Source organism: Streptomyces sp. WM6378 (assembly GCF_001279695.1).
Classification (GTDB): Bacteria; Actinomycetota; Actinomycetes; order Streptomycetales; family Streptomycetaceae; genus Streptomyces.
On sequence record NZ_LGDD01000301.1, the window covers coordinates 1 to 55,878 of the forward strand.

Here is a 55,878-nt window from a genome sequence, read left to right on the forward strand (position 1 = left end):
CCATCAAGCGGCAGATGTACGGCCGCGGGTCGTTCCAACTCCTCCGCACCCGCGTCCTGTTGCGATCGTGACCGTCCCGAGATTTCGACCAGACCCCTGAACCAGGACACCTACCGTGCCTGGCTGGACCACTGGGCCGTCGGCTTCGTGGTGCTGCACGACGGTCTCCCCGACGGCCCCGCCGAGGCCGAGGCCGCCCTCGTGCGCGGCGGGCGTAGCCGGCTGGAGCCGGTCTGGCACGACGCGCACTGGACGGTCTACCGCGTCCGCGACGCCACCCCGCTCGTCTCGCCACCCGGCACCCCGCTCTCGGGCGACGACGCCGAGCTGGTCGTGCGGATGGACCGGCCGGGTTCGGCCACCGTGCGGATCGCGTACTCGCCCTGGCTGCGGGCGAAGGGCGCCCGCGTCGAGCGAGCCCCGGACGGCTGGACCCGCCTCACGGTCACAGCGCCCGGCACCTACCGGCTCGGCTCCAACTACCTTTCCTGACAAGGGAGTCAGGCCATGATCCGCCGGGCAGCCCGTCGGGCGGCCCCAAGCCGGAACGACGGAAGCACCCGCCGCCTCGTCGATGCCCGGGAACTCGATGATCACCAGCGCCTCGGACCACTCGCCCTCCGCCCGACCCGGTCGATCACCCCGGAAGTAAGCGGCGGCGAGCGGGGGCACGCGAACGGCCCCGGAGGCGGGAAGCCTCCGGGGCCGCAGCACCGCGACCGCCGAGGATCAGATCGTCGCGGCGTCGATCACGAAGCGGTAGCGCACGTCGCTGGCCAGCACCCGCTCGTACGCCTCGTTGATCTGGTCGGCGCGGATCAGCTCGATCTCGGCGCCCAGGCCGTGCTCGGCGCAGAAGTCGAGCATCTCCTGGGTCTCGGCGATGGAGCCGATCATCGAACCGGCGAGGATCTTGTTGCCGCCGATGAGGCCGAACATGTTGAGCGCGTTCGGCTCCTCGGGGGCGCCCACGTTGACGAACGCGCCGCCCGTCTTCAGGAGCGAGAGGTACGCGCCCAGGTCCAGCGGCGCGGACACGGTGGAGACGATCAGGTCGAGGGAGCCGGCGAGCTGCTTGAAGGTGTCCTCGTCGCTGGTCGCGTAGTAGTGGTCGGCGCCCAGCTTGAGGCCGTCCTCCTGCTTGCGCAGCGACTGGCTGAGCACGGTCACCTCGGCGCCGAGCGCGTGCGCGATCTTCACGCCCATGTGGCCGAGGCCGCCGAGCCCGAGGATGGCGACCTTCTTGCCGGGGCCGGCCTGCCAGCGCTTGAGCGGCGAGTACAGGGTGATGCCGGCGCAGAGCAGCGGGGCCGCGACGTCCAGCGGGATGCTGTCGGGGATGCGCAGGGTGTGGTCGGCGTCCACGACGATGTGGGTGGAGTAGCCGCCGTAGGCGGGCTTGCCGTCCCGGCCGATGGCGTTGTACGTCGAGACGCCGTCCTGGCAGAACTGGTTCTGCCCCGACAGACAGGCCTCGCACTTCCCGCAGGAGTCGACGAAGCAGCCGACGCCGGCACGGTCGCCGACCTGGAACTTGGTGACGGCGGAGCCGACCTCGGTGATCACGCCGGCGATCTCGTGGCCGGGCACCATCGGGAAGATGGCCTGGCCCCAGCCCTCGCGGGCCTGGTGGATGTCGGAGTGGCAGATGCCGGCGTACTTGATCTCGATGAGTACGTCGTTCGGGCCCACCGGACGGCGCTCGATGGTGGTGCGCTCCAGGGGAGCCTTGGCGGCGGGGGCGGCGTAGGCAGCGACGGTGGTCATGCCGTTCTCCTCAGATCTTTGGGGTACGAGATCAAGCCTGCATCACTTTCAGCCGGTCACCCAGGCCCCTGTTCTGCCTACGTCCAGCGTGCGTACCACTGACAGGGTCAGGCTCCCGGTCGTACGACCAGGCCGGTGACCCCGGATACTGGGGTGTCATGGACCAGCGTGCCGAACTCAGCGAATTCCTCCGCTCCCGCCGGGCCCGGCTGAAGCCCGAGGACGTGGGGATGCCCGACCACGGGCGCCACCGCAGGGTGCCCGGCCTGCGGCGGGAGGAGCTGGCGCAGCTGGCCGGGGTGTCGGTGGCGTACTACACGCGCCTGGAGCAGGGCAACGCGCAGAACGTGTCGGTGGAGGTCCTGGAGGCGATCGGGCGGGCGCTGCGCCTGAACGACACCGAGCAGAACCACCTGACCCACCTCGCCAAGGGCAAGGCGAAGAAGAAGCGCGCCTCGGCCGCGCGGGCGCACGAGTTCCGTCCGGCGCTGCAGGAACTGATGGACGCGATGGAGGGGGTGCCCGCGTACCTCGTCGGGCCGCGTCTGGACATCCTCGGCTGGAACCGGATGGCGGCGGCGCTGCTCGGCGACATGTCCCAACTGCCGCCGCAGGAACGGAACTTGGCGCGCCACGTGTTCCTCGACCCGGCGTCGCGTTCGCTGTACGTCGACTGGCACGCCAAGGCGGTCGATGTGGTGAGCGTGCTGCGGCTGTGCGCGGGCTGCTATCCCGACGATCCTCAACTGACCGCGCTGATCGGCGAGTTGTCGGTCAAGAGCGAGGAGTTCCGCTCGATGTGGGCGGCGCACACGGTCGCCGACAAGGGCCATGGCGTGAAGCGGCTGCGCCATCCGGTGGTGGGTGAGCTGACGCTGGCGTACGAGACGCTGAAGCTGCCGGACGCGCACGACCTGTCGCTGGTCACCTTCCACGCGGAGCCGGGCTCGAAGTCGGCGGAGTCGCTGCGGCTGCTCGGCAGTTGGAGCGCCGAGCAGCCGGTGCGCACGTAGGGCGGGGATCAGCCGGCGGAGCCGGCCTTCCACTGGTCCCAGCTCATGTTCCAGCCGTTGAGGCCGTTGTCGGGCTGGATCGTCTTGTCGTGGGAGTTCTTCATGACGACGACGTCGCCGGTGATCGAGTGGTCGTAGAACCAGGCAGCCATGGTGCTGTCGTCGCCGGCGCCCTTGGTGTCGGACAGGCCGACGCAGCCGTGGCTGGTGTTGGCGCTGCCGAAGATGGACTTGGCGCCCCAGTAGTTGCCGTGGATGAAGGTGCCGGACGCGGACAGGCGCATGGCGTGCGGGACGTCCTTGATGTCGTACTCGCCCTTGCCGTCGTCGTCCGTGAAGCCGACGGTCGCACCGTTCATGCGGGTCTCCTTGTACTTCTCGGAGATCACCATCTGGCCGTTGTACGTCGGGTGCTCGGGCGAGCCCGCGGAGATCGGGATGGTCTTCACGACCTTGCCGTCCTGGGTGACGGTCATGGTGTGGGTGTTCGCGTCGACGGTGGAGACCTGGTTGCGGCCGATCTTGAAGGTGACCGTCTTCTCCTGGACGCCGGTGATGCCGTTGGAGCCCTCGACGCCGTCCAGGTCCATCTTCATGGTGACGGTCGAGTTCTCCTTCCAGTACTCCTGCGGCCGGAAGTCGAGGCGCTGCGAGCCGAACCAGTGCCCGACGACCTCCTGGCCGCTGCTGGACGAGACCGTGATCTTGGCCTGGACGTCCTTCTTGTTGGTGATCGCCTTGTCGAAGTTGATCGACACGGGCATGCCGACGCCGACGGTGGAGCCGTCCTCGGGCGTGAAGTTGGCTATGAAGCTGTTCTTCGGGGAGACGGTGGTGAAGGAGGCGTTCTCGTGCGCCTGGCGCCCCTTGGCGTCCGCCGCGGTCGCCGTGATCTTGTAGGTCGCCGAACGCTTCAGGGCCTTCTCCGGCGCCCAGCTCAGGCCGTCGGCGGATATCTTCCCGGCGACCTTGGCGCCGTCGGCGGACGTCAGCGTCACGTCGGTCAGCTTGCCGTCGGCGACGGTGACCTTGGTGTCGCTGTTGATGCCGACGTTGTCGGCACCGTTCTTGGGCGCGATGGTGATCTTGGCGTCCGAGGTGTCCTTCGCGGCCGCCTTGTCGGCCGCCGCCTGCGCCGAGGACGAGCTGTCGGCCTTGGCGCCCGAGTCGCCGCCACCGTTGCAGGCAGAAAGGACCAGTACGCCGCCGAGCACCGCGCACGCCGCCGCGAGACCCTGCTTGCGGCGCTTACTCTCCGTCTTCACACGCTTCTCCATCGTCGCCTCGTCCCCCCAAGTCATCTCGACTAGGACATCAGACTGCCCGTCGCAGTTGTGCAGCGGGGGTGAATGTGGGGCACACCACGCACCGGCGGACGGGTCGGGGCGGGACGGTACAAGATCACCAAAAGGTCGTCCCGGCTTCCCTCGCACCCGCCCGCCCGCCTCTCAGTGGCCGTCAGTCCTCGTCATTGCTGTCCTCCTCGTCCAGGTCCCATTCCTCGTCGTCGGGGTCGTAGCCGACCCGCTCGCTGCTCCACGAGGCCTGGACAAGCTCCGCGCCCGGCAGCGCCTCCACGAGGTCCACGGGGTCCACGAGGTAGGCGAGGGCCTCCGCTGCGTCTTCCCGCACGGCCGCCTCGGCATGCGCGCGTTCCTCGGCCCGCATCGCCGGGTCCTCGGCGATGCGGACCAGGGCGGCCGCCGCCAGCTGCTCGGCGTCCTCGATCTCCAGGACCAAATCGACGCGGAGCCGAACAAACCGTGATGTCTCTTCTTCGCTCATGCGAGGGAGCGTAGGGCTCAAGCCATCCTCGACTTTCCCGCGACCCGCTGCTTTCACTAGCATCAGCGCATCCCGCCAATTCGAGGTACTCGCAAGGGGATCGCTCACTTGTCCGTCGCTCGCCGCCCCCTGCTCACCGCCACCGCGGCGGGCACTCTGCTCTGCGCCCTCTGGTTCGTCCCGTCCGCCAACGCGACGGACGAGCAGCACCCTTCGACGCCCCCCGCGCACTCCGCGTACCGGGCCGCCCCCGCCCCGGCCGAAGGCCCCCTCGCCCTCGCCGACACCGGCGGCGCGAACACCTCCCCCTACCTGGTCGGCGGCACGCTGTTCCTGGGCCTCGGGGCGGGGTTCGTGACGTACTCGGTCCGTAGATCGCGGGCCTGCTGACCACTCCGCAGGCACCTCAACTGCCGCTGTGCGTAAGTGAGTTGGGCATACGAAAGGGCCGCCCGGGATGTGCCATCCCGGGCGGCCCTTTCCGTACGGGCGGGTCAGGCGAGCGGGCCCGTCACCGGCTCCACGGCGGCGACCAGCTTGCCTTCGCGCACGAAGGCGTCCGCGGCGGCCAGGTCGGGGGCGAGGAAGCGGTCCGGGCCGGGGCCCTGGACGCCGGCCGCGCGGGCCGCGGCGATGACGGCCTGCGAGGCGGGCGCCGGGGTGAGGCCCTTGCGCAGCTCGATGCCGCGGGTCGCCGCGTACATCTCGACGGCGATGATGCGGGTCAGGTTGTCGACGGAGGTGCGCAGCTTGCGCGCGGCCGACCAGCCCATGGAGACGTGGTCCTCCTGCATGGCGGAGGACGGGATGGAGTCGGCGGAGGCGGGCACCGCGAGCCGCTTCATCTCGCTGACCAGGGCGGCCTGCGTGTACTGGGCGATCATGAGGCCCGAGTCGACACCGGCGTCGTCCGCGAGGAACGGCGGAAGGCCGTGGCTGCGGTTCTTGTCGAGGAGCCGGTCGGTGCGGCGCTCGGCGATGGAGCCGAGGTCTGCGGCGGCGATGGCGAGGAAGTCCAGGACGTAGGCGACCGGGGCGCCGTGGAAGTTGCCGTTGGACTCGACGCGGCCGTCGGGCAGCACCACCGGGTTGTCGACGGCGGAGGCCAGCTCGCGCTCGGCGACGGTCAGGGCGTACGCGATGGTGTCGCGGCCGGCGCCGTTGACCTGCGGGGCACAGCGCACCGAGTACGCGTCCTGGACGCGGGGCGCCTCTTCCTCCTGGAAGTGGCCGGTCAGGCCCGAACCCTTCAGCACGGCCAGCATGTTGGCGGCCGACGCGCCCTGGCCCGGGTGCGGGCGGATGGCGTGCAGTTCGGGGGCGAGCACCTTGTCGGTGCCGAGCAGCGCTTCGAGGGACAGGGCCGCGGTGATGTCGGCGGAGGTGTAGAGCTTCTTCAGGTCGGCGATGGCCATGCACAGCATGCCGAGCATGCCGTCGGTGCCGTTGAGGAGGGCGAGGCCCTCCTTCTCGCGCAGCTCGACGGGTTCGATGCCGGCCGCGGCGAGCAGCTCGCCTGCGGGCTTCACGACGCCGTCGGGGCCCTCGGCGTCACCCTCGCCCATCAGCGTCAGGGCGCAGTGCGAGAGCGGCGCGAGGTCGCCGGAGCAGCCGAGCGAGCCGTACTCGTGGACGACCGGGGTGATGCCCGCGTTGAGCACGTCGGCCATGGTCTGGGCGACGGAGGGGCGCACGCCGGTGTGCCCGGAGGCGACGGTCTTCAGGCGCAGGAACATGAGCGCACGGACGACCTCGCGCTCCACCCGCGGGCCCATGCCGGCGGCATGCGAGCGCACGATGTTGCGCTGCAGCTGGGCGCGGAGCTCGGGGCTGATGTGCCGGGAGGCGAGGGCACCGAAGCCGGTGGAGACGCCGTACACCGGCTCCGGCTTGGCGGCCAGCGCGTCGACGATCTCGCGCGCCTTGGCCAGCGCGTCGAGCGCCCCGGCGGAGAGCTCGACCTTCGCGTTGCCGCGGGCCACGGCGATGACGTCCTCGGGGGTGGTCCCGGAGGTCCCCACCACGACAGTGTGCATATCCATATTCAGCACCCTACGGATTGAATCCCGTCATGTCACTAGCAGAGGAGAGGGTGGGTCCTTACTGGATCGAACAGTTCCGGGCGCCCGTGCGGCGCCGGGTGCGAACAGTCCCCTTTCAGGGGCGCGGGGAACTGCGCGACCAGCCACGGACGGCCCGCACCCGACCACCCACACGCGGAAGCGCTCAGCTCCGCCCCCGGAACCTCCGCCGGTCATGCGGAGCGGCAGGCGGCGCGTCGGCGAGGCGCAGGACCGCTCCGTCCCGCCCCGCCACCACCGGCTTCGCCGACTTCGCGCCCTTCGCCCGGTACTGAGCCGCGTCGGCGAGGCGGAACAGTCGGCGGGCCGAGCGCACCGGGCCGATGGGGTCGCCCGTCGATGCCACCCCGCACGCAACCCCCTCCCCCAGCTCCAACTCCCCCGCACGCAGGCAGAGTTCCTCCCCCACGGCCACGACCTCATCGGCGGAGGGCCCCACGGACAGCAGACAGAACTCGTCCCCGCCCAACCGCGCGGCCAGCGCGCCCGGAAGCATCGCCCCGCACAGGGAAAGCACCGATCCGAAGCGCTCCAGGAGCCGGTCGCCCACCGCGTGGCCCAGCGTGTCGTTGACCCGCTTGAGCCCGTTCAGGTCGCAGACCACGAGGCTGACGACCGAGCCGTCCGTCCGGTGCCGCTCGACGGCCCGGTCCAGCCGCATGTCGACCGCCCGGCGGTTGGCGAGCCCGGTGAGCGGGTCGGTGAAGGCCAGCCGGCGCACCTCTTCGAGGCGCTCGGTCTGGGCGATCCCGGCCGCCGCGACGGAGGCGATGACCGTGGCGAAGTCCGCGTCGGCCGCGCCGAAGACGGGCGCCCCGACGGGCCGGGCCACATACAGCTCGCCCCAGGCCCGCCCGTGCAGCACGATCGGGGCGACCACGCAGCAGCCCCGGCCGCGCCTGCGCAGCGCGGTGACCCTCTCATGGCAGTACCCCGCCCGGCCCTCGGGCGGCGCGGCGGCCGTCTCGACCCAGGCGTCGGGCTCGCCACCGCCCGCCCACCGCTCGTGCAGGAACTCGGTGATCTCGGGGAACTGGTGCACCGGATACGTCTCGTCCTCGGGGAACTCCTCCTCCCCGTCGGCCCGTTCGCCCTCGTTCACCAGCACGCGAAGGCGACCCAGCTCACGCTCCCACACCGAGAGCGCGGCGAAGTTCCCGCCGAGCGCGTCCCGCGCGCCGAGCGCCGCCGCACGCCAGGCCTCGCGCCGCGTGTGCGTCGCGGCCATGGCCTGCGCCAGCGAAACCACGGCCCGCAGCCGGGCATCCTCTCCACCCATTCCTCCAGCTTAGGGAGGTTTGGGAGGTTTTGACCCTTGAGGTGTCGCCTCACACCCGCCGCGGCGCACCCAGGATCACTCCCCGGGCCACACCGGCTTCCGCTTCTCGTTGAACGCGGCCACGCCCTCCGCCCGGTCCCCCGAGAACGCCACCGACCGCCAAGCCGCGTCCTCGACCTCCAGGCCGGCCCGCAGGTCGAGGCCCTGGCCGAGCCGCATCGCCCGCTTCGCCGCGCGCAGCCCGACGGGCGAGTTGACCGCCATCCGCCCCGCGAGCGCGAGCGCCTCCGTACGGGCGTCGTCGGCCAGCACGTCGACGAGCCCCAACTCCCTTGCCTCCGCGGCCTCGACGCGGCGCGCGGTGAAGACCAGCTCGGCGGCGCGGGCGGCGCCGACCCGGCGCGGCAGGAGCTGCGTACCGCCGCCGCCGGGGATGACGCCGACCGACACCTCGGGCAGGCCGACCACGGCGGTGGCGTCCGCCACGATCACGTCGCAGGCGAGCGCCAGCTCGAAGCCGCCGCCCAGGGCGAAGCCGTGCACGGCGGCGACGGTCGGCATGGGCAGTTCGAGCACGCCGGTGTACGCGGCGCGGGCGGTGGGCCGCTGGCGTACGAGCTCGGCGTCGCTGAAGGAGTTGCGCTCCTTCAGGTCCGCGCCGACGCAGAACGCCCGCTCGTTCGTGGAGCTCACCACGGTGACCCGGGCGTCCGGGTCGGCGCCGAGCGCCTCGCAGGCGGCGGCGATGGAACGGGCCATCTCCGTCGACACCGCGTTCATGGCCTTGGGCCGGTCGAGCACCAGCTCGGCGACGTACCCCTCGCGCCGAACGACGACGAACTCCCCGAACCGCTGCTCAGCCATGGAAACCCCTCCGTTAACGAACGTTACGTCGGGGTGATCCTAGGCTTCGCGCCGGTGCAGGAGCCAGGGCTCCACGACTCCGAGGCCGCGCACCGGGCGCTGCCACATGGGCTGGAGCTGGAAGCGGTACTTCGCGGCGGGGGCCGGTTCCTCGCCCTCCTTCTCGGCGGCCAGCGCGTCCTGGGCGGCCTGCGCCTCGGAGACGGGGGCGTCGCCGGTACGGGCCAGCTCCTCGGCGAACGCCCCGTCGACCAGGACGGCGTCCTTGGGGGCTATCGAGGTGAGCCGGCTCGCGAGGTTCACGGTCGTACCGAACACGTCGCCCATGCGGGTCGTGACCGTGCCGAACGCGATGCCCACGCGCAGGGCGGGCATCGTCTCGTCGCCGGCCATCGTCTCGATGAGCCGCAGCGAGATCTCGGCGGCCGTGCCCGCGTCGTCGGCGGCGAACAGGACCTCGTCGCCCAGCGTCTTGATGAGCCGCCCGCCGTGCGCCGCGACCAGGTCGGCGGCGGTCGTCTCGAAGGCCTCGACGAGCTCGCCGAGCTCCTCCTCCTCCAGGCGCCGGGTGAGCCGGGTGAACCCGACGAGGTCGGCGAAGCCCACCGCGAGGCGGCGGTCCACCATCTCCTCGTCGTCGGCGGCCTGCACGACGCGCCCGGTGGCTGCGGCGAGCTGGCGCCGCCACACGTAGACGAGGAACTCCTCCAGCTCGGGCAGCAGCAGCTCGACCAGGGGGTACGTGACTTCCGTACGGGTCATGCCGGGCTCGGGGGGTTCGGTGAGACCCTCCAGAAAAGAATCGATCTGCCATTCGGCCAGCCGGGCGGTGGTCTGCCCCGTGGAGCGCGCGACCTGCACCGCCATGGGCTCGCTGAGCAGCCCTGCCTCGACGAGTCCGGCGAGCCGGCGCAGGGCCAGCACGTCGGCCTCGGTGAGTGCCTTGGCCTGCCCGATGTCGGCGAACCCCATGGCCCGCCAGAACCGGGACGCCAGCTCCATGGAGACGCCCGCGGTACGGGCCGCCTGGAAGGGTGTGTAGCGCCGGTCGGCACCGAGGATGAGCTGCTCCAGGCGGATGGCGAGCGGGTCGTCGGTCGGCTCGGCGGTGTGGTCGACGGCGTGGTGCGGCGTCGGATACGCGGAGGCCGGGGGCTCCGAAGGGGTGCCGGAGGCGCCGCCGGTGCGGGCGCCGGTACCGGTACCGGCGCCCGCACCGGACCGTGTCTCGTCGACGGTCACCGGCCGCCTCCTGCCCGTTGCCTGCGCACTGCCCTGCCGATCTGTCGCTGGATCGGGCTCAACGATACGGCAGGTGTGCCGTAGCTCACGTCCCGGGAGCGACCACTCCACCCGCCTAGGGTGCGGCCGGCCGCAGGTGGACGATGTCACCCGCCGCCACCGGGCGCTGCACGCCCTCCTCCGTGGCCAGGACCAGGCGCCCGTCGCCGTCCACCGCCACCGCCTCGCCCTTGACCGACTGCCCGCCGGGCAGCTCCGCCCGCACCGTGCGGCCCAGCGTCGCGCAGGCCTTCGCGTACGCCTCCTGGAGGCCGGACGCCGCCGGGTCGCCACAGGCCGCGCGCCACGTCCCGTACCACTGCTCAAGGGAGCGGAGAACCGCGCGCAGCAGGGTGTCGCGGTCCGTGGAGACGGCTCCGGCGAGCGCGAGGGAGCCCGCGCCGGGGACGGGGAGTTCGTCGGCGCGCAGGGTCACGTTGAGGCCGATGCCGACGACGACGCCCTCCGCGCCGGCCCGTTCCGCGAGGATCCCGCCCGCCTTGCGCTCCTCCCCGTCCACGGTGACGAGGAGGTCGTTGGGCCACTTCAGCGCCGTGTCGACGCCCGCCGCCCGCGCGAGCCCCGTCGACACCGCGACCCCGGTGAGCAGCGGCAGCCACCCCCACCGCTCGACCGGCACGGACGCGCCCGGCTTCAGCAGGACGGAGCAGAAGAGGCCGGAGCGGGCCGGCGCCGACCAGCGCCGGTCAAGGCGCCCGCGCCCCGCGGTCTGCTCCTCTGCGACCAGGACCGCGCCCTCGCCCAGCTCGTCCGCCTTCGCGGCGAGGTCGGAGTTGGTGGAGCCGGTCGCGGTGACCACGTCCAGGGCGGTCCACAGCGCTTCCGGCCGCAGCAGGGCGCGGCGCAGCGCGGTGGCGTTCAGGGGCGGCCGGTCGAGGTCGGACCAGCGGCTGTCGGAAGCGTCCGGGGGTGTCATGCAGCCAGGTTAGGCCGCAATTGCAAGGCGCCCCGGGTGTGGCAAACGCCGCACTGCCGAACCGTATCCGCGCCACTACCCTACGAGTCAGTAGCCACCACCCCCGTGACCAGGCAGGGAGCCGCATCCCGATGTCCGAGCCGGAAAACGCCCAGAGCGACGCCACCGTCGACATCCACACCACCGCCGGAAAGCTGGCGGATCTGCAGCGCCGCATCGACGAGGCGACCCACGCCGGCTCCGCGCGCGCGATCGAAAAGCAGCACGCCAAGGGCAAGTTGACGGCCCGTGAGCGGGTCGACCTGCTCATGGACGAGGGCTCGTTCGTCGAGCTGGACGAGTTCGCCCGGCACCGCTCGACCAACTTCGGCATCGAGAAGAACCGCCCGTACGGGGACGGCGTGGTCACCGGGTACGGGACCGTCGACGGCCGCCCGGTGTGCGTCTACTCGCAGGACTTCACCATCTTCGGCGGCTCGCTGGGCGAGGTCTACGGCGAGAAGATCGTCAAGGTGATGGACTTCGCGCTGAAGACCGGCTGCCCGGTCATCGGCATCAACGACGGCGGCGGCGCCCGCATCCAGGAGGGCGTGGTCGCGCTCGGCCTGTTCGCCGAGATCTTCCGCCGCAACGTGCACGCCTCGGGCGTCGTCCCGCAGATCTCCCTGATCGTCGGCCCGTGCGCGGGCGGCGCGGTGTACTCCCCCGCGATCACCGACTTCACGGTGATGGTCGACCAGACCTCGCACATGTTCATCACCGGGCCCGACGTCATCAAGACCGTCACCGGCGAGGACGTCGGCTTCGAGGAGCTCGGCGGCGCCCGCACCCACAACACCACCTCCGGCGTGGCGCACCACATGGCGGGCGACGAAAAAGACGCGATCGAATACGTCAAGTCCCTTCTCTCCTACCTGCCGTCGAACAACCTGAGCGAGCCCCCGGCCTTCCCCGAGGAGGCCGACCTGGAGACCACCGACGAGGACCGCGAGCTCGACACGCTCATCCCGGACTCCGCGAACCAGCCGTACGACATGCACACGGCGATCGAACACGTCCTGGACGACGGCGAGTTCCTGGAGACCCAGGCCCTGTTCGCGCCGAACATCGTCACCGGCTTCGGCCGCGTCGAGGGCTTCCCGGTCGGCATCGTCGCCAACCAGCCGATGCAGTTCGCGGGTTGCCTCGACATCAACGCGTCCGAGAAGGCCGCGCGCTTCGTGCGCACCTGCGACGCGTTCAACGTCCCGGTCCTGACCTTCGTGGACGTGCCGGGCTTCCTTCCCGGCGTCGACCAGGAGTACGGCGGCATCATCCGCCGCGGCGCCAAGCTGATCTACGCGTACGCCGAGGCCACGGTCCCGCTGATCACCGTCATCACCCGCAAGGCGTTCGGCGGCGCGTACGACGTCATGGGCTCCAAGCACCTGGGCGCCGACCTCAACCTGGCCTGGCCGACCGCGCAGATCGCCGTCATGGGCGCGCAGGGCGCGGTCAACATCCTGCACCGCCGCACGATCGCGGCGGTCACGGACCCGGATGAGGCGGAGTCGACCCGCGCCGAGCTGATCGCGGACTACGAGGACACCCTGCTCAACCCGTACATCGCGGCCGAGCGGGGCTACGTCGACGCGGTGATCATGCCCTCGGAGACCCGCGCCCACATCGTGAAGGGCCTGCGTCAGCTGCGCACGAAGCGGGAATCCCTCCCTCCGAAGAAGCACGGCAACATCCCCCTCTAGCCACCCCGCAAGGAGCCGCTGTGATCAAGGTCGTACGGGGCAATCCGACCCCGGAGGAGCTGGCCGCCGCACTCGCGGTGGTCCAGGCACGCGCCGCGGCGACGGCCTCGGCCACGTCCGCCGCGGCGCGGGCGCCCGAGGGGTGGTCCGACCCTGCCCGGATCGCCCGGCGCGCGCTGCCCCGGCCGGGGACGCGCACGTGGGCCAGGACGTATTGGCCGGCGTAACCCGCTCCGCGGGGGGGGGTGCGGGGTTTGTGACAGCGGGCCGTCCATGACCGTCCGCGCAGTTCCCCGCGCCCCTAGCGCCCTACGCCTGCGGACCGTGCGTGGCTGGTCGCGCAGTTCCCCGCGCCCCTAACAGGACTGGTGTCGGCCAGTACTGGCGTCTTCAGCCCGTCCGGCGTTTGAGGACGAGCGCCCTTAAGGCGCGATACGGGGTCTGGGGCGGAGCCCCAGGGGGTGGTCAGAGGAGCTTGGCCAGCACCTCCGCCATGACCCGGTACCCCGCGTCGTTCGGGTGCAGGGCGTCGCCCGAGTCGTAGGACGGGGCGAGCCGGTCGGGGTCGGTCTTCGAGGCGAGCGCCTTGTCGAAGTCGGCCACCGCGTCGAACGCGCCCGACGTGCGGATCCACTCGTTGACCTCGTCACTCACCCGCGCCGAGTGCCGCCCCCAGTGGTCGGAGCCCTTCAGCGGCAGCAGCGTCGCACCGACGGCCCTCAGTCCCCTGCTGTGCGCCTGGCGGATCAACTCCCGGTATCCAGCGATGAGTTGGGCACTGGAGACCACGGGCGCGGGCAGGTACGTGGGCTGCGGCTTCGGCCCTTTCCGGGCTTCGCTGAACCCGATGTCGTTGACGCCTTCGAGGACGACGACGGTCGAGACGCCGGGCTGGTCGAGGACGTCCCGCCCGAAGCGCGCGGCGGAGCGCTCGCCGTACCAGGCCGAGTCGTTGAGTACGAGATTGCCGCCGATGCCCGCGTTGACGACGGGCCTGCCCGTGCGTTCGGCCAGCGCGTCCGAGTAGCGGCGATTGGCGCCGGACGTCGAGCCGAAGCCGTCCGTGATGGAGTCCCCGAACAGGGCGACGCCGTCCCGCCTCGCCCCGCCGCCGACCTCGACGCCCGAGAGGTAGTACCAGGACCGGCTGGTCGCGGCGGCGAAGGCGCGGCTCGACGGGTCCGCCCGGTGGTCACCCTCGGCCCGGTAGGTGTCGGCGAAGCCCTGCGCGTGGAAGGTGGCGGGCCCGGTCGTCCCGGCGAAGTAGAGCGTGACGGTCACCGACTCCAGCCGGTCGAGCCCGAGTCGGGCCGCGTCGCTGCGCAGTTCGCCGCGCGCCGGGATGCTGACGGACTTCTCGCCCCCGAAGGTCAACTCCCTTACGGAGCCCGGCTGTACGTCCGCACCCTGCCCCGCCTTGGCGACGGTGGCGCCGGTGAGGGCGAGCGGTGAGGTGCCGTACGCGTTGGAAAGCCGGATCCGGACCTGGTCACCGCCCTCGGTGACGCGGACGACCTGGCGGACGCTCTGGTGCGAGAAGCCCTCCTGCGACCAGTTGGGGGTGAATCCGGTCGCGGGGAGCTGCGGCGACGCGGCCCAGGCGGCACCCCACGCGACGGACCGGGCGGCGGACGGCTGGGCTCCGGCGAGCAGCGCGAGCGCGGCAGCACCGGCGGCCAGCGGAACGGCAGCCCGGCGAACGGCCCTATTGATCCCTGCCTTGTCGACCTCGGCCTTACCGATCCCGGCCTTGCTGATCCCGGCCTTGTTCATGGCGATCTCCCCATGTTCGCGACAGACCGGAGCCCGATTAATGGTTCCCGGGTTCCGTTAACTCGTCGAGACAGTAACAGCCCCCGACAGCTAATGGAACCCGTGAACTGTTTGCCGAGCGGGGGCAACAGTGGCAACAGTCGGCCGGTACGCGCCCGCACATGAACGGGAGATGAAGTACTGGTCCGCAATTAGTCAATTGGCACCGGGCATCCTGAGTACCCGTACTCAGGCGCGCCAACAGCCCTGGTCCCACTATCGATTACATGCTGTGGTCAGACCCGGAGAACGAGCCGCCCAAGGAACTGCGCGACGCCCAGGCGATGATGCGCCGCGCGGGCCTGTTCCTGGCCCTGGCCATGGTGATCGCGATGCTCGTGGTCAGCCTGCACTGACAGCCCGGCACCGAGGGGCCGGGGCCGGGCCGGGGCGCCTACGATGGCGCGCATGACTGCTCAGCGCCGCCTCGTCCTAGCCTCCCAATCGCCCGCCCGGCTCGGGCTGCTCCGCCAGGCCGGGCTCGCGCCCGAGGTGATCGTCAGCGGCGTCGACGAGGACGCCCTGACCGCACCGAGCCCCGCCGAGCTCGCCCTCGTGCTCGCCGAGGCGAAGGCGGACGCGGTGGCCGGCCGGGCCGAGGCCTCCGACGCGCTGGTCATCGGCTGCGACTCGGTGCTCGAACTCGACGGCCAGGCGCTCGGCAAGCCCGCCGACGCCGAGGACGCGACGGCCCGCTGGAAGGCGATGCGCGGCCGCTCCGGCGTGCTCCAGACCGGCCACTGCGTGATCGACACGGCGACCGGCGAGCGCGCCTCGGCGACCGCGTCGACGGTCGTGCGGTTCGGCGAGCCCACCGACGCGGAGATCGCGGCGTACGTGGCGAGCGGTGAACCCCTCTACGTGGCAGGGGCGTTCACGCTCGACGGCCGCTCGGCCCCCTTCGTCGACTCGATCGAGGGCGACCACGGAAACGTCATCGGACTGTCGCTGCCGCTGCTGCGCAGGCTGCTCGCCGAGCTCGGCGTCTCGATCACCGACCTCTGGGTGTAGCGCCGGGACTCAGGCGGCGGCCGGGGCTCCGTCGGGGGCCCCGCCGTCCTTCGGCTCGGGCTCGGGGCGCTCCTTCACGTATGCGAGGAGTACGTGGACGAGCAGCGCGAGCACGACCATCAGGTAGGCGAAGGCGGGCCAGCCGACCAGGCCGACGGTGAGCGCGCCGAGCACCCCGTGCACCACCGCGCAGACGATCAGCGCGATGCGGGCGAACCGGCCGGGGGCGCGGTCGCGTACGCCGATGAGCAGCAGGACGACGCCGCAGGCCGCGAGGAAGACCCCGAACAGGGCGCCCGCGACCCACGCTCCGGTGGAGATCGCGTCAGGATCGAGCCCGGCCATGGACATGTGCTGGTTGTCGGCGACCTTGCCCAGCACCCAGTTGACGAACACGACGGCGCAGGCCTCGGCGAAGAGAATGAGCGCGGCCACGATGGCGATCGGTCGGCGCAGCACGCGCGACACCCCCTGTTACCCCTAGTACGGATACGTTGCGCACGCTACTAACCGGTAATGGTTCGTACAAGGGTCCGGACAAGAACGGTGACCGGTCCGGAGTGAAGCGCCTCGCCGCGCGGGGGCCGGGTCGCAAAGAATCCTTCGGCCGTTCGTAGGGACTCCACAAAGAAACCCGGCGACCTGCTGGCCCCGGAGACAGAGACCTTGACCACACCGCACCGCTACTGTGCGGTACGGGAGCCCGGCGTACCGTGGTGCGACAAGGGATTTCGCGACTTGAGCGTGCCTCGAATCACACTCCGTGTGGGCAAGCTCACCATTGGGGATGGGTCGTAAGCCAGTGTGCGGCTTCCCTAAACTCAGCTTGTTTCAAGGAGGGAGCCATCGTGCGCAAGGTGCTCATCGCCAACCGTGGCGAAATCGCTGTCCGTGTTGCCCGGGCCTGCCGGGATGCCGGGATCGCGAGCGTAGCCGTCTACGCCGATCCGGACCGGGATGCACTGCATGTCCGGGCAGCGGACGAGGCGTTCGCCCTGGGCGGTGACACTCCGGCGGCCAGCTATCTGGACATCGCCAAGGTGCTCGCGGCCGCGGCCGACTCGGGAGCGGACGCGGTCCACCCGGGCTACGGATTCCTCTCCGAGAACGCCGAGTTCGCCCAGGCGGTCCTCGACGCCGGTCTGACCTGGATCGGCCCGCCCCCGCAGGCCATCCGCGACCTCGGCGACAAGGTGGCGGCCCGTCACATCGCCCAGCGTGCCGGTGCCCCGCTCGTCGCGGGCACCCCGGACCCGGTCTCGGGCGCCGACGAAGTCGTCGCGTTCGCCGAGGAACACGGCCTGCCCATCGCTATCAAGGCCGCCTTCGGCGGCGGCGGCCGCGGCCTGAAGGTCGCCCGCACCCTCGAAGAGGTCCCCGAGCTGTACGACTCCGCGGTGCGCGAGGCCGTCGCGGCGTTCGGCCGGGGCGAGTGCTTCGTCGAGCGCTACCTCGACAAGCCGCGCCACGTCGAGACCCAGTGCCTGGCCGACACCCACGGCAACGTGGTCGTCGTCTCCACCCGTGACTGCTCGCTCCAGCGCCGCCACCAGAAGCTGGTCGAGGAGGCCCCGGCACCGTTCCTCACCGAGGCGCAGAACGCGGAGCTGTACGCCGCCTCGAAGGCGATCCTGCGCGAGGCCGGCTACGTCGGCGCGGGCACCGTCGAGTTCCTCGTCGGCACCGACGGCACGATCTCCTTCCTGGAGGTCAACACCCGCCTCCAGGTCGAGCACCCGGTCACCGAAGAGGTCACCGGCATCGACCTGGTCCGCGAGATGTTCCGCATCGCCGACGGCGAGGCGCTCGGCTACGACGACCCGGCGGTGCGCGGGCACTCCTTCGAGTTCCGCATCAACGGCGAGGACCCGGGCCGCGGCTTCCTGCCCGCGCCGGGCACGGTCACGGTGTTCGCACCGCCGACCGGCCCGGGTGTCCGTCTGGACGCGGGCGTCGAGTCCGGCAGCGTGATCGGCCCGGCCTGGGACTCGCTCCTTGCCAAGCTGATCGTGACCGGCGCGACGCGTGAGCAGGCGCTGCAGCGGGCCGCGCGCGCTCTGGCGGAGTTCAACGTCGAGGGCATGGCGACCGCGATTCCCTTCCACCGCGCGGTGGTCGTGGACCCGGCGTTCACGGCCGACCCGTTCCGTATCCACACCCGGTGGATCGAGACCGAGTTCGTCAACGAGATCCCCGCGTTCACGGCCCCGGCCGACGCGGAGACGGATGAGGAGCCGGGCCGCGAGACGGTCGTCGTCGAGGTCGGCGGCAAGCGCCTTGAGGTCTCCCTGCCCTCGTCCCTGGGCATGACCCTGGCCCGGACCGCCGCGGCGGGGGGCGCCAAGCCCAAGCGCCGCGCTGCGAAGAAGGCGGGCTCCGCCGCCTCCGGCGACACCCTGGCCTCGCCCATGCAGGGCACGATCGTGAAGGTCGCGGTCGAGGAGGGCCAGCAGGTCAACGAGGGCGACCTCGTCGTCGTCCTGGAGGCCATGAAGATGGAGCAGCCGCTGAACGCGCACCGCTCCGGCACGATCAAGGGGCTCTCGGCCGAGGTGGGCGCCTCCGTCTCCTCCGGCGCGATGATCTGCGAGATCAAGGACTGACGCGCTGACGCGCAGTGGAGCCCCGACCGCGAACGCGGCCGGGGCTCCCGCCTTTCCCCCGCCCCGCCCCTCCCCGCTGTAACACCCTGCGGGAAGGGGCGGGGCGGGGGAACCAACGGGGTCTGGGGCGGAGCCCCGGCGCTGCCGGCCTGCCACCCCCGGTGGGTCCGGGTGGCATGCTGGGGCCATGGATGGGAAAACGGGGGCGGGGCTCCGGCCCCTCAGGGCGGACGCGCGGCGCAATCACGACCGCCTGCTCGCCGTAGCCCGCACCGCCTTCGCGGAGCACGGCACGGACACCTCCCTGGAGGACGTGGCCCGCAGGGCCGGCGTGGGCATCGGCACCCTGTACCGGCACTTCCCCACCCGCCACGCCCTGCTGAGCGCGGTGTTCCAGAGCGAGGTGGACGTACTCCTGGACCGCTCAAGGGAGTTGCTGCGCGCCGAGCAGCCCTGCACCGCGCTCATCGAGTGGCTGCGCGCCATCATCACGCACGCGGGGGTGTACCGGGGCCTGGCCCGCGCCCTCATGTCGGCCTCGGGAGACGCGAGTTCGGCCCTGGCCAGGTGCAGCGAGCCGATGCGGGAGGCGGGCGACGCCCTGCTCGTACGGGCCCGGGAAGCCGGTTCCGTACGAGCCGACGTCACCATCGCCGACCTCATGCAGCTGACCAACGCCATCGCGCTGGCGGCCGAACAGTCCCCGGACGACCCGGAGTTGGCCGACCGCCTGCTCGCCCTGACCTACCGGGGCCTCAAGGACTAGGGAGTGTCCGCCTCAGCGCCGTCGCAGATCCGCGACCCGCGCCCGTTCGCCCGGCCCCTGCGGCTCGCCCATCGATGCCGCGCTGCGCAACTGCGGGCCCGTACCGGGGCCGTGGGTGCGGCGTTGGCCGGGGAGCGGCATGTCGCGGCGCGGGGGGCGGCCGGGCGCGGACTCGCCGCCCGCGCCCGCGGGGCCCGCCACGGCGATCTGCACGCCCTGGTCGGCCAGCGCCTGCAACTCGGTGGCGGCACGGTCGTCGTGGCCCGGCGGCTCGTCGGTGACCAGGCGGGTGATCACGTCGGTCGGCACCGTCTGGAACATGGTGTCGGTGCCGAGCTTGGTGTGGTCGGCGAGGACCACGACCTCGGCGGCGGCCTGCACCAGCGCGCGGTCCACGCTCGCGGAGAGCATGTTCGAGGTGGACAGGCCGCGTTCGGCCGTCAGGCCGCTTCCCGACAGGAAGGCGCGGGAGACCCGGAGGCCCTGGAGGGACTGCTCGGCACCACTGCCCACCAGGGCGTAGTTGGAGCCGCGCAGGGTGCCCCCGGTCATGACGACCTCGACCCGGTTGGCGTGCGCCAACGCCTGTGCCACCAAGAGGGAGTTGGTGACGACGGTCAGGCCGGGAACCCGCGCGAGCCGGCGGGCCAGCTCCTGCGTGGTGGTCCCCGCGCCGACCACAATGGCCTCGCCCTCTTCGACGAGACCGGCGGCGAGGTCGGCGATGGCCGTCTTCTCCGCGGTCGCTAGATGGGATTTCTGCGGGAAGCCGGATTCGCGGGTGAACCCGCCCGGCAGCACCGCACCGCCGTGCCGGCGGTCGAGGAGTCCTTCTGCCTCCAGCGCCCGCACGTCCCGCCGTACGGTCACTTCGGAGGTCTGGACGACGCGGGCGAGCTCACGGAGCGATACCGCCCCGTTGGCGCGCACCATTTCGAGGATCAATTGGCGACGTTCTGCAGCGAACACGAAACTGACAGTAACCTGAGCGGCCGAATATTCTCAGCAGTTTGCGCCGAATAACAGAAGGTGCACTCAAAGGGGGTCACCGAGTGGTATACGCCCGGCCCGGGTCTCCCAGGCCTCGCGTCCCACTCGACAACCCCCTGTCCCACCAGGGAAGTTACGCCTCTCCGGCCTTCTTGCGGGTGTGCAGCTGACGGGCCACTTCGGCGATCGAGCCCGACAGCGACGGGTACACGGTGAACGCATTCGCGATCTGCTCGACCGTCAGATTGTTGTCGACCGCGATCGAGATCGGATGGATCAGTTCACTCGCGCGCGGGGCCACGACACAGCCGCCCACGATGATGCCGGTGCCCGGCCGGCAGAAGATCTTGACGAAGCCGTCCCGGATGCCCTGCATCTTGGCGCGCGGGTTGCGCAGGAGCGGCAGCTTGACGACGCGGGCCTCGATCTTGCCCGCGTCCACGTCGGCCTGCGTGTAGCCGACGGTGGCGATCTCCGGGTCGGTGAAGACGTTGGAGGAGACGGTCTTCAGGTTCAGCGGGGCCACCGCGTCGCCCAGGAAGTGGTACATCGCGATCCGGCCCTGCATGGCGGCGACCGAGGCCAGCGCGAAGATGCCGGTCACGTCGCCGGCCGCGTACACGCCGGGGGCGGAGGTGCGCGAGACCTTGTCGGTCCAGATGTGGCCGGACTCCTTGAGGCGGACGCCCGACTCCTCAAGACCCATGTTCGCGGTGTTGGGGATCGCGCCGACGGCCATCAGGCAGTGGGAGCCGCTGATGACGCGGCCGTCGGAGAGGGTGACCTCGACGCGGTCGCCGACGCGCTTGGCGGACTCGGCGCGCGAGCGGGCCATGACGTTCATGCCGCGGCGGCGGAACACGTCCTCCAGGACGGCGGCCGCGTCCGGGTCCTCGCCCGGCAGCACCCGGTCGCGGGACGAGACGAGGGTGACCTTGGAGCCGAGCGCCTGGTACGCGCCGGCGAACTCCGCGCCGGTGACGCCGGATCCGACCACGATGAGCTCCTCGGGGAGCTCGTCCAGGTCGTACACCTGCGTCCAGTTGAGGATCCGCTCACCGTCGGGCTGCGCGTCGGGCAGCTCGCGCGGGCTGCCGCCGGTGGCGATCAGGACGGCCTCGGCGGTGAGCATCTCCTCGGTGCCGTCGGCCGCCGTGACGATGACGTCGCGCGTGCCGTCGATGCCCTGCGGCCCGGCGAGCCGGCCGCGGCCGCGCATGACGCGGGCGCCGGCCCGGGTCACGGAGGCGGTGATGTCGTGGGACTGGGCGAGCGCGAGGCGCTTGACGCGTCGGTTGACCTTGCCGAGGTCCACGCCGACGACGCGGGCGGACTGCTCCTCGGGTGGCGTGTCGTCGGCGACGAGGATGCCCAACTCCTCGTACGAAGAGTCGAAGGTGGTCATCACCTCGGCCGTCGCGATCAGGGTCTTCGACGGCACGCAGTCGGTGAGCACCGACGCCCCGCCCAGACCGTCGCAGTCCACGACGGTCACCTCCGCACCGAGCTGGGCGCCCACCAGGGCCGCCTCGTATCCGCCCGGTCCGCCACCGATGATCACGATCCGCGTCACGAAAAAGTCCGCCTCGTAGTGTCGATCCCGGCCTGCCTGCCCGCCCGGCCGGGGGTCCGGGGCGGGGCCCCGGGGGAACGCAGTACGTACCTCATTGTCCCGCACGCTTCAAGTGTCCTCGCCCCGGGGGCGGCATTCGGCCGCCGTGGCGCGATCCGCCGGGCCCGGACGCGGGCGGGCCGCGCGAAGTACCCCCGCGGGCCACTGTCGTACCCTCGACACCATGTCGCTCTACGCCGCGTACGCCGGCAACCTGGATCCGCGGCTGATGACCCGCCGCGCCCCGCACTCCCCGCTGCGCGGCACCGGCTGGCTCAACGGCTGGCGCCTGACGTTCGGCGGGGAGCAGATGGGCTGGGAGGGCGCCCTCGCGACGATCGTCGAGGCACCCCGCTCGCAGGTCTTCGTCGCCCTGTACGACATCGCGCCGCTCGACGAGGAGTCGATGGACCGGTGGGAGGGGGTCGGGCTCGACATCTACCGCCGGATGCGGGTGCGCGTGCACACGCTGGACGGCGAGGACGCGGCCTGGCTGTACGTCCTGAACGGGTACGAGGGCGGCCTGCCCTCGGCGCGGTACCTGGGCGAGCTGGCCGACGCGGCCGAGTCCGCGGGCGCGCCGCACGACTATGTGATGGAACTCCGCAAGCGGCCCTGCTGAGGCCGGCCCCGAAGCCCGGCCCTCCTTGAAAAGCAAGGTCAGGTCCGGGCTTCGCCCCTTTGCGGCGCGATGGAACGGCGCCGCTTTCGTGCGAAGCCACAAAGGGATCGGCCAGGTCCGTTATCCTGCACATCTACGCGCGTAGGACTTCAGCGGTTACGCTCGTGCGCGTAATTCTTCTTTACCGGGGGAAAACCCCCGGACCCGGCCGGACAGTCACCGGGCGGGACGACGTTCCTTCGCGAGGCGAGAGACTCAGTGAACGCATCTGCCACCCCGGACCTGCTCCAGGACCCCCACGCCGCCGCCGACGCCGCCGCCGCGCGCCTGCGCGAGCTCACCGGCGCCGAGACCCACGACGTCGCCCTGGTGATGGGCTCCGGCTGGGCGCCGGCCGTCGACGCCCTCGGCGCCCCCGAGGCCGAGTTCCCCGTGACCGAGCTGCCCGGCTTCCCGCCGCCGGCCGTCGAGGGACACGGCGGCAAGATCCGCTCGTACAAGATCGGTGACAAGCGCGCGCTGGTCTTCCTCGGCCGTACGCACTTCTACGAGGGCCGCGGCGTCGCCGCCGTCTCGCACGGTGTGCGCACCGCCGTCGCCGCCGGCTGCAAGACCGTCGTGCTGACCAACGGCTGCGGTGGTCTGCGCGAGGGCATGCGCCCCGGCCAGCCGGTCCTCATCAGCGACCACCTCAACCTGACGGCCACCTCGCCGATCATCGGCGCCAACTTCGTGGACCTCACCGACCTGTACTCGCCGCGCCTTCGCGCGCTGTGCAAGGAGGTCGACGAGACCCTGGAAGAGGGCGTCTACGTCCAGTTCCCCGGCCCGCACTACGAGACCCCGGCCGAGATCAACATGGTCCGCGTGCTCGGCGGCGACCTGGTCGGCATGTCGACCGTGCTCGAAGCCATCGCCGCCCGCGAGGCCGGCGCGGAGGTCCTCGGGATCTCGCTCGTCACCAACCTCGCCGCCGGTCTGACCGGTGAGCCGCTCAACCACGAAGAGGTGCTCCAGGCGGGCCGCGACTCGGCGGCGCGCATGGGCGAGCTGCTCACCCGGGTACTCGACCGCATCTGATCCCCTTTTCGCGAAAGGCTGACAACGTGACGCAGGACCTGATCGCGCGGGCCCAGGCCTGGCTGGCCGAGGACCCCGACAGCGAGACGCGCGAGGAGCTCGCGAAGCTCATCGAGAGCGCGGACGCCGAGGAATTGGCCGCGCGGTTCAGCGGCACGCTGCAGTTCGGCACCGCCGGGCTGCGCGGCGAGCTGGGCGCCGGGCCGATGCGGATGAACCGTTCGGTCGTCATCCGGGCCGCCGCCGGGCTCGCCGCGTACCTGAAGGCGAAGGGCCAGGATCGAGAGGGTGAGCGCGAAGCGCTCTCGGTTGAGGGTGGTGGTGGGCGACGGGCGGGCGGGCTCGTCGTCATCGGCTACGACGCCCGCTACAAGTCCGCGGACTTCGCGCGGGACACGGCGGCCGTCATGGTCGGCGCCGGGCTGAAGGCGGCCGTCCTGCCCCGGCCGCTGCCCACCCCCGTACTCGCCTACGCCATAAGGCACTTGGGCGCCGTGGCCGGCGTCGAGGTGACGGCCAGTCACAACCCGCCGCGGGACAACGGCTACAAGGTGTACCTCGGCGACGGCTCGCAGATCGTGCCGCCCGCGGACGCGGAGATCGCCGCCGAGATCGACGCGGTCGCCTCGCTGCACGATGTGCCGCGGCCCGAGAGCGGCTGGGAGGTGCTCGGGGACGAGGTCCTGGACGCCTATCTGGCGCGTACGGACGCGGTGCTGACCCCCGGGTCGCCGCGCACCGCGAACGTCGTCTACACGGCGATGCACGGCGTCGGCAAGGACGTGCTGCTCGCCGCGTTCGCGCGGGCCGGGTTCCCCGAGCCGGTCCTCGTGGCCGAACAGGCCGAGCCCGACCCGGCGTTCCCGACGGTCGCCTTCCCGAACCCGGAGGAGCCGGGCGCGATGGACCTGGCGTTCGCGACGGCCCGCCGCACGAACCCCGACATCGTGATCGCCAACGACCCGGACGCCGACCGCTGCGCGGCCGCGGTCAAGGACCGGGACGGCGAGTGGCGGATGCTGCGCGGCGACGAGGTCGGCGCGCTGCTCGCCGCCCACCTGGTCACCAAGGGCGTGTCCGGCGTGTTCGCCGAGTCGATCGTGTCGTCCTCGCTGCTCGGCCGCATCGCCGAGGCCGCGGGGCTCGGCTACGAGGAGACGCTCACCGGGTTCAAGTGGATCGCCCGCGTGGACGGTCTGCGCTACGGCTACGAAGAGGCGCTCGGCTACTGCGTCGACCCCGAGGGCGTGCGCGACAAGGACGGCATCACGGCCGCCCTGCTCGTCGCCGAGCTCGCCTCCGTCCTGAAGGAGCAGGGCCGCACGGTCCTGGACCTCCTGGACGAGCTGGCTCTGGCGCACGGCCTGCACGCCACCGACCAGCTGTCGGTCCGCGTCGAGGACCTCACCGTGATCTCGGACGCGATGGCCCGGCTGCGCGAGCAGCCGCCGACCGCGCTCGCCGGTCTCGCCGTCACCAAGGCGGAGGACCTCACGGAGGGCACCGAGCAGCTGCCGCCCACCGACGGTCTGCGGTACTACCTGGAGGGCGCCCGGGTGATCGTGCGCCCGAGCGGCACCGAGCCGAAGCTCAAGTGCTACCTGGAGGTCGTGGTCCCGGTCGGCTCGGCCGACGAGCTGGACGCGGCCCGCGCCAAGGCCGCCGAGCTGCTCACCGGCATCAAGAAGGACCTCGCGGCGGCCGCCGGCATCTGACGGACGGCACGCAACAGAGTGGGGCGGTGGTCAATCGACCACCGCCCCACTCCCGCTTTCGAGTGATTTCGTACGGCAGTTGACGCAGCGGTGCGGCATTCGGCGGGGACTTGCGAGAAAGGGTGACCCGTACCTCTCGCCGTGCCCGAGCCAAGGAGCTGTCGCCGTGTCCCCGACCGCACCGTCACCGGCGACGACCGCGGTCGGTCGCCGTCCCGTCCCCGCCGCCCGCCGGCACCCGGCCCCGCGCGGCACGGCCGGCCGGCCGCCGGCCGGGGAGCGGGCGCGCACCGCCCTTCGGTACGCCGGGCCCGCGCTGCTCGGCTATCTCGTGGTCCGCCTCTTCGGGCTGCTCGTCCTCGCGAAGTGGGCGCACGTGCGCCACCACGGGATCTGGCCGACGCTCGCCACGTCCTGGGACTCCAACTGGTACCTCGGCATCGCCGACCACGGCTACGTCCACTCGCTGCACACCGGCCAGCTGAACAACCTGGCCTTCTTCCCGCTGTACCCGTGCCTGGTCAAGGCGGTCGCGGCCGTCACGCCCGGCTCGCGGGCCAGCGTCGGGCTGCTGCTCGCGATCGGGTGCTCGCTGGTCGCCGCGTGCGGCGTGTTCGCGGTCGGCGACCGCCTGCACGGCCGCCGCACGGGCGCCCTGCTCACGGTGCTGTGGGCGGCGCTGCCGGTCGGCGTCGTCCAGTGGATGGGCTACACCGAGTCCCTGTTCACCGCGCTCACGGCGTGGGCGCTGCACTGCGTGCTGACCCGGCGCTGGGTCTGGGCGGGCTCTCTGGCGGCGCTCGCGGGCCTGACCCGCCCCACCGGCATCGCGATCGCGGCCGCGGTCTCACTGACCGCCCTGGTGGCCCTCGTACGCGCCCGGGAGTTCGACCGGCGCCTGGTGCTCGGCGGTCTGCTCGCACCGGCCGGCTGGTGCGGCTACGTGGCCTGGGTGGGGCTGCGGCTCGGCCGCTGGGACGGCTACTTCGCGGTGCAGAAGGTGTGGGACAACGAGTGGGACGGCGGCATCGGCACCCTGCGCGACATGCGTTCCCTCCTCGTGTACGCGAACCGGCCGCCGCTGTTCCTGGTCCTGGTCACCCTGGTCCTGATCCTGTCCGGCGGGCTGTACCTGCTCTCGCTCGCCGACCGCCAGCCGCTGGTCCTGCTGGTGTTCACCGGGGCGCTGCTCCTGGTCGTCCTCGGCAGCGGCGGCGTCTACTTCCCGCGGGCCCGCTTCCTGGTCCCCGGATTCCCGCTGCTCCTGCCGGTCGCGCTCGCGCTGGCGCGGGCCCGCCGCACGGTCACCGCCCTGGTGCTCGGCGCCGCCACCCTGTCCTCGGCGTGGCTCGGCGCGTACATGCTCCTGGTGTGGCCGGGCCCGCCGTGACCCGGGTCAGCCGATGGCGATCAGGACGACGAACAGGACCGCCCCGGCCACCGCGGGCGCGATGACCTCGTACGCCCAGCGGACGCCGACCGCGCCCTGTGCGCTCTCGCGCGAGGCGCCCTGTTCGGCGAGCTCGCGCAGGTCCCGGATGGACTGGTCGGTGGGCGCCATGCGCGCCTTGGCGTCGGTGACGTCGGCCGTGACCGAGACGCCGATCTGTCCGTCGACCGTGGCGTCCCGCACCTGACGGCGGGCGGCCCGCTTGCGCTGGCGCAGCGAGACGGGGATCGCCCACAGCTGGTACTTGCCGCCGGACTGGTCGAAGACCTCGCTGGAGTACCCGGCCCGCACGTCCGCCACGGACGCCCAGGGCAGCGTGATCGTACGGAAGGGGTTGCGCACCAGGAGCCGGTCGGCGCTCGCGAACACCGCGGGGCGGAAGCTGAAGGCGACGATCAGCGGCACCGCGCACAGCAGCACGGCGAGCGCCAGCCAGGGGGCGTTGCCGTGGCCCTGGGCCACGGCGTCGACGCCGAGCCAGATACCGATCGCAAGCAGCAGCGCGCCGCCGGCGATACCGGCGGGTGAGCGGTAGGTCCGGTCGGCGTAGGCCGGCTCGGCGGGCGGCGTGGGGCTCGTCATGGCCCGATTCTGCCTCACGCCCCTGGGACGGGTTTCGCTCAGGCCACCAGATCCGCGTACAGGATGATGTTGTCGGGGCGGTGCCCGCCGGTCAGCTCGCCGCCGCAGGTGATGACGCGCAGCTCGGGGCGGTCGGTGTTGCCGTACACCTTCTGGGTCGGGAAGGTCTTCTTGTCGACCTGTTCGAGCGCGCGGACCTTGAACTCGGCGGTCTTCCCGTCGGCGCGGGCGACCGAGATCATGTCGCCGACCCTGACCTTGGAGACGTTCTTCAGGACGGCCGGGCCGTCGACGGTGTCGAAGTGGCCGATGAGCACGGCGGGCCCGGTCTGGCCCGGGGTGACGCCCTTGTCGTACCAGCCGATCTTGTCGGCGTCGGCGACGGAGGGCACCTCGACGCTGCCGTCGGCGGCGAGCCCGAGGTCGAGGACGGGGCCCGCGTCGACCCCGGCCGCCGGGATCCTCACCCGTACCGGCTTGGCGGCGGGCAGCGCGGTCGCGGCCTTGGGGGCGGCAAGGGCGCTGGAGGCGGCGGAGATGTTCGGGGGCTCGGTGGGCTTCGCGGGACCGGAGCCGCAGCCCGCGGCCGAGACGCCGACGGCGAGCACGAACAGGGCTGCGGCGGCCGAACGGGCCGCACGGGTACGGGACATGGGGTGCTCCGGGAGGGCCGTGAGGAGGGCGGGCCGCCGGTGGGGCGGCCCGCCCGGGGCGGTCAGATGCGGGCGGCGCCCCGCCGGCGCAACGCCACGTACCCGCCCGCTCCGGCCACGACGAGCCCCGCGCCGCCCGCGATCAGCGCGGTGTCGTCACCGCCGCCCTGCTTGAAGTCGGCGCCGGCCGCTACGGCGCCCTTGGGTACGACCGTGGTCTGGCCGCCGCCCGCGGCCGGGGTGGAAGTGCCGTCGGGGGTGCAGCCCTTGGGCAGCTTCGGGAAGGCGGCGTAGCCGTAGGGGGTGTCGCCGCCCTGGGTCCGGGTCTTCAACTGCGGTGCGGATCCGTAGGGGTTGAGGATCTCGGCGTAGATGCCGGCCGAGCCGGGCAGCTTGGGGTGCCGACGGTCGAGCTTGCCCAGGCCCTTGACCGGGGTGTGGTCGCCGGCCTCGAACGTGACGGAGGGGCCCTGCGTTCCGATCGACAGGACGGCGAGCGTGCCGGCCCCGATGTTCTCGCGCCGCGTCACCGTGCAGCCCTTGGTTGCGACGGGCTCGGACGGCTTCTGGCCCGGCTTCGCCGACGGCTTGTCGCTCGGCTTCGGCGACGGCTTGGCCGGGGCGCCCTTGGGCAGGTCGTACGTCTTCACAGTGCCGTCGGGGGCGGTAATCCGCAGCACCGGTGTGGCGGTCCCGGCGTTGAGCAGCTGCGCCTTGAGGCCGGGGACGAACTCGGTCACCGTGACGCTCGGCTCCTGCCGGGTCACCGCGCCCAGCACCCTGAACGCCCAGGCGTCGCCCGGCTTCCAGTCCGGACCGGCCGCGCGCAGCCACGCCTCGGGGCCCTCGGCCCCGTTGCGGAGCACCGCGAGCACGCCGTGGCCTGCGTCCTTGTAGACGAGGACCTTCTCACCGTCGTAGCGGTTGGCGGACGAGGCAGAGGCCGGGGCCGGGGCCGACGTGGCCGCGAAGGCCGCCGCCGGGGTGAGGAAGGCTGCGGCGAGCGCGGCGGTGGCGATCGCGGCGCGGAGCGAGGTGCGGGTGTAGGTCGACATGAACGACTCCGTGGAGCAGGGCGGCCGAGCGGCCGGAGGAGGAAGAAGGAGAGGTTGCATGCCGCCTCCTCTGCCGGGTGGGGCCGTTGAGGCTGGGCGGGGCTGCAGAAGGAAATCTATGGAGCACCTGTGCGAGAAGCGTCCGCTCCATGTCACAGGCGCGTGACAGAGCTCACCCCCGCTCACCTGAGCCCCGGGGGCTGTACAGGCAGCTACGCGCGTAGATATGCTCATCTGGTGACCATGCCCACCAATGCACCCGCAGCTGCCTTCGCCGACGCGACCGCGTCCGACGGCGCGCTGCGCCGCTTCCTCCACGGGCTCCCCGGCATCGACCCGGTGGGCCTGGAAGCGCGCGCCGCGTCCCTCGGCACCCGCTCGATCAAGACCTCGGCCAAGGCGTACGCCATCGACCTGGCCATTTCGATGATCGACCTGACGACCCTGGAAGGCGCGGACACCCCGGGCAAGGTCCGGGCGCTCGCCGCCAAGGCCGTCCACCCCGATCCGACCGACCGCACCACCCCGCACACCGCCGCCGTCTGCGTCTATCCGGACATGGTGGCGACCGCCAAGGAGGTGCTGAAGGGCTCCGACGTCAAGGTCGCGTCCGTCGCCACCGCCTTCCCGGCGGGCCGCGCGGCGCTGCCGGTCAAGCTCGCGGACGTACGGGACGCGGTCGCGGCCGGCGCCGACGAGATCGACATGGTGATCGACCGGGGCGCGTTCCTGGCCGGTCACTACCTCAAGGTGTACGAGGAGATCGCGGCCGTCCGCGCCGAGTGCGGCGACAGGGCCCGCCTCAAGGTCATCTTCGAGACCGGTGAGCTGTCGACGTACGACAACATCCGCCGCGCCAGCTGGCTCGGCATGATGGCCGGCGCCGACTTCATCAAGACCTCCACGGGCAAGGTCGCGGTCAACGCCACCCCCGCCAACACCCTCGTACTGCTCGAAGCCGTACGGGACTTCCGCGCCCAGACGGGGACGCAGGTCGGCGTGAAGCCGGCCGGCGGCATCCGCAACACCAAGGAAGCCATCAAGTTCCTGGTCCTGGTCAACGAGACCGTGGGCGAGGACTGGCTGGACAACCACTGGTTCCGCTTCGGCGCCTCCTCGCTGCTCAACGACCTGCTGATGCAGCGTCAGAAGCTGGCGACCGGCCGCTACTCCGGCCCCGACTACGTGACGGTGGACTGATCACCATGGCAATGGAAAAGAAGACGGCCGCGTTCGAGTACGCGCCCGCGCCCGAGTCGCGCTCGGTCGTCGACATCGCCCCCTCCTACGGCCTGTTCATCGACGGCGAGTTCACCGAGGCCGCCGACGGCAAGGTCTTCAAGACCGTCTCGCCGTCCACCGAGGAGGTCCTGTCCGAGGTCGCCCGGGCCGGCGCCGAGGACGTGGACCGGGCCGTGCAGGCCGCGCGCAAGGCGTTCGTGAAGTGGTCGGCGCTGCCCGGCTCCGAGCGCGCCAAGTACCTGTTCCGCATCGCCCGGATCATCCAGGAGCGCAGCCGCGAGCTGGCCGTCCTGGAGACCCTGGACAACGGCAAGCCGATCAAGGAGACCCGCGACGCGGACCTCCCGCTGGTCGCCGCGCACTTCTTCTACTACGCGGGCTGGGCCGACAAGCTCGACCACGCCGGGTTCGGAGCCAACCCGCGCGCCCTGGGCGTCGCGGGCCAGGTCATCCCGTGGAACTTCCCGCTCCTGATGCTGGCCTGGAAGATCGCCCCGGCGCTGGCCACGGGCAACACGGTCGTCCTGAAGCCCGCCGAGACCACGCCCCTGTCGGCGCTGTTCTTCGCGGACATCTGCCGCCAGGCGGGCCTGCCCAAGGGCGTCGTCAACATCCTCACCGGGTACGGCGACGCGGGCGCGGCCCTGGTCGAGCACCCGGACGTCGACAAGGTCGCCTTCACCGGCTCGACCGCCGTCGGCAAGGCCATCGCCCGCTCGGTGGCCGGCACGTCCAAGAAGGTCACCCTGGAGCTGGGCGGCAAGGGCGCCAACATCGTCTTCGACGACGCGCCCATCGACCAGGCCGTCGAGGGCATCGTCACCGGCATCTTCTTCAACCAGGGCCAGGTCTGCTGCGCGGGCTCGCGCCTGCTCGTCCAGGAGTCGATCCAGGACGAGCTGCTCGACTCGCTCAAGCGCCGCCTGTCCACGCTGCGCCTCGGCGACCCGCTGGACAAGAACACCGACATCGGCGCGATCAACTCGGCCGAGCAGTTGGCCCGGATCACCGCGCTCACCGAGACGGGCGAGGCGGAGGGCGCCGAGCGCTGGACCGCGCCGTGCGACCTGCCCTCGGCCGGTTACTGGTTCGCCCCGACGCTGTTCACGAACGTCACCCAGGCGCACACCATCGCCCGCGACGAGATCTTCGGCCCGGTCCTTTCGGTGCTGAGCTTCCGCACCCCGGACGAGGCCGTCGCCAAGGCCAACAACAGCCAGTACGGCCTCTCCGCCGGCATCTGGACGGAGAAGGGCTCGCGCATCCTCGCGGTCGCGAACAAGCTCCGCGCCGGCGTCGTCTGGGCCAACACGTTCAACAAGTTCGACCCGACCTCGCCGTTCGGCGGCTACAAGGAGTCGGGCTTCGGCCGCGAGGGCGGCCGGCACGGCCTGGAGGGCTACCTCGATGTCTGAGACTCCGACGCGGCTGAGCGTCTTCAAGACCTACAAGCTGTACGTGGGCGGGAAGTTCCCGCGTTCCGAGAGCGGCCGGGTGTACGAAGTGGTCGACAGCAAGGGCAAGTGGCTGGCCAACGCGCCCCTCTCCTCCCGCAAGGACGCGCGGGACGCGGTCGTCGCGGCCCGCAAGGCGTTCGGCGGGTGGGCGGGCGCGACCGCGTACAACCGGGGCCAGATCCTCTACCGCATCGCCGAGATGCTGGAGGGCCGCAAGGACCAGTTCGTGCGCGAGGTCGCCGAGGCGGAGGGCCTATCCAGGTCCAAGGCCGCCGCGGTCGTGGACGCGGCCATCGACCGCTGGGTCTGGTACGCGGGCTGGACCGACAAGATCGGCCAGGTCGTGGGCGGGGCGAACCCGGTGGCGGGCCCGTTCTTCAACCTCTCCACCCCCGAGCCGACCGGCGTCGTCACGGTCCTGGCCCCGCAGGACTCGTCCTTCCTTGGCCTGGTCTCGGTCGTCGCCCCCGTCATCGCGACCGGCAACACCGTGATCGTGATCGCCTCCGAGAAGGCGCCGCTCCCGGCGCTCTCGCTCGGCGAGGTGCTCGCCACCTCGGACCTGCCGGGCGGCGTGGTCAACGTCCTGTCCGGGAGGACGGCGGAGATCGCGGCGCCGCTGGCCGCGCACCAGGACGTCAACGCGATCGACCTGACGGGCGCCGGCACCGACCTGGCGCGCGACCTGGAGATCGCGGCGGCGGACAACCTCAAGCGCGTCGTGCGCCCCAAGGCCGTGGACTTCACCGCGGACCCGGGCACCGACCGCCTCACCGCGTTCCTGGAGACCAAGACGGTCTGGCACCCGACGGGTTCGCTGGGCGCGTCCGGCTCGGCGTACTGAGTCAACTCCCTTGAGGCCCCCGCCAGTTGGACCGGCGGGGGCCTCAGGCACGCCCGGGTCCCGGCTACGGGTGCACGGGCTCAGCCGGGCAGCAGCCCCGCGGCCCGGCCGGTGAGCGGGAGGTCCTTGAGGGCGCCGCCGCTCGTCACCGGGCTCGTCGCCATCGCCGTGGAGACGGGCTTGAAGTCGGCGACCTGGGCGCCCACGCCGTTGTCCAGCGGGTCGACCCCCGTGTTGGCCAGCGGGTCGACCCGCAGCGTCTTCGCGGGCGCGATCGCGTAGCCGGTCGCCCCGGTGACCCCCTGCGCGGCCGCCGCGAGGTCGGTGGCCATCGCGTTCTGGCCCGCCGCGGGAGCCTCGGCCGCGGGCGCGGCCTGCGCCGCCGAACCCGCTCCGGCCAGGGCCGCGCCGACCGCGGTGACGGTGAGCCCGGCCCGCAGCAGCGCCCTGTGACGCAGGGCCCTGGCGGGGTTGGGGGCCTCGTGATGTCCCATGGGATCCCACTCACTCTCGTACGGAAGATGCGTAATCACGCGATCACGAAGCGTAGTTGAGATGTGATACTCGATACCAACGGCCTCCCCGAGGGGTACCACTCCCGGGTGCATGGCTCACACTGGTGTCCCGTGAGTTCATCTGCCATTGCGACGCGCGTCGTCCTGCTGTCGGGGCCCTCCGGCTCCGGCAAGTCGTCCCTCGCCGCCCGCACGGACCTGCCCGTGCTGCGCCTCGACGACTTCTACAAAGAAGGGGACGACCCGACCCTGCCGTTGGTGGCGGGCAGTTCGGACATCGACTGGGACTCCCCGCTGTCCTGGGACGCGGACGCCGCCGTCCGCGCCATCACCGAGCTGTGCCGCACGGGGCGCACCGCCGTGCCGGTCTACTCGATCGCGACGAGTTCCATCACCGGCACCACCGCGCTCGGCATCGACCGCACCCCGCTGTTCATCGCGGAGGGCATCTTCGCCGCCGACGTCGTGACCCGCTGCCAGGAGCTCGGGGTGCTGGCGGACGCGATCTGCCTGCGCGGCCGGCCCTCCACCACCTTCCGCCGCAGGCTGCTGCGCGATCTGAAGGAGGGCCGCAAGTCGGTGGCGTTCCTGCTGCGCCGCGGCTGGCGCCTGATGCGCGCCGAGCGCGCGATCGTCGCCCGCCAGACGGCGCTCGGCGCCCACCCCTGCGGCAAGGAGGAGGCGCTCGGCCGCATCGCGGGCGCGGCGGCCGGCCGCTGCCGCACGGCGGCGGCCGCCTAGCCGAAGGCGTACGAAATGAAGCGGCGGGGCCGATGGCCCCGCCGCTTCCCCCGTTACCCCCGTGAGTGGCCCCCGTGTCCCCCGCGGACCACCCGCGTCCCTCCCCCAGACCTTCAGGCCACCAGCTCGCCGAAGGACTCCTCCTCGTCACGGCCGAAGCTGAGGACCTCGTCCTCGCGCAGCCGGCGCAGCGAGCGCCAGATGCTGGACTTCACCGTGCCGACACTGATGTCGAGGATGTCCGCGATCTCCGGATCCGTACGACCCTCGTAGTAGCGCAGCACCAGCATCGTGCGCTGCAGTTCGGGAAGGCGGGCCAGCGCCTGCCAGAGCACCGCGCGCAGTTCGGTGCCGCGCATCGCGTCCGTGTCGCCGGCCGTCTCCGGCAGCTCCTCGGTCGGGTACTCGTTGAGCTTGCGCCGCCGCCAGGCGCTGATGTGCAGATTGGTCATCGTGCGGCGCAGATAGCCGCCGACCGCCGCCTTGTCGCTGATGCGGTCCCAGGCCCGGTAGGTGGAGAACAGGGCGCTCTGCAGCAGGTCCTCCGCCTCGTAGCGGTCACCGGTCAGGTGGTAGGCGGTCGCGTACAGGGAGGCGCGGCGCTCCTGGACGTAGGCGGTGAACTCCGCCTCCGACAGGCTCGTCCGCTCCCCCGATGCCGCCCTGTACGCCGCTTCCCCGCTGCTCCCCCCGTTCCCGGCCCCCGCGACCGGAACCGAAGGGGCGTCAATCACCGTCATGAACGACAGGTGCTGACGCCCGGTGCCGCGAGCACACCCCCGCACACTCGTGGCACCGGACTTCTCGCTCCGTACGACGTCGTGGAGACGCGTCACAACTGCGCTGGAGTTGGTGCTGTGCAGTGCGTTCATCTCGCGCCCCCCGTCGGTGGAGTCTGTTTCATTCGGCGTGCTTGGTTACGAGGAAGAGCTTGCCCGGGCAGTTTCATGGAGGTGTCCGTCGACTGTCACAGGGGCGTCACAGCGGTCCCGTCGCACGTAGTTGCGGGCCGGAGGCCGGACGGGGGTCGTGCTCCTCTCCCCCATGGGCCAGAATGACCTCTGTGCCTTTCCTGTTGCTGATCGAGGACGACGACGCCATCCGCACGGCCCTCGAACTCTCCCTGTCACGCCAGGGCCACCGTGTGGCCACCGCGGCGACGGGAGAGGACGGCCTGAAACTGCTGCGCGAGCAGCGGCCGGACCTGATCGTGCTGGACGTGATGCTGCCCGGGATCGACGGCTTCGAGGTGTGCCGCCGGATCCGGCGCACCGACCAGCTGCCGATCATCTTGCTGACCGCGCGCAACGACGACATCGACGTGGTGGTGGGCCTGGAGTCCGGCGCCGACGACTATGTGGTCAAGCCGGTCCAGGGGCGGGTCCTCGACGCCCGGATCCGGGCCGTCCTGCGGCGCGGCGAGCGGGAGGCCACCGACTCGGCGGCGTTCGGCAACGTGGTGATCGACCGGGCCGCGATGACCGTCACCAAGAACGGCGAGGACCTCCAACTCACGCCCACCGAGCTGCGCTTGCTCCTCGAACTGAGCCGCCGACCCGGCCAGGCGCTGTCCCGCCAGCAGCTGCTCCGGCTGGTGTGGGAGCACGACTACCTCGGCGACTCCCGGCTCGTCGACGCCTGTGTGCAGCGGCTGCGCGCCAAGGTCGAGGACGTGCCGTCCTCACCGACGCTGATCCGTACCGTCCGTGGCGTGGGCTACCGCCTGGACACCCCCTCGTGAACCCGTCGCACCACCCCCGTACCCCCGATAAGCAGGGCAAGTGAAGCGAGCGATACTCGCCGGTCTGCGCTGGACCAGTCTGCGGCTGCGCCTCGTCGTGGTGTTCGCGCTCGTCGCGCTGACCGCGGCCGTCTCCGCGTCCGGCATCGCGTACTGGCTCAACCGCGAGGCCGTCCTGGTCCGCACGCAGGACTCGGCGCTCAACGACTTCCGGCAGGGCATGCAGAACCGGGCCGCCTCGCTGCCGTTGCAGCCGGTCGAGCACGATCTGCAGGTGGCCGCCAAGCAGATGGCGGACAGCAGCAACTCGCGTTACAACGTGCTGCTGGTGGCCGAGCGCGCCCCCGGCAAGCCGATCGTCGGGGCGTCGAACGTGGACGGCTTCACGCTCGACGACGTACCCACGTCGCTGCAGGACGCGGTCAACAAGAAGCAGAAGGTCACCGAGGCCAACGCCTACCCGTACCACCTGTTCTGGCAGCGGATCACGCTGCGCGGGCACCCGTATCTGGTCGGCGGCACGAAGATCATCGGGGCCGGGCCGACCGGATACATGCTGGCCCCGCTCGACCAGGAGCGGCGCGATCTCAACTCCCTCGCCTGGTCGCTCGGCATCGCCACCTTCCTCGCGCTGCTCGCCTCGGCGCTGCTCGCGCAGGCGGCCGCCACCACCGTGCTGCGGCCGGTGCAGCGGCTCGGGGACGCGGCGCGCAGGCTCGGCGAGGGCAAGCTCGACACCCGCCTCAGGGTCTCCGGCACGGACGAACTCGCCGATCTCTCAAGGACGTTCAACCGGACGGCCGAGAACCTGGAGAAGAAGGTCACCGACATGAGCGCGCGCGAGGAGGCCAGCCGCCGCTTCGTCGCCGACATGTCGCACGAACTGCGTACGCCGCTGACCGCGCTCACCGCCGTCGCCGAGGTCCTCGACGAGGAGGAGGACAGCCTCGACCCGATGATCGCGCCCGCCGTGCGCCTCGTGGTCTCCGAGACCCGGCGGCTGAACGTCCTGGTCGAGAACCTGATGGAGGTCACCCGCTTCGACGCGGGCACGGCCCGACTGGTCCTGGACGACGTGGACATCGCCGACCAGATCACCGCGTGCATCGACACCCGGGCCTGGCTGGACGCCGTCGAACTCGACGCCGAGCGCGGCATCATGGCCCGCGTCGACCCGCGCCGCCTCGACGTCGTCCTCGCCAACCTGATCGGCAACGCCCTCAAGCACGGCGGCTCGCCGGTCCGGGTCGCGGTCCGCGTCGAGGGCGACGAGCTGGTGATCGCGGTACGCGACCACGGGCCCGGGATCCCCGAGGACGTACTGCCGCACGTCTTCGACCGGTTCTACAAGGCCAGCGCCTCGCGGCCGCGCTCCGAGGGCAGCGGGCTCGGCCTGTCCATCGCGATGGAGAACGCGCACATCCACGGCGGCGACATCACCGCCGCCAACTCTCCCGAAGGCGGCGCCGTGTTCGTGCTGCGGCTTCCGCTGGACGCCACCGAGCCCGCCACCGCCGAGACGCCGGAAGGGGGCGCGGAGCAGTGAGAGGACGACTTCTCCGGGCAGCCGCCGCGCTGGCCGGGCTGCTCACGCTGGGCGGCGCCGCCACCGGCTGCGGCATCCGGCCCACCTCGGTCCCGGTCGACGCGGGCCCGGCGCCGTCCCGGGTGCCGTGCGAGGTGCCGAACGGCGCGGTCGCCCCGCAGTTCGAGGGCATCACCGTGCAGGTCTATCTGGTGTGCGGGGCGCAGTTGGTCACGACCCAGCGTTCGGTACGGATCCCGGAGAGCAGGGGGGCCGAGGACCGGCTCCGCTTCGCGCAGGCGCTGCTCGACGAGCTCATGGCCCAGCCGTCGGGTGACGAGAAGGACGCCGGGTTCGCCACCGAGGTCAAGGCCCCGCTCACCGTCACGGCGGCCCACAAGAACGACCCGGCGGGCGCGCTGCGCCTGAGCCGCAACCCGGAGGACCTCTCCGCGCTCGCCCTGTCACAGGTGGTCTGCACGTACGCGGAGAACACCCCGACCGCGCCCGGCAGCCAGCAGGTGGTGCTCGGCGGCCCCGGCGAGGACCCGGCCCGCGGCTACACCTGCACCTCGGAGATGAAGTCCCGGCCGGACAGCGCGGCCACCCTCGGCGACATCCCCCGCCCCACCCGCACCTAGCGGGAGTCCGGTGGGCGGCCCGCGGGCGGGCAAACGGAATCACCCGTCCGCGGCGGAACCGTTCCCGCCGCGGGCGGCGTCTTGGGGGGCGTGCAGCAGCGTCATGGTCAAGGCGGCAGCGCCGTCATCCGGTTCCGCGTGGTGGGGTTCGTCCTCCTCCTCGCGCATCTGCTGCTCGTGGCGTGGACCTCGCTGCGGCCACGGGACGTGATGTGGGTGACGGCCACCAATCTGACGCCGCTCGCCGGCATCAAGGCCGACCTCGCGCTCGGCCCCCTTGAGGCCGCCCACCGGATCGGCGAGGGTCTGCTGCTGCTCGCCCCGCTGGGGGTGCTGCTCCCGATGGTCGGCGGCCGCCTCCAGGTCTCCCCGCTCGCCTCCCTGGTACGCACCGTGCTCGCCGGAGCGCTGATCTCGCTCGGCATCGCCCTGCTGCAGACGGCCGTGCCCGGCCAGGTCCCCGATGTGGACTCGCTGCTCCTGAACACCACCGGTGTCGCCCTCGCCCACCTCGCCGTGGTGCCGGCCGGACGACGGGGCCTGCGCCGCAGGAACGAGCGCGAGCAGCCCGCCCCCGTCCTTCGGGAGGAGTCCCCTCAGGGGCGTACCCCGACGATTCCCAGGGTCGGGATCGCTCCTTAGCCCGATGGTCCGCCCGCGTTCCGGACGGGAGCATGGAGACATCGCAAGGGAGCCCCCAAGAAGCGGCTCCCCACTCCAGCTCCGAAGGAGCCCGCCATGAGCGCCCCTCTTGTCCGCCCGACCGAAGGCCGCCGGATCGGCGGGGTGTGCGCAGCGCTGGCACGGCGCTTCGGCACCTCCGCGACCACGATGCGCGTGATCTTCCTCGTCTCGTGCCTGCTGCCGGGACCCCAGTTCCTGATCTACCTGGCGATGTGGGCCCTGATCCCCGGCGAGAAGTCGCCGCGCGCCGCCTGGTAGTCGGAGCCCTCGCCTCTCAGCCCTTGACGGTCCGGGCCAGCTTGTCGAGCTGCCGGTCGGCGACCTCGTGCGGCACGGTCACCGTCGCGGGCGCCCGCCCGGACAGGTTGATCGCCATGAACCGCACGATGGTGGCGCCCTGGCGCACCACCACGATGTGCACCGGCGCAGGCGCCCCTTGGGCGAGCGCGGACGCCGTCCAGCTGACCGACTCGTCGCCGTTCGCCGCGTACGGCACGGCCCGCACATCCCGGTAGGCGGCCCTGCGGCCGTCGAGGACCGTGGTGAATTCCTTGCCGCAGCGGGCCAGCGCCGTCCTCAGCTCCGCGATCAGGTGCTTCGCGTCCTGTGTCGCGTACGCGGACAGCGAGGCCGATACCGCGAGGCCCGGCGTCCGCCGTGAGCCGAGGCCCCGGCTCACCGTCGCGCGGGCCCGGTCGTCGGGCGCCTCGCCCATCACTTCGGCGAGCGGCGCGCACACGGCGCGGTCGGCGATCGGGGCGTCCCGGACCGCGTCGGGCGAGGGGTCGCCGGAGGTCTCGTATCCGGGCACGTCGTTTGCCTCAAGTGCCGCCCGCCACAAGCCGGTTGGCGTCCACTTCTGGCCGCTCACGGATTCGACCGGGCCGTCCGGGGGCCCGGTGCACGCGGCGCCGAGCAGCGCGGTCAGGGTGAGCACCGCCGCACGGGCGCATGCCTTCGGACGCATGATCCAGACCCTACTCACACACTGCCGGGGCGCACACCCGGCTCACGGGTGTGCGCCCCGGCAGGGCGTGAGGGGGCTCAGCCGGTGAGGCCGCCGGGCAGGGTGGCGGCGCCGGAGAGGTTGTTCGCCACCGGGCCGGTCGGCATTCCGCCGAGCAGGCTGCCCACCGGGTCGCTGCTGTACTGCTGCTGGACGGCCGGGGTCTTCTTGGGGGTGGCCGCGGGCAGCGCCTTGCCGACGGTGCCGACCGGGGTCCCCGTGGTGACGGTCGACAGTGGTCCCAGGTTCGGAAGCGCGGGGACGGCGGACGCCGTCCCGGCGGCAGCGGCGGCGAAGGCGGCACCGAGAGCAACGACACCGAGCGTCTTGGCAGACTGCTTCATCAGAAATATGTCCTTGGGGTGGGAAAGGTGAGCGACTCGTCAAGCTAGTCAGCCGACCACCCGGGCCGCAAACACAGGAAAACGGCCGCGAGTTCACACTCCCGGCCGTTTTCCTATATCTAAGATCAGCCGCCCGCGACCGCAGAACCGCTGGTCGTAGCGGTCTGCTGGAACAGCCATTCGGACTTCAGCTCGGCATATCCGGGCTTGATCACGTCATTGATCATGGCCAGTCGTTCATCGAAAGGAATGAATGCTGATTTCATCGCATTGACCGTGAACCACTGCATGTCCTCCAGTGTGTAGCCGAAGGCATTCGTCAGGTGCTCGAATTCCTGACTCATGCTGGTGCCCGACATCAGCCGGTTGTCCGTGTTCACGGTGGCCCGGAAGTGCAGCTTGCGGAGGAGCCCGATGGGGTGGTCGGCGTAGGAGGTGGCGGCGCCGGTCTGGAGGTTCGACGTCGGGCACATCTCCAACGGGATCCGCTTGTCGCGGACGTACGAGGCGAGCCGGCCCAGCTTCACGCTGCCGTCGTCGGCGATCTCGATGTCGTCGATGATGCGCACCCCGTGGCCGAGCCGGTCGGCGCCGCACCACTGGAGCGCCTGCCAGATCGACGGCAGGCCGAAGGCCTCGCCGGCGTGAATGGTGAAGTGGTTGTTCTCGCGCTTGAGGTACTCGAAGGCGTCGAGGTGGCGGGTGGGCGGGAAGCCCGCCTCGGCGCCCGCGATGTCGAAGCCGACGACGCCCGAGTCCCGGTAGGAGTTGGCGAGTTCGGCGATCTCCAGGGCGCGGGCCGCGTGCCGCATCGCGGTGAGCAGCGCGCCCACCCGGATGCGGTGGCCGTTCGCGCGGGCCCGCCGCTCGCCTTCGCGGAAGCCCGCGTTGACCGCCTCGACGACCTCTTCGAGGGTGAGCCCCTGCTCCAGGTGCTGCTCGGGCGCGTAGCGCACCTCGGCGTAGACGACACCGTCCTCGGCGAGGTCCTCGGCGCACTCGGCGGCGACGCGGAACAGCGCGTCGCGGGTCTGCATGACGGCGCAGGTGTGCGCGAAGGTCTCCAAGTACCGTTCCAGGGAGCCCGAGTCGGCGGCCTCGCGGAACCAGATGCCGAGCTTGTCGGCCTCGGTCTCGGGCAGGCCCGTATATCCCGTCGCTTCGGCGATGTCGATGATGGTCCCGGGTCGAAGACCCCCGTCGAGGTGGTCGTGGAGCAGCACCTTCGGGGCACGGCTGATCTGATCCGGGGTGGGTACGGATGCGGTCTGGCTCGTCATCTGCGCACTCTAGCCCCTACGCGCGTAGATCACCGGGCGTCCGAACGCCGTCGATACGTAACAGTGACCGTGCAGACGGGTGGAGTACACCCCGGCTTCTGAGACTGTTCTGCCATGGCACAGCAAGCGATTCCCCTGCCTGCTGCCCGGCTGGGACGGGCCGTCGGGGCGACCGGCACCGGCGCGACGGTCAGCGGCGTGGTCCTCGTGCTCCCGGACGGCGACCCCGTCTCGGCACGCCGGCCCTCCCCCATCGCGTACGCGGCCGCCCTGCCGCTGGCCCGCAGGCTGGCCCGGGACGGCCGCGAGGAGGGCCTGGTGGCACACGCCGTGCACTACCGCGGCCAGGGCTGGAACGGCGGCGACGCCCGGCTCGCCACGGACGCCGACTGGGCCGCGGACGAGGTCGTACGCCGCTACGGAGACGTGCCCGTGTGCCTGGCCGGGCACGGCATGGGCGGCCGGGCCGCGCTGCGAGCGGCAGGCCACCCGGCCGTCAACTCCGTTCTGGCGCTGGCCCCTTGGATCCCCGAGGACGATGTGGCGGCCGAGCTGGAGCCCGTGAAGCAGCTGGTGGGCCGGCGCGTGATGATCGTGCACGGTACGAATGACGCGCGCAGCGACCCGGAGCTGTCCTACCGGCTCGCCGAGCGCGTCAAGAAGGCCAACCGGGACACCTGCCGCTTCGAGGTGCACTCGGACGGCCACGCGCTGCGCCAGCACCGGCCCGAAGTCCACGCGCTGGCCGTCGACTTCGTCTTCGGCACGCTCTTCTCGCGCCCGTACGCCCGCCCGGTCACGGACGCGTTCGCCGCGCCCCCGCCGCTGGGGCTGCGGATGCCGCTGGCCGTCGGATTCGGCAAGTCCCTCAACAAATGAGGGAGTTGCTCGGCACGCGACTGAGCTACTCGGGGATCAGCTTCCCCCGCCGGGACAGCAGGAAGGACTTGAAGGCGGCCACCGGCGGGGTGTCCGGGTGGCCGTCCAGCCAGGCGACCCCGATCTCGCGGACCGCGCGCGGGGCGGTGACGGTCAGCTCGACGACGCCCGGCCGGGCGACCGCGGGCGGCGGAAGGAGCGCCACGCCGAGCCCGGCCGCGACCAGGCCGCGCAGCGTCTCGGCCTCCTCGCCCTCGAAGGCGATGCGCGGCGCGAACCCCGCCTCCGCGCACAGGTCGTCGGTGATGCGGCGCAGCCCGTAACCGGGCTCCAGGGTCACGAAGGTCTCGTCGGCGGCCTCCGCGAGCCGCACCCGCTTGCGCCCCGCGAGCCGGTGGTCGTCGGGCACGACCAGGCGCAGCCGCTGCTCGTCCAGACGCCGGGCCGCGAGGTCCGGCGCGTCCGGCACCGGCGAGGTGAGGCAGAGGTCGAGCTCCCCGGCCCGCAGCCGCTCGATCATCGCCTCGCCGTAGTTCTGTACGAGGGTGAAGCGGATGCGGGGGTGGTCGACCCGGAAGGCGCGGATGAGGCCCGGCACGGTTTCGGAGCCCATGGTGTGCAGGAAGCCGAAGGCGACCTTGCCGGCGGCCGGGTCGGCGTCGGCGCGCACCGACTCGGCGGCCCGGCCGACCTCCGCCAGCGCCCGCTCCGCGGAGCCGAGGAAGGTGCGGCCCGCGGCGGTCAGCGAGACCGTGCGGCCCTTGCGCGCGAACAGGGCGACGCCCAGGTCCTCTTCGAGCCGGACCATGGCGCGCGACAGGGTCGACTGGGGCACGCCGAGCTCGTGGGCGGCGCGGGTGACGTGCTCGTGCCGGGCCACCCCGGCGAAGTAGGCGAGGCGCGGCGCGAGTGCCATGGCCATGTCTTCTTCGTAACTGTTCAATGACACGCGCCTCTCTGACCTCGCTTGATGCATACGTGGATCGATTGTCGCCCATCTGTGCATTGGACGCATAAATGCAGGCAGGCCTACGGTCTACGCATGCCTCCTGCCAGTACCGGGGCGTCCACCACCGTGGGCGCCTCCACCCAGCCTTCCCCGCTCCAGCTCACCCCGGGCGCCGCCGGCTACCGCCGGATGAGCTTCGCGCTCTTCGCCGCCGGTGTCGCCACCTTCGCCCTCCTCTACTCCACCCAGGCCCTGCTGCCGCTGATCTCCGCGGACCTCGGAGCCACGGCGAGCGCGGCCAGCTGGACGGTGTCGGCGGCGACCGGCGCCCTCGCCCTGTTCGTGCTGCCGCTGAGCGCGCTGTCCGAGCGGTTCGGGCGGACCCGGATGATGACGGTGTCCCTGGCGGTCGCGGTGGCGGTGGGCCTCCTCGTTCCGTTCGCGCCGAACGTGGGCTGGCTGGTGGCGCTGCGTGCGGTGCAGGGCGCGGCGATCGCGGGGCTTCCCGCCTCGGCGATGGCGTACCTGGCGGAGGAAGTGAAGCCGAAGGCGCTGATCGCGGCGATCGGCCTGTTCGTCGCGGGCAACTCGATCGGCGGCATGAGCGGACGCATCCTGACCGGCTGGGTCGCGCAGGCCTGGGGCTGGCGCGCGGCCCTGCTCGCGGTGGGCGCGCTGGCCGCGACATGCGCGGTCGTCTTCCGGCTGCTGCTCCCCAAGGCCCGCAATTTCACGCCGGGTTCGCTGAACCCGCACGCCCTTGCCCGCACGGTGCGCGGCCACCTCGCCGACCCGCTCCTGGTCCGCCTGTACGCGATCGGCGCGCTGTTCATGACGGTGTTCGGCGCGGTCTACACGGTGATCGGCTACCGGCTCACCGCGGCGCCGTTCAACCTGCCGCAGGGCCTGATCGGCTCGATCTTCCTGGTCTACCTGGTCGGTACGGTCTCCTCGGCCGCGGCCGGCAAGCTGGTGGCCCGGGTGGGCCGCCGGGGCGCCCTGTACCTGGCGGTCTCCACGACGGCGGCGGGCCTGCTGCTCTCGCTGGCGAGTTCCCTGCCCGCGATCCTGGCGGGCCTGGTCCTCATCACGGCCGGCTTCTTCGCGGGCCACGCGGTCGCCTCGTCCTCGGTGAGCCACACCGCCAAGCGGGGCCGCGCCCAGGCGTCCGCGCTCTACCAGTCCGCCTACTACCTGGGCTCCAGCGCGGGCGGCACGCTCGGCGCGGTCGCCTTCCACGCGGCGGGCTGGCCGGCCACGGTGCTGCTCGGCATCCTCGCGGTGCTCGGCGTCGTCTCGGTCACCCTGTACGGCTCGCACGCGGCCCGCGCCGAGCGCCGCACCCACCGCCTGCACCTGGTCCATGCACGTCACTGACCTGCGCCTTCGTCGGTAATCGCGCGATTGTCAGTGGGGTCCGGTAGCTTCCGAAGTGCTGGCACCACACGGCGCGACATGGGGTGGACCGATGAGTGATCTGGCAGCGGCGGCGGATCTGGACGTACGCCTCGAAGGACACCGCAGGGAGCTGACGGGGTACTGCTACCGGATGCTCGGCTCGGCCTTCGAGGCGGAGGACGCGGTGCAGGACACGCTGGTGCGGGCGTGGCGCAGCATCGACAGGTTCGAGGGCCGCTCCTCGCTGCGCTCGTGGCTGTACCGGATCGCGACGAACGTGTGCCTGGACATGCTGACCGCGGGCAACAAGCGGGCCCGCCCCATGGACCTGACGGCACCGACGCCGGTCGCCAACGCCCAGCTCAACTCCCGCCCGGAAGTGACCTGGTTGGAGCCGGTGCCGGACGGTCGGGTGCTGCCGACGACCGAGGACCCGGCGGAGGCGGCCCTGGCCCGCGAGTCGGTGCGGCTCGCGTTCGTCGCCGCGCTCCAGCATCTGCCGCCCAAGCAGCGCGCGGTGCTGATCCTGCGCGAGGTCCTCGCGTGGAAGGCGGCGGAGGTCGCCGAGCTGCTCGACACGACGGTCGCATCGGTCAACTCCGCGCTGCAGAGGGCCCGTTCGACGCTCGCCGAGTCGGAGCCGAAGGAAACGGACCTGGCGGACCCGCTGGACGAGGAGCAGCAGAAGCTCCTTGAGCGGTACGTGGCGGCCTTCGAGGGCTACGACATGACGGCCCTGACCGCCCTGCTCCACGAGGACGCCACGCTGTCGATGCCGCCGTACGACCTGTGGCTGCGCGGCCACGACGACATCGTGGGCTGGATGCTGGGGGTGGGCGAGGTCTGCCGGGGCTCCCGCCTCCTGCCGACGGTGGCGAACGGCACGCCCGCGTTCGCCCACTACCACCCGGACCACGAGAAGGGCGGGTTCACGCCCTGGGCCCTGATGGTGATCGAAACGAGCGGGGGCAAGGTCTCGGGGATCTGCTCGTTCCTGGACACGGCCCGCTGGTTCCCGCTGTTCGATCTGCCGTCCCACCTGGACGAGGAGGGCCACCCGGTCCCGGCGCCCTGAGAGCCCTGGGGCTCCGCCCCAGACCCCGTATCGCGCCTGAAGGGCGCTCGTCCTCAAACGCCGGACGGGCTGAAGATGCTCGGCCTGCCAGGACCAACCCTGCCAGGGGCGCGGGGCTGTGACATTGTGCGGCTCCGCCGCGTGGGCGCGACCAGCCACAACCGACCCACAGCCGACCGACGAGGCTCCTCGCCTAGTCGATCCCCAGCCCCGTCAGCTCAAGCAGCGCCACAAGCCCCGCCCCTGCATTCCGCATCAGGACACGCCCCCCGGCCCGCCGGGCGGTGAGCCGCAGCCGGGCGACCACTTCGACGGCCACCAGGTCCGCCCGGGTCAGCGCGGCGAGGTCACACACAACCTCCCGCGCCCCGCCCACGTACAGCCCGCGCAGCCGCTCGCACAGGAGCGGGACGTCGGCGAGGGTGACGAGGGCGGAGACGACGAGGACAGGCTGCTGCTCCGCGGGACCGGTGGCTTCCACGTATATGAGACCCCGGGACGCCCCGGAACTCATCGGTAGGCCAGAGCCGCCCGCCCCGTCCCGATGGGGCCTAGCGCCCTGGGAAGTCGCTCGTCTCGATCAACAGCTCGAAGGGCGCGGGCAGAGTGACCGCCTCGCCGAACTTGCCTGCCGTGAGCGTTCGGAAGACATCACCCTTGGGCTCCCCGTACAGAGTGACGGTGGGGCCGCCGGGCGCCCAACGGTCGATCAACAGATAGAGCGGTACGCCAGCCTGTGCGTATCCGGCGGCCTTCGTGATGCGGTCATGGCTCGCGTTGGACTGCGAGGTGATCTCGACCACCAACTCGGCCACGTCGGCAGGGATGAAATTCCTGCCCCCGGTCAGCACATGTCTGGGAACCACCAACAGGTCCGGGACGTACATTCCGTGCCGGGACGGGACAGCGACCGCAAGCCTCTGGTAAATGCCCCAGTCCGCAGGGATCCCGGGGTAAAGCTGCCGCTGAACAGTGTCAGCGATGTCGTTGTGATCGTTCGATGGCGTTGGTGACAAGGTGACGATCCCCTCAATGATCTCCACCTTGCAGCCCTCGGGTGCGTCCGTCTCCTCCCAGAGACGGACAAGGTCATCCCAGCCCTGGCCGGGCTCGTGGCCAACCGTGAGTGCGCTCATGGCGGTCTCCCTGCGTCGGTTCGTCACGAGTCCAGCATGCCGAACGGGACCGGAGAGGGTCTACCGGTCCCGTTCACCCATTCGAGGAACGTACAGCTCAGGCGATGCGCTCCAGCACGATCGGGTTAGCCGAGAACGCGGTGCCGGCCGGCGCCACGTCGTACGAGCCCGCCACCGACTCCAGCGCGTACTCGAACTTCTCCGGCGTGTCCGTGTGCAGGGTCAGCAGGGGCTGGCCCGCGGTCACCGTGTCGCCGGGCTTCGCGTGGAGCTCCACGCCCGCGCCCGCCTGGACCGGGTCCTCCTTGCGGGCGCGGCCCGCGCCGAGGCGCCAGGCGGCGACGCCGATGTCGTACGCGTCCAGGCGGGTCAGGACGCCCGAGGACGGGGCGGTGATCACGTGCTGCTCGCGGGCGACCGGCAGGGTCGCGTCCGGGTCGCCGCCCTGGGCCGTGATCATCCGGCGCCAGACGTCCATCGCGGAGCCGTCCGCGAGGGCCTTCGCCGGGTCGGCGTCCTTGATGCCCGCGGCGTCCAGCATTTCGCGGGCGAGCGCGATGGTGAGCTCGACGACGTCGGAGGGGCCGCCGCCCGCCAACACCTCGACGGACTCCCGGACTTCGAGGGCGTTGCCCGCGGTCAGGCCGAGCGGGGTGGACATGTCGGTGAGGAGGGCGACCGTCTTCACGCCGCTGTCCGTGCCCAACGCGACCATCGTGGAGGCCAGTTCACGGGCGTCCTCGATGTTCTTCATGAACGCGCCGGTGCCGACCTTCACGTCCAGGACCAGCGAGCCGGTGCCTTCCGCGATCTTCTTCGACATGATCGACGAGGCGATCAGGGGGATCGCTTCCACCGTGCCCGTCACGTCGCGCAGCGCGTACAGCTTCTTGTCCGCCGGGGCCAGGCCGTCGCCCGCCGCGCAGATGACCGCGCCGGTGGTGTCGAGGACGTTCAGCATCTCCTCGTTGGAGAGCAGCGCGCGCCAGCCGGGGATCGACTCCAGCTTGTCCAGGGTGCCGCCCGTGTGGCCGAGGCCCCGGCCCGAGAGCTGCGGCACGGCCGCGCCGCACGCGGCGACCAGCGGGGCGAGCGGCAGAGTGATCTTGTCGCCGACGCCGCCGGTGGAGTGCTTGTCGGCGGTCGGGCGCGAGAGCGAGTCGAAGTTCATGCGCTCGCCGGAGGCGATCATGGCCGCGGTCCAGCGGGCGATCTCCGTGCGGTTCATGCCGTTGAGGAGGATCGCCATGGCAAGGGCGGACATCTGCTCGTCGGCGACCACGCCGCGCGTGTACGCGTCGATGACCCAGTCGATCTGCTCGGGAGAGAGCTCGCCCCGGTCTCGCTTGGTGCGGATGACGGAGATGACGTCCATGGCATTCCTTCCGGCTTGGTGCACGTTGGTACGTACGCGACTCTACGCGCATAGAGGGGAGTTGAAAGTGCGGCCCCGCACCAGGGTGCGGGGCCGCGGGGTTACTTCAGGTGGTCCGGGCCGAAGGCCTGGGGCAGCATCTCGGACAGCTTGAGGATGCCCGCCGGAGTCTCCAACAGGAGCTCCGGGCCGCCGAATTCGAAGAGGAGCTGGCGGCACCGGCCGCACGGCACGAGCACGTCGCCGTGGCCGTCGACGCAGGTGAAGTGCGTCAGGCGACCGCCGCCGGACAGCTGGAGCGCCGAGACGAGCCCGCACTCGGCGCACAGGCCGATGCCGTACGAAGCGTTCTCGACGTTGCAGCCGGTCACGGTGCGCCCGTCGTCGACCAGGGCGGCCGCGCCGACCGGGTAGCCCGAGTACGGCGCGTACGCGCGGGACATGGCCTCGCGCGCCGCCGTGCGCAGCGCTTCCCAGTCGGGCGTCGGCGTCACTTGCCCTGGCCCTTCCGGTAGCGCATGCCGTCCGCCTTGGGCATCCGCAGACGCTGGGCGGAGAGCGAGAGCACGAGCAGCGTCACGACGTACGGGGTGGCGCCGACGAAGTCGCCGGGCACGTCGTCGGTCAGCAGGTACCAGACCAGGATGGCCACGGCCACCACCGCGCTGATCGCGGCCTGGAACAGCGCCTTCTTGTACGCCTTCCAGCCGGCCAGCGCCGCGAGGAGGACGACGAGCAGGAGCAGCAGGGCGTGCACGGTGGTGCCGCCGTTGCGCAGTTGGAGCGCGTCGGAGAAGCCGAACAGGCCCGCGCCCATGGCGAGTCCGCCCGGACGCCAGTTGCCGAAGATCATCGCGGCGAGGCCGATGTAGCCGCGCCCGCCGGTCTGGCCCTCCAGGTAGATGTGCGAGGTGACCAGGGCGAGGAACGCGCCGCCGAGACCGGCGAGGCCGCCGGAGACGGCGACCGCCGCGTACTTGTAGGAGTACACGTTCACGCCGAGGGACTCGGCCGCGATCGGGTTCTCGCCGCAGGAGCGCAGGCGCAGGCCGAAGGCCGTCTTCCACAGGATCCACCAGGTGCCGACGAACAGCAGCACCGCGATGACGGTGACCCAGGAGACCTCGGTGACCAGGCCGCCGATGATGCCGGCGAGGTCGGAGATGAGGAACCAATGGTGGTTCTGGATCGACTCCAGGCCCGAGGAGAGACCCGGGATGGTGAAGCTGGGCAGTGCGTCGGCGGGCGGCGACTGCTTGGGGTTGCCGCCCTTGACCTGGGCCTCGCCGTTGTTGAAGAACAGCTTGGCCAGGTACTGCGTCACGCCGAGCGCGAGCAGGTTGATCGCGACACCGGAGACGATGTGGTCGACGCCGAAGGTGATGGTGGCGACCGCGTGGAGGAGGCCGCCGAGGACGCCGAAGCCGACGCCCGCGATCAGCCCGAGCCAGGGGCTGGACTGCCAGCCGACCCAGCCGGCCCCGAAGGTGCCGAGGATCATCATGCCTTCGAGGCCGATGTTGACCACGCCGGCCCGCTCGGACCACAGACCGGCCAGGCCCGCGAGCCCGATCGGCACGGCGAGGCCGAGCGCGGCGCTGATCTGGCCCTCGCTGGTGAGCTGGTCGGCGCCGGTGATGATGCGTACGGCGGAGACGAGGATCAGCGCGCCCGCGATGATCATCAGGACCTGCGCGAGGGAGAACTTGCGCTTGGCGTTGCCCCGCTTGACCCCGGCCGGAGGCGGTGGGGTCGTGGTCGTTTCGGTCGTGACGCTCATGCCGTCACCTCCGTCTCGGTCTTGGCGGCCTGGGCCGCGAGCTCGGCGCCGACGCGCTGCTGCTGGCGCTTGAGGCCGTAACGGCGGACGAGTTCGTAGGCGATCACGACGCACAGGACGATGACGCCCTGGATGACGCCGAGGATCTCCTTGTCGTAACCGATGAATTCCAGATGGTTGGTGGTGCGCTCCAGGAAGCCCCACAGCAGGGCGGCGAGGCCGATGCCGATCGGGTTGTTGCGGCCGAGGAGCGCGATCGCGATGCCCGTGAAGCCGAGCCCGGTGGGGAAGCTGTTGTCGAACTGGTGGGTGTCGTTGAGCAGGGTGGGCATGCCCACCAGACCGGCCACGACACCGGAGATGATCATGCTGGTGACGATCATCTTCCTGACGTTGGCGCCGCTCGCGGCGGCGGCCGACTCGGACTGGCCGACGGCCCGCAGGTCGAAGCCGAAGCGGGTGCGGCCGAGCGTGAACCAGTACGCGATGCCGGCGAGGACGGCGACGACGATGAAGCCCCACAGCTGTCCGGCCGGGCCCATGTCGATGGAGAAGAACCACGAGGACGCGGGCAGCGGCTTGGTCGAGACGAGGGTGCCCGCCGAGTCGAGCTGGCCGAGCCGGCCGGGCTGGATGAGGTAGGCGATGATCGCGGTCGCGATGGCGTTCAGCATGATGGTCGAGATGACCTCGCTGACGCCCCGGGTGACCTTCAGGATGCCCGCGACCGCCGACCACATCGCGCCGACGATCATGGCGACGATGATGATGACCGGGATCTGCACGATGCCCGGCAGGCTCATCGCGCCGCCGACCACCGCGGCGAGGAAGGCCGCCAGGCGGTACTGGCCGTCGACGCCGATGTTGAAGAGGTTCATCCGGAAGCCGATGGCCACCGCGATGCCCGCCAGGTAGTACGTCGTCGCCTTGTTGAGGATGTAGACCTGGCTGTCGCTCGCCGAGCCGTACGACAGCATGTCGTTGAAGGCCGGGAACGGGTTCCTGCCGGTGGCGAGGATGACCAGCGCGGTGACGACAAGGGCCGCGACGAGCGCGAGCACGGGGGCCGCGGCCGCGAGGAGCAGCTTCTCCTTGTCGATGCGGGAGGTGAGCTTCTTCATCGGTCCTCTCCCCCAGTGTTCTCGTGGTGCTCCAGGTGGCCGGTGGCGGCACCGGTCATGGCGGAACCCAGTTCTTCGGGGGTGATCGTGGCGGGGTCGGCGTCGGCGACCAGACGGCCCCGGTACATCACCCGCAGGGTGTCGGACAGGCCGATCAGCTCGTCCAGGTCGGCGGAGATCAGGAGCACCGCGAGGCCCTCACGGCGGGCCTCCCGGATCTGGTCCCAGATCTGCGCCTGGGCGCCGACGTCCACGCCCCGGGTGGGGTGCGCGGCGATCAGCAGCTTGGGGTTGTGGCTCATCTCGCGGCCGACGATCAGCTTCTGCTGGTTGCCGCCGGACAGGGACGCCGCGGTGACCTCGATGCCGGGGGTGCGCACGTCGTACTCGCGCACGATCCGCTCGGTGTCGGTGCGGGCGGCCTTGTTGTCGAGCAGGGGGCCCTTGGAGTTGGGCTTCTCGGTGACGTGGCCGAGGATGCGGTTCTCCCACAGCGGCGCTTCCAGGAGCAGGCCGTGGCGGTGGCGGTCCTCGGGGATGTACCCGATGCCGTCCTCGCGGCGCTTGCGCGTCGGGGCCGTCGAGATGTCGGTGGTGTCGAGGGTGATGACACCGCCGTCGGGGATGCGCATGCCCATGATGGCCTCGACGAGCTCGGCCTGGCCGTTGCCCTCGACGCCCGCGATGCCGAGGACCTCGCCCTTGTGGATCGTGAAGGAGACCGAGGAGAGCACCTCGCGGACCACGCCGTCGGGGTCGGTGGCCGCCAGGCGCAGGTCGGCGACCTGGAGCATGGGGACCGTGGTGACCGTCGACTCGCGGGTCTCGGGCGAGGGCAGCTCGCTGCCCACCATCAGCTCGGCGAGCTGCTTGGTGGTGGTCGTACGGGGGTCGGCGGTGCCCACCGTGGTGCCGCGCCGGATCACCGTGATCTCGTCGGCGACCGAGAGCACCTCGCCGAGCTTGTGCGAGATGAAGATGACGGTCAGGCCCTCGGCCTTGAGCTCGCGCAGGTTGTCGAAGAGCGCCTCGACCTCCTGTGGGACCAGGACCGCGGTCGGCTCGTCGAGGATCAGGGTGCGCGCGCCGCGGTAGAGGACCTTGAGGATCTCCACGCGCTGGCGGTCGGCGACCCCGAGGTCCTCGACCAGGACGTCCGGGCGGACCCCGAGGCCGTACGCGTCCGAGATCTCCTTGATCTTGTTGCGGGCCTTGGCGCCGATGCCGTACAGCTTCTCGCCGCCGAGGACGACGTTCTCCAGGACGGTCAGGTTGTCGGCCAGCATGAAGTGCTGGTGGACCATGCCGATGCCGAGCGCGATGGCGTCGGCCGGGCTGGAGAAGGAGGCCTCGGTGCCGTCGATGGTGATGGTGCCCTCGTCCGGCTTCTGCATGCCGTAGAGGATCTTCATCAGGGTCGACTTGCCGGCGCCGTTCTCACCGCACAGGGCGTGCACGGTGCCCTTGCGGACGGTGATGTCGATGTCCTTGTTGGCGACGACACCCGGGAATCGTTTGGTGATGCCGCGCAGTTCGACGGCGGGAGGGCTGGACGCGTTGATGGCGCACTCTCCTCGTGGGCAGGAGCAGGGGGGCGGGGAGCTTCCGGAGAAGCCTGGAAGCGCACTGACGTACGGCCGGGCTCCCGGCGTAGTAGTTCAGCACACTCCTGGCGCGCCAACTCCGGCCTACGCGCGTAGAGTTGACACTTCGTTACGGCCCGGTGAGCAGGGCGGTCCCTGCTCACCGGGCCGGTTGCGACAAGGGCGGTCAGTGACCGCCACGGGTCACGGGGTCGTCTTGACCTTGATGGAGCCGTCGACGATCTTCTTCTTGGCCGCGTCGAGCTGCGGCTGGATGTCGGTGATGAAGCCACCGCTGGTGGCCAGCGAGACGCCGTTCTTGGCCAGCGGGTAGCTGTTGGTGCCGACCAGCGGCTTGCCGTCCTTGACCGACTTGATCAGGTCGTAGACGCCGATGTCGACGTTCTTGACGACCGAGGTCAGGATCGAGTTCTTGTACTTGTCGAGCGAGGCCTGCTGGTACTGGTCGGAGTCGACACCGATCGCCCAGGCGCCCTTCTTGCCCGCGACGGCCTCGATCGCACCGGTGCCGGAGGAGCCGGCGGCGGTGTAGATCACGTCGGCGCCGTTGTCCAGCATGCCCTGCGCGGCTTCCTTGCCCTTGTCGGGGCTGGTGAAGCCAGAGTTGTCCGAACCGTGCGACAGGTACTGGACCTCTACGTTGTCGGAGGGCTTGGTGTCCTTGACGCCCTGAACGAAGCCCGCCTCGAACTTCTTGATCAGCGGGACGTCGACACCGCCGATGAAGCCGACGTGGCCGGACTTCGACTTCAGCGCCGCGGCGACACCCGCGAGGTAGGAGCCCTGCTCCTCGGTGAAGACGATGTTGTCGACGTTCTTCGGGCCCTCGACGACGGAGTCGACGATGCCGAAGGTCGTGTTCGGGAACTTCGCCGCGACCTGCTTCATCGAGTTCTGGTACGCGAAGCCGACGCCGATCACGGGGTTGTAGCCGCCCGACGCCAGGTCGCTCAGCTTCTGGACGCGGTCGGCCTCGGTGTCGGTCGTCTTGGCGGTCAGCTCCTTGACGGAGCCGCCGAACTCGGACTTGGCCTTGTCGATACCGCGCGCGGCGGAGTCGTTGAACGAGTGGTCACCACGCCCGCCGACGTCGTACGCGACACCGATCTTGACGCCCTTGCCGCCGGAGGACGACGAGGAGGTGCCCGACTCCTTCTGGGAGGACGTGGAGCCACAGGCGGTGGCGGAAAGCGCGAGCGCGGCGGTGGCGATACCGGCCGCAGCGATCTTGGATACCCGGCGCAAGAGGAGGTCCCTTCAAACCTGAACCGAGGCGCCCCTACCGGCGCTGGTTTCGCGTCGGATCGTAACGCGCGTAGATGTCGCGTAAAGCCCTGTTCGGAAGCCGTTATCGAATCGCCGCGAACAGGGGATGAAGTGTCCGGTTACGAGCGGTTGCCGTCCAGCAGCGCCGCGGCGGTGAAGAGCTCGACGCCGACCTTGATGGCTGCTTCGTCCGCGTCGAAATCACCCCGATGGAGGTCAAGCCGGGCATTCGAGCCGGGTGTACGGACCCCCAGGCGGGCCATCGCCCCTGGTACATGCTCCAGGTACCACGAAAAGTCCTCGCCACCCAGCGACTGCTCCGTGTCCTCGATCGCATACGGTCCCCGGCGTGCCGCCATGGCGTCGCGGAGGAGCTCGGTCACGACCGGATCGTTGACGACCGGGGGCACTCCGCGGACGTAGTTGATCTCCGATTTGGCGCCGTGCAGGTTGGCCACTTCGTCGATCGCGGCGTGTACGAGGTCGGGCGCGTCGCGCCACGCCCCGAGGTCCAGGCAGCGCACCGTACCGGCCAGCTCGGCGTGCATCGGGATGACGTTGCAGGCGTGGCCGGCCTCGATGCGGCCCCAGGTGAGGGCGAGCCCGGCGCGGGCGTCGATGCGGCGGGCGAGCAGCGCGGGCACGTCGGAGGCGACCCGCGCGACGGCGGTCACCAGGTCGGTCGTCAGGTGCGGGCGCGCGGTGTGGCCGCCGGGCCCGTCGAGGGCGACCTCCAAGCGGTCGCAGGCGGAGGTGATGGCGCCGTGGCGAAGGCCGATGCGGCCGACGTCCACGCGCGGGTCGCAGTGCACGGCGATGATGCGGCCCACGCCGTCCAGGACGCCCGCCACGATCGCGTCGGCGGCGCCGCCGGGCAGCACCTCCTCGGCCGGCTGGAAGAGCAGCCGTACGGGGGCGGGGAGGCGGCCCTGGCGGTGCAGCTCGGCGAGGACGAGGCCCGCGCCGAGGACGGTCGTGGTGTGCACGTCGTGGCCGCAGGCGTGGGCGCGGTCGGGCACGGTCGAGCGGTAGGGCACGCCCGCCTTGGCGTCGGGGATGGGCAGGGCGTCGATGTCCGCACGGATGGCGAGCATCGGGTGCACGCCATCCCAGCTGCCGATGTCACAGATGAGCCCGGTGCCCGACGGCAGCACGCGCGGTTTCAGGCCGGCCGCTTCGAGGCGGGCCCGGATCGCGGCGGTGGTCCGGAACTCCTGGTTGCCGAGTTCTGGATGCATGTGCAAGTCCCGGCGGAAGGCGATGAGTTCGGCACACAGGGCCTCGCTCAGCTCGCCGGGCAGCGGTGCTTCCTCGGGCAGATCGGCTTCGGACGACTCACGGGACATCAACTGGTTCACCCGTTGAGGGTAGGCCTCGTCAAGGGTCAACTCGGGCGCGATCAACAAAAGTTCAGCCGCATAGGGGAAAGAAAGCTGGTCACAAGGCGCATGTCGATCGTGACAAGTGGGTACAGTAATTCGTCCTTCTGCCCGATGCGCTGGAACGGGCGTTCCCCCAAGGCATGACGGGCCGCGCTCCCCAGAGTAGGAGACGCGGGACGCCCGTTGGGCCCCGGCTAGGCAGCCACGGTCGCCAGACCATGGGCTTTGCGCGCCGCCCCCGTCACTCCGTCCAGGAAGCCCTGGGCGCGCGGCGAGGCGTTGTCCGTGAGCCACTTCGGGTCTATGTCGCAGACCACGACGGACACCCCGGTGCCCGCGAGCGCGAGCGGCAGGGTGTGGACGACGGTGGAGGGGAAGCTCAGGATCGTCCGGCCCACCGGCCCCCGCCGGGCTATGAGTTCGAGCGGCAGGTCGGGGCGTACGACCTCCAGGCCGGTGCGGGCGTGCAGGGTGTGCAGCTTCTCGGCGGACTCCCGGCGGTGCGCGAAGTAGCGCGTCACGCCGTGCGTACGAGCGAGGAGGCCGACCGCCGCGAGGTAGCTCTCGGGGTCGACGACACCGGTCTCCACCAGTGAAGTACCCACCAGATCCGCGCCCTTGGTCAGGCGCGGCGGCCCGAAGTTCGCGCGGGTCCAGCCGAAGGTGTTGGGGGTGACGGTGACGCCCTCGGGCGCCTCTATGGGCATCGCGCTGAACACCTCGACGCCCCGGCGCCGCGCGGGAGTGAGCCGGCGGCGGGCCGCCGCGGACACTGGCGCGAACAGCAGGTCGCGCGCCCCGGACCGGCTGCCCCGCCGGTGCCAGCGCACCAGCCGTTCGCCACGGGCGAGTTGGGAGACGAACTCCATGGTGGCCGTCCCGTCGTCGACCACCACCAGGTCGCGGGCGCGGGCGACGGTGAGCAGCAGCTGTACGTAGCGTGAGAACGGGTCGCCCATGACGATCCGGTCGGCCCGCCGCAGCATCGGGGTGAGCCCGCCTATCGTGTGCAGCGGGGCCGTGAGCCCGCCCCGGGCCTCCTCCCAGCGCACCTGCGTCCCCGCGTCGCGGGCGAGTTCGGCCATGCGGCGCAGCTGGCCGCGCGACATGGGGTCGGTCGGCGAGAGCACCACGACGGTCAGACCCGACAGGTCCGGCGCCCCGGGACGCTGCTGCGCGGGCACGCCGTCGAG

The 55,878-nt window shown here is 71.4% G+C and carries 55 protein-coding genes and 1 pseudogene (1 of these 56 only partly in view); 25 read left to right on the forward strand and 31 right to left on the reverse strand.

The annotated features are described in order from the left end of the window. Window positions 1-492: pseudogene (locus ADK54_RS26660) on the forward strand (hypothetical protein); the annotation flags it as partial. 237 nt (window positions 493-729) lie between these two features. On the opposite strand, the gene ADK54_RS26665 reads toward ADK54_RS26660, so the two are convergent. Beyond that, window positions 730-1,767, reverse strand: a complete 1,038-nt coding sequence (locus ADK54_RS26665) for an NAD(P)-dependent alcohol dehydrogenase (RefSeq protein ID WP_053728265.1) — start codon at window positions 1,765-1,767, stop codon at window positions 730-732. Window positions 1,768-1,925: 158 nt separating this feature from the next. Here ADK54_RS26665 and ADK54_RS26670 point away from each other — a divergent pair, with 158 nt between their 5' ends. Further along, window positions 1,926-2,780 carry a helix-turn-helix domain-containing protein gene (locus ADK54_RS26670; protein WP_053728266.1) on the forward strand — a complete coding sequence of 285 codons (855 nt, stop codon included), beginning with the start codon at window positions 1,926-1,928 and terminating at the stop codon, window positions 2,778-2,780. Window positions 2,781-2,788: 8 nt separating this feature from the next. On the opposite strand, the gene ADK54_RS26675 is transcribed toward ADK54_RS26670, so the two are convergent. Both ADK54_RS26675 and ADK54_RS26680 read right to left on the reverse strand, forming a co-directional pair. Continuing rightward, window positions 2,789-4,057, reverse strand: a complete 1,269-nt coding sequence (locus ADK54_RS26675; RefSeq protein ID WP_053728267.1) for a L,D-transpeptidase — start codon at window positions 4,055-4,057, stop codon at window positions 2,789-2,791. A gap of 181 nt (window positions 4,058-4,238) precedes the next feature. Next, on the reverse strand, window positions 4,239-4,565 hold the full coding sequence (locus tag ADK54_RS26680) for a hypothetical protein (RefSeq protein WP_053728268.1): 327 nt from the start codon (window positions 4,563-4,565) through the stop codon (window positions 4,239-4,241). A 108-nt stretch (window positions 4,566-4,673) separates the two neighbouring features. On the opposite strand from ADK54_RS26680, the gene ADK54_RS47705 reads away from it, so the two are divergent. Next, complete coding sequence (locus ADK54_RS47705; protein ID WP_053728269.1) at window positions 4,674-4,955, forward strand: LPXTG cell wall anchor domain-containing protein; 282 nt, start codon at window positions 4,674-4,676, stop codon at window positions 4,953-4,955. Window positions 4,956-5,059: 104 nt separating this feature from the next. Here the strand turns inward: ADK54_RS47705 and hutH are convergent, their stop codons facing one another. From hutH to ADK54_RS26710, 5 genes are all read right to left on the reverse strand, one after another. Continuing rightward, window positions 5,060-6,601: a histidine ammonia-lyase gene (hutH, locus tag ADK54_RS26690; RefSeq protein ID WP_053728270.1), complete on the reverse strand. Its 1,542-nt coding sequence runs from the start codon at window positions 6,599-6,601 to the stop codon at window positions 5,060-5,062. A 190-nt stretch (window positions 6,602-6,791) separates the two neighbouring features. Beyond that, the gene (locus ADK54_RS26695) at window positions 6,792-7,925 is read right to left on the reverse strand and encodes a sensor domain-containing diguanylate cyclase (RefSeq protein ID WP_053728271.1); all 1,134 of its coding nucleotides are present in this window, start codon (window positions 7,923-7,925) and stop codon (window positions 6,792-6,794) included. 75 nt (window positions 7,926-8,000) lie between these two features. Further along, window positions 8,001-8,789 (reverse strand): enoyl-CoA hydratase/isomerase family protein, encoded by a 789-nt coding sequence (locus tag ADK54_RS26700; RefSeq protein WP_053728272.1) that lies wholly within the window; start codon window positions 8,787-8,789, stop codon window positions 8,001-8,003. Between the two features lie 39 nt (window positions 8,790-8,828). Then, the gene (locus tag ADK54_RS26705; RefSeq protein ID WP_053728273.1) at window positions 8,829-10,031 is read right to left on the reverse strand and encodes an adenylate/guanylate cyclase domain-containing protein; all 1,203 of its coding nucleotides are present in this window, start codon (window positions 10,029-10,031) and stop codon (window positions 8,829-8,831) included. 115 nt (window positions 10,032-10,146) lie between these two features. Beyond that, window positions 10,147-11,007, reverse strand: a complete 861-nt coding sequence (locus ADK54_RS26710) for a biotin--[acetyl-CoA-carboxylase] ligase (protein ID WP_053728274.1) — start codon at window positions 11,005-11,007, stop codon at window positions 10,147-10,149. 131 nt (window positions 11,008-11,138) lie between these two features. Between ADK54_RS26710 and ADK54_RS26715 the strand changes: the two genes are divergently transcribed. Together ADK54_RS26715 and ADK54_RS26720 are read left to right on the forward strand one after the other, a co-directional pair. Further along, on the forward strand, window positions 11,139-12,749 hold the full coding sequence (locus ADK54_RS26715; RefSeq protein ID WP_053728275.1) for an acyl-CoA carboxylase subunit beta: 1,611 nt from the start codon (window positions 11,139-11,141) through the stop codon (window positions 12,747-12,749). Window positions 12,750-12,769: 20 nt separating this feature from the next. Then, on the forward strand, window positions 12,770-12,976 hold the full coding sequence (locus tag ADK54_RS26720; RefSeq protein ID WP_053728276.1) for an acyl-CoA carboxylase epsilon subunit: 207 nt from the start codon (window positions 12,770-12,772) through the stop codon (window positions 12,974-12,976). A gap of 238 nt (window positions 12,977-13,214) precedes the next feature. Here the strand turns inward: ADK54_RS26720 and ADK54_RS26725 are convergent, their stop codons facing one another. Next, on the reverse strand, window positions 13,215-14,522 hold the full coding sequence (locus ADK54_RS26725) for an SGNH/GDSL hydrolase family protein (protein ID WP_078966653.1): 1,308 nt from the start codon (window positions 14,520-14,522) through the stop codon (window positions 13,215-13,217). Window positions 14,523-14,788: 266 nt separating this feature from the next. Here ADK54_RS26725 and mmpB point away from each other — a divergent pair, with 266 nt between their 5' ends. Both mmpB and ADK54_RS26730 read left to right on the forward strand, forming a co-directional pair. After that, window positions 14,789-14,917, forward strand: coding sequence for a morphogenic membrane protein MmpB (gene mmpB, locus ADK54_RS48340; RefSeq protein ID WP_267887038.1), 129 nt, complete (start codon window positions 14,789-14,791; stop codon window positions 14,915-14,917). 43 nt (window positions 14,918-14,960) lie between these two features. Then, entirely contained in the window at window positions 14,961-15,572 is a 612-nt protein-coding gene (locus tag ADK54_RS26730; RefSeq protein WP_053728277.1) for a Maf family protein, read from the forward strand. Window positions 15,573-15,581: 9 nt separating this feature from the next. Here the strand turns inward: ADK54_RS26730 and ADK54_RS26735 are convergent, their stop codons facing one another. After that, window positions 15,582-16,031 carry a hypothetical protein gene (locus ADK54_RS26735; protein WP_053728278.1) on the reverse strand — a complete coding sequence of 150 codons (450 nt, stop codon included), beginning with the start codon at window positions 16,029-16,031 and terminating at the stop codon, window positions 15,582-15,584. 389 nt (window positions 16,032-16,420) lie between these two features. On the opposite strand from ADK54_RS26735, the gene ADK54_RS26740 reads away from it, so the two are divergent. Further along, window positions 16,421-18,175: an acetyl/propionyl/methylcrotonyl-CoA carboxylase subunit alpha gene (locus tag ADK54_RS26740; protein WP_053728279.1), complete on the forward strand. Its 1,755-nt coding sequence runs from the start codon at window positions 16,421-16,423 to the stop codon at window positions 18,173-18,175. Window positions 18,176-18,362: 187 nt separating this feature from the next. Next, window positions 18,363-18,941: a TetR/AcrR family transcriptional regulator gene (locus ADK54_RS26745; protein ID WP_053728280.1), complete on the forward strand. Its 579-nt coding sequence runs from the start codon at window positions 18,363-18,365 to the stop codon at window positions 18,939-18,941. 12 nt (window positions 18,942-18,953) lie between these two features. On the opposite strand, the gene ADK54_RS26750 is transcribed toward ADK54_RS26745, so the two are convergent. After that, on the reverse strand, window positions 18,954-19,910 hold the full coding sequence (locus ADK54_RS26750; protein ID WP_078966654.1) for a DeoR/GlpR family DNA-binding transcription regulator: 957 nt from the start codon (window positions 19,908-19,910) through the stop codon (window positions 18,954-18,956). 154 nt (window positions 19,911-20,064) lie between these two features. After that, a complete protein-coding gene (locus tag ADK54_RS26755; RefSeq protein ID WP_053728282.1) occupies window positions 20,065-21,504 on the reverse strand; it encodes an NAD(P)H-quinone dehydrogenase in 1,440 nt (479 codons plus the stop codon). A 223-nt stretch (window positions 21,505-21,727) separates the two neighbouring features. Here ADK54_RS26755 and ADK54_RS26760 point away from each other — a divergent pair, with 223 nt between their 5' ends. The 4 genes from ADK54_RS26760 to ADK54_RS26775 all read left to right on the forward strand — a co-directional run bounded on the left by ADK54_RS26760 (window position 21,728) and on the right by ADK54_RS26775 (window position 26,350). After that, window positions 21,728-22,165, forward strand: coding sequence for a gamma-glutamylcyclotransferase (locus tag ADK54_RS26760; protein WP_053728283.1), 438 nt, complete (start codon window positions 21,728-21,730; stop codon window positions 22,163-22,165). Window positions 22,166-22,423: 258 nt separating this feature from the next. Beyond that, the gene (locus ADK54_RS26765) at window positions 22,424-23,245 is read left to right on the forward strand and encodes a purine-nucleoside phosphorylase (RefSeq protein WP_053728284.1); all 822 of its coding nucleotides are present in this window, start codon (window positions 22,424-22,426) and stop codon (window positions 23,243-23,245) included. A 26-nt stretch (window positions 23,246-23,271) separates the two neighbouring features. Beyond that, a complete protein-coding gene (locus ADK54_RS26770; protein ID WP_053728285.1) occupies window positions 23,272-24,960 on the forward strand; it encodes a phospho-sugar mutase in 1,689 nt (562 codons plus the stop codon). Window positions 24,961-25,126: 166 nt separating this feature from the next. After that, complete coding sequence (locus tag ADK54_RS26775; protein WP_053728286.1) at window positions 25,127-26,350, forward strand: hypothetical protein; 1,224 nt, start codon at window positions 25,127-25,129, stop codon at window positions 26,348-26,350. A gap of 6 nt (window positions 26,351-26,356) precedes the next feature. Here the strand turns inward: ADK54_RS26775 and ADK54_RS26780 are convergent, their stop codons facing one another. The 3 genes from ADK54_RS26780 to ADK54_RS26790 all read right to left on the reverse strand — a co-directional run bounded on the left by ADK54_RS26780 (window position 26,357) and on the right by ADK54_RS26790 (window position 28,700). Then, a complete protein-coding gene (locus ADK54_RS26780; RefSeq protein WP_053728287.1) occupies window positions 26,357-26,992 on the reverse strand; it encodes a PH domain-containing protein in 636 nt (211 codons plus the stop codon). A gap of 38 nt (window positions 26,993-27,030) precedes the next feature. Next, window positions 27,031-27,645: a class F sortase gene (locus tag ADK54_RS26785; protein WP_053728288.1), complete on the reverse strand. Its 615-nt coding sequence runs from the start codon at window positions 27,643-27,645 to the stop codon at window positions 27,031-27,033. A 62-nt stretch (window positions 27,646-27,707) separates the two neighbouring features. Beyond that, entirely contained in the window at window positions 27,708-28,700 is a 993-nt protein-coding gene (locus ADK54_RS26790; RefSeq protein ID WP_053728289.1) for a hypothetical protein, read from the reverse strand. 243 nt (window positions 28,701-28,943) lie between these two features. Here ADK54_RS26790 and deoC point away from each other — a divergent pair, with 243 nt between their 5' ends. From deoC to ADK54_RS26805, 3 genes are read left to right on the forward strand one after another with little or no spacing between them, the layout of a single operon-like run. Beyond that, window positions 28,944-29,900 (forward strand): deoxyribose-phosphate aldolase, encoded by a 957-nt coding sequence (gene deoC / locus ADK54_RS26795; protein ID WP_078966657.1) that lies wholly within the window; start codon window positions 28,944-28,946, stop codon window positions 29,898-29,900. Between the two features lie 11 nt (window positions 29,901-29,911). After that, entirely contained in the window at window positions 29,912-31,357 is a 1,446-nt protein-coding gene (locus ADK54_RS26800; protein WP_053728291.1) for an aldehyde dehydrogenase family protein, read from the forward strand. Beyond that, window positions 31,350-32,243 carry an aldehyde dehydrogenase family protein gene (locus ADK54_RS26805; RefSeq protein WP_053728292.1) on the forward strand — a complete coding sequence of 298 codons (894 nt, stop codon included), beginning with the start codon at window positions 31,350-31,352 and terminating at the stop codon, window positions 32,241-32,243. Before ADK54_RS26800 ends, ADK54_RS26805 begins: the two co-directional genes overlap by 8 nt. Before the next feature lie 80 nt (window positions 32,244-32,323). On the opposite strand, the gene ADK54_RS26810 is transcribed toward ADK54_RS26805, so the two are convergent. After that, entirely contained in the window at window positions 32,324-32,737 is a 414-nt protein-coding gene (locus ADK54_RS26810; protein ID WP_053728293.1) for a hypothetical protein, read from the reverse strand. A 66-nt stretch (window positions 32,738-32,803) separates the two neighbouring features. Here ADK54_RS26810 and ADK54_RS26815 point away from each other — a divergent pair, with 66 nt between their 5' ends. Continuing rightward, window positions 32,804-33,499: a hypothetical protein gene (locus ADK54_RS26815; RefSeq protein WP_053728321.1), complete on the forward strand. Its 696-nt coding sequence runs from the start codon at window positions 32,804-32,806 to the stop codon at window positions 33,497-33,499. Window positions 33,500-33,612: 113 nt separating this feature from the next. Here ADK54_RS26815 and ADK54_RS26820 read toward each other — a convergent pair whose 3' ends face one another. Beyond that, window positions 33,613-34,371: a SigE family RNA polymerase sigma factor gene (locus ADK54_RS26820; protein WP_053728294.1), complete on the reverse strand. Its 759-nt coding sequence runs from the start codon at window positions 34,369-34,371 to the stop codon at window positions 33,613-33,615. Window positions 34,372-34,562: 191 nt separating this feature from the next. Between ADK54_RS26820 and afsQ1 the strand changes: the two genes are divergently transcribed. From afsQ1 to ADK54_RS26845, 5 genes are all read left to right on the forward strand, one after another. Continuing rightward, entirely contained in the window at window positions 34,563-35,240 is a 678-nt protein-coding gene (gene afsQ1, locus ADK54_RS26825) for a two-component system response regulator AfsQ1 (RefSeq protein ID WP_174248559.1), read from the forward strand. A gap of 40 nt (window positions 35,241-35,280) precedes the next feature. Continuing rightward, the gene (locus tag ADK54_RS26830; protein ID WP_053728296.1) at window positions 35,281-36,786 is read left to right on the forward strand and encodes a sensor histidine kinase; all 1,506 of its coding nucleotides are present in this window, start codon (window positions 35,281-35,283) and stop codon (window positions 36,784-36,786) included. Next, window positions 36,783-37,406: a hypothetical protein gene (locus ADK54_RS26835; RefSeq protein WP_053728297.1), complete on the forward strand. Its 624-nt coding sequence runs from the start codon at window positions 36,783-36,785 to the stop codon at window positions 37,404-37,406. Before ADK54_RS26830 ends, ADK54_RS26835 begins: the two co-directional genes overlap by 4 nt. A 90-nt stretch (window positions 37,407-37,496) precedes the next feature. After that, the gene (locus ADK54_RS26840) at window positions 37,497-38,048 is read left to right on the forward strand and encodes a VanZ family protein (RefSeq protein ID WP_053728298.1); all 552 of its coding nucleotides are present in this window, start codon (window positions 37,497-37,499) and stop codon (window positions 38,046-38,048) included. 96 nt (window positions 38,049-38,144) lie between these two features. Next, the gene (locus ADK54_RS26845; protein WP_053728299.1) at window positions 38,145-38,348 is read left to right on the forward strand and encodes a PspC domain-containing protein; all 204 of its coding nucleotides are present in this window, start codon (window positions 38,145-38,147) and stop codon (window positions 38,346-38,348) included. A 16-nt stretch (window positions 38,349-38,364) separates the two neighbouring features. Here ADK54_RS26845 and ADK54_RS26850 read toward each other — a convergent pair whose 3' ends face one another. The 3 genes from ADK54_RS26850 to ADK54_RS26860 form a co-directional block, all read right to left on the reverse strand. Further along, on the reverse strand, window positions 38,365-39,057 hold the full coding sequence (locus ADK54_RS26850; RefSeq protein WP_159047909.1) for a hypothetical protein: 693 nt from the start codon (window positions 39,055-39,057) through the stop codon (window positions 38,365-38,367). A 77-nt stretch (window positions 39,058-39,134) separates the two neighbouring features. Beyond that, window positions 39,135-39,440 (reverse strand): hypothetical protein, encoded by a 306-nt coding sequence (locus ADK54_RS26855; protein WP_053728301.1) that lies wholly within the window; start codon window positions 39,438-39,440, stop codon window positions 39,135-39,137. A 125-nt stretch (window positions 39,441-39,565) separates the two neighbouring features. Further along, window positions 39,566-40,720, reverse strand: a complete 1,155-nt coding sequence (locus ADK54_RS26860; protein ID WP_053728302.1) for an adenosine deaminase — start codon at window positions 40,718-40,720, stop codon at window positions 39,566-39,568. Window positions 40,721-40,834: 114 nt separating this feature from the next. Here ADK54_RS26860 and ADK54_RS26865 point away from each other — a divergent pair, with 114 nt between their 5' ends. Continuing rightward, entirely contained in the window at window positions 40,835-41,599 is a 765-nt protein-coding gene (locus ADK54_RS26865; RefSeq protein WP_053728303.1) for an alpha/beta hydrolase, read from the forward strand. A gap of 25 nt (window positions 41,600-41,624) precedes the next feature. On the opposite strand, the gene ADK54_RS26870 is transcribed toward ADK54_RS26865, so the two are convergent. After that, window positions 41,625-42,521 (reverse strand): LysR family transcriptional regulator, encoded by an 897-nt coding sequence (locus tag ADK54_RS26870; RefSeq protein ID WP_053728304.1) that lies wholly within the window; start codon window positions 42,519-42,521, stop codon window positions 41,625-41,627. A 120-nt stretch (window positions 42,522-42,641) separates the two neighbouring features. Here ADK54_RS26870 and ADK54_RS26875 point away from each other — a divergent pair, with 120 nt between their 5' ends. Together ADK54_RS26875 and ADK54_RS26880 are read left to right on the forward strand one after the other, a co-directional pair. After that, on the forward strand, window positions 42,642-43,925 hold the full coding sequence (locus tag ADK54_RS26875) for an MFS transporter (RefSeq protein WP_053728305.1): 1,284 nt from the start codon (window positions 42,642-42,644) through the stop codon (window positions 43,923-43,925). A gap of 91 nt (window positions 43,926-44,016) precedes the next feature. After that, window positions 44,017-45,021 carry a sigma-70 family RNA polymerase sigma factor gene (locus tag ADK54_RS26880; protein ID WP_053728306.1) on the forward strand — a complete coding sequence of 335 codons (1,005 nt, stop codon included), beginning with the start codon at window positions 44,017-44,019 and terminating at the stop codon, window positions 45,019-45,021. Between the two features lie 193 nt (window positions 45,022-45,214). Here the strand turns inward: ADK54_RS26880 and ADK54_RS26885 are convergent, their stop codons facing one another. From ADK54_RS26885 to ADK54_RS26930, 10 genes are all read right to left on the reverse strand, one after another. Further along, window positions 45,215-45,502 carry an STAS domain-containing protein gene (locus ADK54_RS26885; RefSeq protein WP_234392211.1) on the reverse strand — a complete coding sequence of 96 codons (288 nt, stop codon included), beginning with the start codon at window positions 45,500-45,502 and terminating at the stop codon, window positions 45,215-45,217. A gap of 70 nt (window positions 45,503-45,572) precedes the next feature. After that, window positions 45,573-46,157, reverse strand: coding sequence for a Uma2 family endonuclease (locus ADK54_RS26890; RefSeq protein WP_053728308.1), 585 nt, complete (start codon window positions 46,155-46,157; stop codon window positions 45,573-45,575). A gap of 97 nt (window positions 46,158-46,254) precedes the next feature. After that, a complete protein-coding gene (locus tag ADK54_RS26895; protein ID WP_053728309.1) occupies window positions 46,255-47,532 on the reverse strand; it encodes a thymidine phosphorylase in 1,278 nt (425 codons plus the stop codon). A 101-nt stretch (window positions 47,533-47,633) separates the two neighbouring features. After that, window positions 47,634-48,026 carry a cytidine deaminase gene (locus tag ADK54_RS26900; protein WP_078966655.1) on the reverse strand — a complete coding sequence of 131 codons (393 nt, stop codon included), beginning with the start codon at window positions 48,024-48,026 and terminating at the stop codon, window positions 47,634-47,636. Then, a complete protein-coding gene (locus tag ADK54_RS26905) occupies window positions 48,023-49,312 on the reverse strand; it encodes an ABC transporter permease (RefSeq protein WP_053728310.1) in 1,290 nt (429 codons plus the stop codon). The genes ADK54_RS26900 and ADK54_RS26905 overlap by 4 nt, the downstream gene beginning before the upstream one ends. After that, window positions 49,309-50,433 carry an ABC transporter permease gene (locus ADK54_RS26910; protein WP_053728311.1) on the reverse strand — a complete coding sequence of 375 codons (1,125 nt, stop codon included), beginning with the start codon at window positions 50,431-50,433 and terminating at the stop codon, window positions 49,309-49,311. Before ADK54_RS26910 ends, ADK54_RS26905 begins: the two co-directional genes overlap by 4 nt. Then, complete coding sequence (locus ADK54_RS26915) at window positions 50,430-51,965, reverse strand: ABC transporter ATP-binding protein (protein ID WP_078966656.1); 1,536 nt, start codon at window positions 51,963-51,965, stop codon at window positions 50,430-50,432. The genes ADK54_RS26910 and ADK54_RS26915 overlap by 4 nt, the downstream gene beginning before the upstream one ends. 255 nt (window positions 51,966-52,220) lie before the next feature. Continuing rightward, the gene (locus ADK54_RS26920; RefSeq protein WP_053728312.1) at window positions 52,221-53,282 is read right to left on the reverse strand and encodes a BMP family lipoprotein; all 1,062 of its coding nucleotides are present in this window, start codon (window positions 53,280-53,282) and stop codon (window positions 52,221-52,223) included. 140 nt (window positions 53,283-53,422) lie between these two features. Continuing rightward, the gene (locus ADK54_RS26925; protein ID WP_053728324.1) at window positions 53,423-54,649 is read right to left on the reverse strand and encodes an amidohydrolase; all 1,227 of its coding nucleotides are present in this window, start codon (window positions 54,647-54,649) and stop codon (window positions 53,423-53,425) included. A gap of 230 nt (window positions 54,650-54,879) precedes the next feature. Next, a protein-coding gene (locus tag ADK54_RS26930) for a hypothetical protein (RefSeq protein WP_053728313.1) crosses the window boundary here: on the reverse strand, window positions 54,880-55,878 show its 3' portion. It continues 93 nt past the right edge of the window; only the last 999 of its 1,092 coding nucleotides appear in the window; its start codon lies off the right edge, out of view — the gene reads right to left on this strand; its stop codon occupies window positions 54,880-54,882.

Coding starts and splice junctions, on each gene's coding strand:
- ADK54_RS26665 (WP_053728265.1), bottom strand. CDS start 1,767: ATGACCACCGTCGCTGCCTACGCCGCCCCCGCCGCCAAGGCTCCCCTG.
- ADK54_RS26670 (WP_053728266.1), top strand. CDS start 1,926: ATGGACCAGCGTGCCGAACTCAGCGAATTCCTCCGCTCCCGCCGGGCC.
- ADK54_RS26675 (WP_053728267.1), bottom strand. CDS start 4,057: ATGGAGAAGCGTGTGAAGACGGAGAGTAAGCGCCGCAAGCAGGGTCTC.
- ADK54_RS26680 (WP_053728268.1), bottom strand. CDS start 4,565: ATGAGCGAAGAAGAGACATCACGGTTTGTTCGGCTCCGCGTCGATTTG.
- hutH (WP_053728270.1), bottom strand. CDS start 6,601: ATGCACACTGTCGTGGTGGGGACCTCCGGGACCACCCCCGAGGACGTC.
- ADK54_RS26695 (WP_053728271.1), bottom strand. CDS start 7,925: ATGGGTGGAGAGGATGCCCGGCTGCGGGCCGTGGTTTCGCTGGCGCAG.
- ADK54_RS26700 (WP_053728272.1), bottom strand. CDS start 8,789: ATGGCTGAGCAGCGGTTCGGGGAGTTCGTCGTCGTTCGGCGCGAGGGG.
- ADK54_RS26710 (WP_053728274.1), bottom strand. CDS start 11,007: ATGACACCCCCGGACGCTTCCGACAGCCGCTGGTCCGACCTCGACCGG.
- ADK54_RS26715 (WP_053728275.1), top strand. CDS start 11,139: ATGTCCGAGCCGGAAAACGCCCAGAGCGACGCCACCGTCGACATCCAC.
- ADK54_RS26725 (WP_078966653.1), bottom strand. CDS start 14,522: ATGAACAAGGCCGGGATCAGCAAGGCCGGGATCGGTAAGGCCGAGGTC.
- mmpB (WP_267887038.1), top strand. CDS start 14,789: ATGCTGTGGTCAGACCCGGAGAACGAGCCGCCCAAGGAACTGCGCGAC.
- ADK54_RS26730 (WP_053728277.1), top strand. CDS start 14,961: ATGGCGCGCATGACTGCTCAGCGCCGCCTCGTCCTAGCCTCCCAATCG.
- ADK54_RS26745 (WP_053728280.1), top strand. CDS start 18,363: ATGGATGGGAAAACGGGGGCGGGGCTCCGGCCCCTCAGGGCGGACGCG.
- ADK54_RS26760 (WP_053728283.1), top strand. CDS start 21,728: ATGTCGCTCTACGCCGCGTACGCCGGCAACCTGGATCCGCGGCTGATG.
- ADK54_RS26780 (WP_053728287.1), bottom strand. CDS start 26,992: ATGACGAGCCCCACGCCGCCCGCCGAGCCGGCCTACGCCGACCGGACC.
- ADK54_RS26785 (WP_053728288.1), bottom strand. CDS start 27,645: ATGTCCCGTACCCGTGCGGCCCGTTCGGCCGCCGCAGCCCTGTTCGTG.
- ADK54_RS26790 (WP_053728289.1), bottom strand. CDS start 28,700: ATGTCGACCTACACCCGCACCTCGCTCCGCGCCGCGATCGCCACCGCC.
- deoC (WP_078966657.1), top strand. CDS start 28,944: ATGCCCACCAATGCACCCGCAGCTGCCTTCGCCGACGCGACCGCGTCC.
- ADK54_RS26800 (WP_053728291.1), top strand. CDS start 29,912: ATGGAAAAGAAGACGGCCGCGTTCGAGTACGCGCCCGCGCCCGAGTCG.
- ADK54_RS26805 (WP_053728292.1), top strand. CDS start 31,350: ATGTCTGAGACTCCGACGCGGCTGAGCGTCTTCAAGACCTACAAGCTG.
- ADK54_RS26810 (WP_053728293.1), bottom strand. CDS start 32,737: ATGGGACATCACGAGGCCCCCAACCCCGCCAGGGCCCTGCGTCACAGG.
- ADK54_RS26820 (WP_053728294.1), bottom strand. CDS start 34,371: ATGAACGCACTGCACAGCACCAACTCCAGCGCAGTTGTGACGCGTCTC.
- ADK54_RS26845 (WP_053728299.1), top strand. CDS start 38,145: ATGAGCGCCCCTCTTGTCCGCCCGACCGAAGGCCGCCGGATCGGCGGG.
- ADK54_RS26850 (WP_159047909.1), bottom strand. CDS start 39,057: ATGCGTCCGAAGGCATGCGCCCGTGCGGCGGTGCTCACCCTGACCGCG.
- ADK54_RS26855 (WP_053728301.1), bottom strand. CDS start 39,440: ATGAAGCAGTCTGCCAAGACGCTCGGTGTCGTTGCTCTCGGTGCCGCC.
- ADK54_RS26860 (WP_053728302.1), bottom strand. CDS start 40,720: ATGACGAGCCAGACCGCATCCGTACCCACCCCGGATCAGATCAGCCGT.
- ADK54_RS26865 (WP_053728303.1), top strand. CDS start 40,835: ATGGCACAGCAAGCGATTCCCCTGCCTGCTGCCCGGCTGGGACGGGCC.
- ADK54_RS26870 (WP_053728304.1), bottom strand. CDS start 42,521: ATGGCCATGGCACTCGCGCCGCGCCTCGCCTACTTCGCCGGGGTGGCC.
- ADK54_RS26875 (WP_053728305.1), top strand. CDS start 42,642: ATGCCTCCTGCCAGTACCGGGGCGTCCACCACCGTGGGCGCCTCCACC.
- ADK54_RS26880 (WP_053728306.1), top strand. CDS start 44,017: ATGAGTGATCTGGCAGCGGCGGCGGATCTGGACGTACGCCTCGAAGGA.
- ADK54_RS26890 (WP_053728308.1), bottom strand. CDS start 46,157: ATGAGCGCACTCACGGTTGGCCACGAGCCCGGCCAGGGCTGGGATGAC.
- ADK54_RS26895 (WP_053728309.1), bottom strand. CDS start 47,532: ATGGACGTCATCTCCGTCATCCGCACCAAGCGAGACCGGGGCGAGCTC.
- ADK54_RS26905 (WP_053728310.1), bottom strand. CDS start 49,312: ATGAGCGTCACGACCGAAACGACCACGACCCCACCGCCTCCGGCCGGG.
- ADK54_RS26910 (WP_053728311.1), bottom strand. CDS start 50,433: ATGAAGAAGCTCACCTCCCGCATCGACAAGGAGAAGCTGCTCCTCGCG.
- ADK54_RS26925 (WP_053728324.1), bottom strand. CDS start 54,649: ATGTCCCGTGAGTCGTCCGAAGCCGATCTGCCCGAGGAAGCACCGCTG.